At 63.9% G+C, this 55,534-nt stretch carries 52 protein-coding genes (1 of these 52 cut by a window edge); 21 read left to right on the top strand and 31 right to left on the bottom strand.

Going from position 1 to position 55,534, the window contains the following annotated elements; genetic code table 11:
• Nucleotides 1-184 precede the first annotated feature (184 nt).
• From VF673_RS11235 to parC, 6 genes are all read left to right on the top strand, one after another.
• The gene (locus VF673_RS11235) at nt 185-802 is read left to right on the top strand and encodes an NUDIX domain-containing protein (RefSeq protein WP_440291998.1); all 618 of its coding nucleotides are present in this window, start codon (nt 185-187) and stop codon (nt 800-802) included.
• Nucleotides 799-1,251, top strand: coding sequence for a DUF1249 domain-containing protein (locus tag VF673_RS11240; RefSeq protein ID WP_407046211.1), 453 nt, complete (start codon nt 799-801; stop codon nt 1,249-1,251). Before VF673_RS11235 ends, VF673_RS11240 begins: the two co-directional genes overlap by 4 nt.
• 115 nt (nt 1,252-1,366) lie before the next feature.
• Nucleotides 1,367-2,179, top strand: coding sequence for a 3',5'-cyclic-AMP phosphodiesterase (gene cpdA / locus VF673_RS11245; RefSeq protein ID WP_440291999.1), 813 nt, complete (start codon nt 1,367-1,369; stop codon nt 2,177-2,179).
• Nucleotides 2,180-2,281: 102 nt separating this feature from the next.
• A complete protein-coding gene (gene parE, locus VF673_RS11250) occupies nt 2,282-4,177 on the top strand; it encodes a DNA topoisomerase IV subunit B (RefSeq protein ID WP_090536605.1) in 1,896 nt (631 codons plus the stop codon).
• Between the two features lie 13 nt (nt 4,178-4,190).
• Nucleotides 4,191-4,727 (top strand): retropepsin-like aspartic protease family protein, encoded by a 537-nt coding sequence (locus VF673_RS11255; RefSeq protein WP_235818547.1) that lies wholly within the window; start codon nt 4,191-4,193, stop codon nt 4,725-4,727.
• Nucleotides 4,720-6,972, top strand: coding sequence for a DNA topoisomerase IV subunit A (gene parC / locus VF673_RS11260; RefSeq protein WP_440292000.1), 2,253 nt, complete (start codon nt 4,720-4,722; stop codon nt 6,970-6,972). Before VF673_RS11255 ends, parC begins: the two co-directional genes overlap by 8 nt.
• A 137-nt stretch (nt 6,973-7,109) precedes the next feature.
• Here parC and VF673_RS11265 read toward each other — a convergent pair whose 3' ends face one another.
• A complete protein-coding gene (locus VF673_RS11265; RefSeq protein WP_440292001.1) occupies nt 7,110-8,651 on the bottom strand; it encodes a hypothetical protein in 1,542 nt (513 codons plus the stop codon).
• A gap of 142 nt (nt 8,652-8,793) precedes the next feature.
• Here VF673_RS11265 and serB point away from each other — a divergent pair, with 142 nt between their 5' ends.
• Nucleotides 8,794-10,005, top strand: a complete 1,212-nt coding sequence (gene serB / locus VF673_RS11270; RefSeq protein ID WP_440292002.1) for a phosphoserine phosphatase SerB — start codon at nt 8,794-8,796, stop codon at nt 10,003-10,005.
• Nucleotides 10,006-10,239: 234 nt separating this feature from the next.
• On the opposite strand, the gene VF673_RS11275 is transcribed toward serB, so the two are convergent.
• The 3 genes from VF673_RS11275 to epmB all read right to left on the bottom strand — a co-directional run bounded on the left by VF673_RS11275 (nt 10,240) and on the right by epmB (nt 15,297).
• On the bottom strand, nt 10,240-12,306 hold the full coding sequence (locus VF673_RS11275; RefSeq protein WP_440292003.1) for an EAL domain-containing protein: 2,067 nt from the start codon (nt 12,304-12,306) through the stop codon (nt 10,240-10,242).
• A gap of 56 nt (nt 12,307-12,362) precedes the next feature.
• Entirely contained in the window at nt 12,363-14,138 is a 1,776-nt protein-coding gene (locus VF673_RS11280) for a molecular chaperone (protein ID WP_440292004.1), read from the bottom strand.
• Nucleotides 14,139-14,259: 121 nt separating this feature from the next.
• Entirely contained in the window at nt 14,260-15,297 is a 1,038-nt protein-coding gene (gene epmB, locus VF673_RS11285; RefSeq protein WP_440292005.1) for an EF-P beta-lysylation protein EpmB, read from the bottom strand.
• A 119-nt stretch (nt 15,298-15,416) separates the two neighbouring features.
• Between epmB and efp the strand changes: the two genes are divergently transcribed.
• A complete protein-coding gene (gene efp / locus VF673_RS11290) occupies nt 15,417-15,983 on the top strand; it encodes an elongation factor P (RefSeq protein WP_090536618.1) in 567 nt (188 codons plus the stop codon).
• Nucleotides 15,984-16,102: 119 nt separating this feature from the next.
• Nucleotides 16,103-17,062, top strand: a complete 960-nt coding sequence (gene epmA / locus VF673_RS11295) for an elongation factor P--(R)-beta-lysine ligase (protein WP_440292006.1) — start codon at nt 16,103-16,105, stop codon at nt 17,060-17,062.
• 487 nt (nt 17,063-17,549) lie between these two features.
• Here epmA and actP read toward each other — a convergent pair whose 3' ends face one another.
• The 4 genes from actP to mutS all read right to left on the bottom strand — a co-directional run bounded on the left by actP (nt 17,550) and on the right by mutS (nt 23,445).
• A complete protein-coding gene (gene actP, locus VF673_RS11300) occupies nt 17,550-19,220 on the bottom strand; it encodes a cation/acetate symporter ActP (RefSeq protein ID WP_440292007.1) in 1,671 nt (556 codons plus the stop codon).
• Nucleotides 19,217-19,525, bottom strand: a complete 309-nt coding sequence (locus tag VF673_RS11305) for a DUF485 domain-containing protein (RefSeq protein WP_090536622.1) — start codon at nt 19,523-19,525, stop codon at nt 19,217-19,219. Before VF673_RS11305 ends, actP begins: the two co-directional genes overlap by 4 nt.
• An 878-nt stretch (nt 19,526-20,403) precedes the next feature.
• Complete coding sequence (gene fdxA / locus VF673_RS11310; protein ID WP_090536760.1) at nt 20,404-20,727, bottom strand: ferredoxin FdxA; 324 nt, start codon at nt 20,725-20,727, stop codon at nt 20,404-20,406.
• Between the two features lie 147 nt (nt 20,728-20,874).
• Nucleotides 20,875-23,445 carry a DNA mismatch repair protein MutS gene (gene mutS, locus VF673_RS11315; RefSeq protein WP_440292008.1) on the bottom strand — a complete coding sequence of 857 codons (2,571 nt, stop codon included), beginning with the start codon at nt 23,443-23,445 and terminating at the stop codon, nt 20,875-20,877.
• A gap of 121 nt (nt 23,446-23,566) precedes the next feature.
• Here mutS and VF673_RS11320 point away from each other — a divergent pair, with 121 nt between their 5' ends.
• The 3 genes from VF673_RS11320 (at nt 23,567) to VF673_RS11330 (ending at nt 25,722) form a co-directional block, all read left to right on the top strand.
• Complete coding sequence (locus tag VF673_RS11320; protein WP_090536765.1) at nt 23,567-24,085, top strand: CinA family protein; 519 nt, start codon at nt 23,567-23,569, stop codon at nt 24,083-24,085.
• Nucleotides 24,086-24,226: 141 nt separating this feature from the next.
• Nucleotides 24,227-25,264: a recombinase RecA gene (gene recA, locus VF673_RS11325; RefSeq protein WP_320331072.1), complete on the top strand. Its 1,038-nt coding sequence runs from the start codon at nt 24,227-24,229 to the stop codon at nt 25,262-25,264.
• A gap of 14 nt (nt 25,265-25,278) precedes the next feature.
• A complete protein-coding gene (locus tag VF673_RS11330; protein WP_440292009.1) occupies nt 25,279-25,722 on the top strand; it encodes a regulatory protein RecX in 444 nt (147 codons plus the stop codon).
• A gap of 113 nt (nt 25,723-25,835) precedes the next feature.
• On the opposite strand, the gene VF673_RS11335 is transcribed toward VF673_RS11330, so the two are convergent.
• The 10 genes from VF673_RS11335 to VF673_RS11380 form a co-directional block, all read right to left on the bottom strand.
• Nucleotides 25,836-26,051, bottom strand: coding sequence for a TOBE domain-containing protein (locus tag VF673_RS11335; RefSeq protein ID WP_090536768.1), 216 nt, complete (start codon nt 26,049-26,051; stop codon nt 25,836-25,838).
• A 24-nt stretch (nt 26,052-26,075) separates the two neighbouring features.
• Nucleotides 26,076-26,879 carry an aliphatic sulfonates ABC transporter ATP-binding protein gene (gene ssuB, locus VF673_RS11340; protein WP_440292010.1) on the bottom strand — a complete coding sequence of 268 codons (804 nt, stop codon included), beginning with the start codon at nt 26,877-26,879 and terminating at the stop codon, nt 26,076-26,078.
• Entirely contained in the window at nt 26,876-27,664 is a 789-nt protein-coding gene (gene ssuC / locus VF673_RS11345; protein WP_440292011.1) for an aliphatic sulfonate ABC transporter permease SsuC, read from the bottom strand. The genes ssuB and ssuC overlap by 4 nt, the downstream gene beginning before the upstream one ends.
• 10 nt (nt 27,665-27,674) lie before the next feature.
• Nucleotides 27,675-28,820 (bottom strand): FMNH2-dependent alkanesulfonate monooxygenase, encoded by a 1,146-nt coding sequence (gene ssuD, locus VF673_RS11350; RefSeq protein WP_440292012.1) that lies wholly within the window; start codon nt 28,818-28,820, stop codon nt 27,675-27,677.
• A gap of 78 nt (nt 28,821-28,898) precedes the next feature.
• Nucleotides 28,899-29,861, bottom strand: a complete 963-nt coding sequence (locus VF673_RS11355; RefSeq protein ID WP_440292013.1) for a sulfonate ABC transporter substrate-binding protein — start codon at nt 29,859-29,861, stop codon at nt 28,899-28,901.
• Nucleotides 29,862-29,949: 88 nt separating this feature from the next.
• Entirely contained in the window at nt 29,950-30,534 is a 585-nt protein-coding gene (ssuE, locus tag VF673_RS11360) for an NADPH-dependent FMN reductase (RefSeq protein WP_440292014.1), read from the bottom strand.
• Between the two features lie 121 nt (nt 30,535-30,655).
• On the bottom strand, nt 30,656-31,384 hold the full coding sequence (locus VF673_RS11365) for an ABC transporter ATP-binding protein (protein WP_273123690.1): 729 nt from the start codon (nt 31,382-31,384) through the stop codon (nt 30,656-30,658).
• A complete protein-coding gene (locus tag VF673_RS11370) occupies nt 31,381-32,217 on the bottom strand; it encodes an ABC transporter permease (protein WP_440292015.1) in 837 nt (278 codons plus the stop codon). Before VF673_RS11370 ends, VF673_RS11365 begins: the two co-directional genes overlap by 4 nt.
• Nucleotides 32,214-33,185: an aliphatic sulfonate ABC transporter substrate-binding protein gene (locus VF673_RS11375; RefSeq protein WP_440292016.1), complete on the bottom strand. Its 972-nt coding sequence runs from the start codon at nt 33,183-33,185 to the stop codon at nt 32,214-32,216. The genes VF673_RS11370 and VF673_RS11375 overlap by 4 nt, the downstream gene beginning before the upstream one ends.
• A gap of 115 nt (nt 33,186-33,300) precedes the next feature.
• Nucleotides 33,301-33,948, bottom strand: coding sequence for a peroxiredoxin (locus tag VF673_RS11380; protein ID WP_440292017.1), 648 nt, complete (start codon nt 33,946-33,948; stop codon nt 33,301-33,303).
• 282 nt (nt 33,949-34,230) lie between these two features.
• Here VF673_RS11380 and VF673_RS11385 point away from each other — a divergent pair, with 282 nt between their 5' ends.
• Nucleotides 34,231-35,211, top strand: a complete 981-nt coding sequence (locus VF673_RS11385) for an aliphatic sulfonate ABC transporter substrate-binding protein (RefSeq protein ID WP_440292018.1) — start codon at nt 34,231-34,233, stop codon at nt 35,209-35,211.
• A complete protein-coding gene (locus tag VF673_RS11390; protein WP_440292019.1) occupies nt 35,211-36,449 on the top strand; it encodes an acyl-CoA dehydrogenase family protein in 1,239 nt (412 codons plus the stop codon). The genes VF673_RS11385 and VF673_RS11390 overlap by 1 nt, the downstream gene beginning before the upstream one ends.
• Nucleotides 36,450-36,930: 481 nt before the next feature.
• Here VF673_RS11390 and VF673_RS11395 read toward each other — a convergent pair whose 3' ends face one another.
• The 5 genes from VF673_RS11395 to VF673_RS11415 all read right to left on the bottom strand — a co-directional run bounded on the left by VF673_RS11395 (nt 36,931) and on the right by VF673_RS11415 (nt 41,781).
• Nucleotides 36,931-37,512 (bottom strand): RBBP9/YdeN family alpha/beta hydrolase, encoded by a 582-nt coding sequence (locus VF673_RS11395; protein WP_090536789.1) that lies wholly within the window; start codon nt 37,510-37,512, stop codon nt 36,931-36,933.
• Nucleotides 37,513-37,598: 86 nt separating this feature from the next.
• Nucleotides 37,599-38,909: an OprD family porin gene (locus VF673_RS11400; RefSeq protein ID WP_440292020.1), complete on the bottom strand. Its 1,311-nt coding sequence runs from the start codon at nt 38,907-38,909 to the stop codon at nt 37,599-37,601.
• A gap of 147 nt (nt 38,910-39,056) precedes the next feature.
• Nucleotides 39,057-39,449, bottom strand: coding sequence for a YkvA family protein (locus VF673_RS11405; protein ID WP_440292021.1), 393 nt, complete (start codon nt 39,447-39,449; stop codon nt 39,057-39,059).
• Between the two features lie 100 nt (nt 39,450-39,549).
• Nucleotides 39,550-40,851, bottom strand: coding sequence for an OprD family outer membrane porin (locus VF673_RS11410; RefSeq protein ID WP_440292022.1), 1,302 nt, complete (start codon nt 40,849-40,851; stop codon nt 39,550-39,552).
• Between the two features lie 120 nt (nt 40,852-40,971).
• Complete coding sequence (locus tag VF673_RS11415) at nt 40,972-41,781, bottom strand: M48 family metallopeptidase (RefSeq protein WP_440292023.1); 810 nt, start codon at nt 41,779-41,781, stop codon at nt 40,972-40,974.
• A gap of 123 nt (nt 41,782-41,904) precedes the next feature.
• On the opposite strand from VF673_RS11415, the gene VF673_RS11420 reads away from it, so the two are divergent.
• Nucleotides 41,905-44,037 carry a methyl-accepting chemotaxis protein gene (locus tag VF673_RS11420; protein WP_440292024.1) on the top strand — a complete coding sequence of 711 codons (2,133 nt, stop codon included), beginning with the start codon at nt 41,905-41,907 and terminating at the stop codon, nt 44,035-44,037.
• Here VF673_RS11420 and VF673_RS11425 read toward each other — a convergent pair.
• Nucleotides 44,018-44,680, bottom strand: a complete 663-nt coding sequence (locus VF673_RS11425) for an SOS response-associated peptidase (protein ID WP_440292025.1) — start codon at nt 44,678-44,680, stop codon at nt 44,018-44,020. The two genes, VF673_RS11420 and VF673_RS11425, sit on opposite strands and share 20 nt — an antisense overlap.
• A 208-nt stretch (nt 44,681-44,888) precedes the next feature.
• On the opposite strand from VF673_RS11425, the gene VF673_RS11430 reads away from it, so the two are divergent.
• Nucleotides 44,889-46,076, top strand: coding sequence for a 1-acyl-sn-glycerol-3-phosphate acyltransferase (locus VF673_RS11430; protein WP_440292026.1), 1,188 nt, complete (start codon nt 44,889-44,891; stop codon nt 46,074-46,076).
• On the opposite strand, the gene VF673_RS11435 is transcribed toward VF673_RS11430, so the two are convergent.
• Nucleotides 46,026-46,301, bottom strand: coding sequence for a hypothetical protein (locus tag VF673_RS11435; RefSeq protein ID WP_440292027.1), 276 nt, complete (start codon nt 46,299-46,301; stop codon nt 46,026-46,028). The two genes, VF673_RS11430 and VF673_RS11435, sit on opposite strands and share 51 nt — an antisense overlap.
• A gap of 280 nt (nt 46,302-46,581) precedes the next feature.
• On the opposite strand from VF673_RS11435, the gene VF673_RS11440 reads away from it, so the two are divergent.
• A complete protein-coding gene (locus tag VF673_RS11440) occupies nt 46,582-47,043 on the top strand; it encodes a hypothetical protein (protein ID WP_090536807.1) in 462 nt (153 codons plus the stop codon).
• A 42-nt stretch (nt 47,044-47,085) separates the two neighbouring features.
• On the opposite strand, the gene VF673_RS11445 is transcribed toward VF673_RS11440, so the two are convergent.
• Nucleotides 47,086-47,577, bottom strand: coding sequence for an OmpA family protein (locus tag VF673_RS11445; RefSeq protein ID WP_440292028.1), 492 nt, complete (start codon nt 47,575-47,577; stop codon nt 47,086-47,088).
• Between the two features lie 203 nt (nt 47,578-47,780).
• Between VF673_RS11445 and VF673_RS11450 the strand changes: the two genes are divergently transcribed.
• Complete coding sequence (locus VF673_RS11450; protein WP_440292029.1) at nt 47,781-48,443, top strand: hypothetical protein; 663 nt, start codon at nt 47,781-47,783, stop codon at nt 48,441-48,443.
• A 481-nt stretch (nt 48,444-48,924) separates the two neighbouring features.
• Here VF673_RS11450 and VF673_RS11455 read toward each other — a convergent pair whose 3' ends face one another.
• Genes VF673_RS11455 through VF673_RS11475 form a run of 5 tightly spaced genes read right to left on the bottom strand, consistent with a single transcriptional unit; the run spans nt 48,925 to nt 53,757 of the window.
• Entirely contained in the window at nt 48,925-49,626 is a 702-nt protein-coding gene (locus VF673_RS11455; protein ID WP_090536811.1) for an ABC transporter ATP-binding protein, read from the bottom strand.
• Nucleotides 49,626-50,396, bottom strand: coding sequence for a high-affinity branched-chain amino acid ABC transporter ATP-binding protein LivG (gene livG, locus VF673_RS11460; protein WP_440292030.1), 771 nt, complete (start codon nt 50,394-50,396; stop codon nt 49,626-49,628). The genes VF673_RS11455 and livG overlap by 1 nt, the downstream gene beginning before the upstream one ends.
• Entirely contained in the window at nt 50,393-51,649 is a 1,257-nt protein-coding gene (locus VF673_RS11465) for a high-affinity branched-chain amino acid ABC transporter permease LivM (RefSeq protein ID WP_090536907.1), read from the bottom strand. Before VF673_RS11465 ends, livG begins: the two co-directional genes overlap by 4 nt.
• Complete coding sequence (gene livH / locus VF673_RS11470) at nt 51,649-52,575, bottom strand: high-affinity branched-chain amino acid ABC transporter permease LivH (protein ID WP_273125161.1); 927 nt, start codon at nt 52,573-52,575, stop codon at nt 51,649-51,651. Before livH ends, VF673_RS11465 begins: the two co-directional genes overlap by 1 nt.
• A 54-nt stretch (nt 52,576-52,629) precedes the next feature.
• On the bottom strand, nt 52,630-53,757 hold the full coding sequence (locus VF673_RS11475) for a branched-chain amino acid ABC transporter substrate-binding protein (RefSeq protein WP_440292031.1): 1,128 nt from the start codon (nt 53,755-53,757) through the stop codon (nt 52,630-52,632).
• Nucleotides 53,758-53,960: 203 nt separating this feature from the next.
• On the opposite strand from VF673_RS11475, the gene VF673_RS11480 reads away from it, so the two are divergent.
• From VF673_RS11480 to VF673_RS11490, 3 genes are all read left to right on the top strand, one after another.
• The gene (locus tag VF673_RS11480) at nt 53,961-54,275 is read left to right on the top strand and encodes a DUF2288 domain-containing protein (RefSeq protein WP_440292032.1); all 315 of its coding nucleotides are present in this window, start codon (nt 53,961-53,963) and stop codon (nt 54,273-54,275) included.
• Nucleotides 54,276-54,384: 109 nt separating this feature from the next.
• A complete protein-coding gene (locus VF673_RS11485; RefSeq protein WP_273125154.1) occupies nt 54,385-55,239 on the top strand; it encodes an SDR family NAD(P)-dependent oxidoreductase in 855 nt (284 codons plus the stop codon).
• Nucleotides 55,240-55,322: 83 nt separating this feature from the next.
• Nucleotides 55,323-55,534: the 5' portion of a hypothetical protein gene (locus VF673_RS11490; protein ID WP_440292033.1), read on the top strand. The gene runs 103 nt beyond the window's last position; the window shows 212 of its 315 coding nt (coding positions 1-212); it begins with the start codon at nt 55,323-55,325; the stop codon falls past the right edge of the window.

Below are 55,534 nucleotides of genomic sequence, written 5' to 3' on the forward strand. Positions count from 1 at the left end.
GGAATGCCTTGCAATGAGGGAGGAGACCATATACGTCCCTCCCGGGGACCCGGCATTCCATATGGGAGATCTGCCTGTTCGCGCTGATCGGTTGGGGTGATCTACCCCTTGCTTCAGCCCGCCCGGGTATGCGAGGTTAGCCCCATTATCCCCGCCACGGGGTGTCCTTTTCAGGGGTTTACCATTGAGTGATTTCAGTCAGCAGGATGTTCAGATCCTGCGTCGGGAGCCGGGTTTCCGCGGTTTCTACCAGATGGATGTTCTGACCCTGCGTCACCGGCTGTTTGCCGGGGGCTGGGGGCCGGAACTGCGGCGCGAGCTGTTCGTGCGGCGCGACGCCGTGTGCGTGCTGCCCTACGATCCCTGGGAGGATGCCGTGGTGCTGGTCGAGCAGATGCGCGTCGGTGCGCTGGACAAGCGCGCCAGCCCCTGGATGCTGGAACTGGTCGCCGGATTGTTCGATGAGGGCGAGTCGGCCGAGGAGGTGGCCCGTCGGGAGGCCCAGGAGGAGGCCGGGCTGGAGCTGCGCGAGCTGATTCCCATCACCCGCTATTTCCCGTCACCGGGGGGCAGCAATGAGCATGTGCATCTGTTCTGCGCCCTGGTCGACAGTCGCGGCGTCGGCGGCATCCATGGCCTGGCCGAGGAAGGAGAGGATATCCGCGTGCAGGTGCTGAGCCTGGCCGAGGCCCGGCAGGCGCTGAGCGACGGGCGTCTCGACAACGCGGCGAGCATCATTGCCCTGCAGTGGTTGCTGCTCAACGGCCAGCACGTGCGCGAACAGGCGGGGCCGCGACCATGATGGTCGCACGCAAACCCCGCTATCGTGTGGATCTGGTGGCATTGCAGGCGGTATGCGAAACCAACTTCGTCCGCTTGCACCAGTTGATGCCGAGCATGGCCGAGCAGAGCGAACGGCAGATTCCCCTGGGCGTCGACGGGCCGGAACAGCAATTGGTCATCCGTGTGCTGGAACGCTGCCCCTATACCACGACCTTGCAGTTGCGGCACGAGCGCCGCCGGGACTGGCTGCAGCCGCCGAGCATGGAAGTGCGCCTGTACCACGACGTGGGCATGGCCGAGGTGGTCGCCGCCTACAACCGCCGGCGCTTCCGCGGCGTCTACCCCTATCCCAACGAGCAGATGCTGCAGCCGGACGAGAAATACCAGCTCAACCGCTTTCTCGGTGAATGGCTGGGCTATTGCCAGCGTCACGGCCTGAGCGACCGGCCGCTGCCCCTGGGGCGCTGAGCGGATGCACGGCGCGGGCCCGCAGAGGCATTTTCTGTTCGGAGTTGTGAGCCAGTCACTGGATTGTCGGGGCGTCTGTTGCCATCATGGCGGGAAATTCTGAGGGAGCGGCAATATGACATCGGATGCCCAAGGTTTTCCCGGTTCCGTCTGCGTGGTGCAGCTGACAGACAGCCATCTGTTTGCCGATGCGCAGCAGCGCCTGCTGGGGATAGATACCCTGGCCTCACTCAATGCGGTGGTCGATCAGGTGCTGGTCGAGCAACCCCGCATCGACCTGGTACTGGCCACCGGCGATATCGCGCAGGACGCCTCGCCCCAGGCCTATCACAGTTTCATCAGGACCGTCGGTCGCATCCCCGCTCCCTGTTGCTGGATTCCCGGCAACCATGATGACGCGACCCTGATGGCCGAGATCGGAGATGCGCAGGGCCTGAACCGGGACTGGGTGGATGTGGGCGCCTGGCGCATCGTCTTGCTCGACTCCAGTGTGGCCGGATCCGTCTCCGGCGTTCTCGAGCAGCCGCAGCTGCTGCAGCTTGATCGGGCGCTGGACAGCGCCGGCGAACGCCATCTGCTGTTGTGTCTGCACCACCATCCGGTACCCATCGGCAGTGCCTGGATGGAACCCCTGGGGCTGCAGAACGCCGACCGCCTGTGGCAGCGCCTGGACGCAGAGCCGCGGGTACGGGCGGTGCTCTGGGGCCATATCCATCAGCAGCTCGAACAGCAGCGCGAAAGCGTGCGACTGCTGGCCAGCCCATCGACCTGCGTACAGTTCGCCGCAGGCAGCAGTGATTTTGCAACCGATCAGCAGGCGCCGGGATACCGCTGGCTGCGGCTGCATGACGACGGGCGCATGGAAACCGGGGTGTCCCGGCTGGCGCCCGGCAGCTTTCCCCCGGAAGCCGGTGCCTCGGGTTACTGACGCAGGCGCGCCCATGCGCTGCGGCCGGATAGAATGCTATGCTGGACCACCCCGAGGGGATGCCGTACCCGCTCTGAATGATCAAGGAAAATCAGACAATATATGTCCCAATCGTCCTACAACGCCGATGATATTGAAGTACTCAGCGGTCTGGACCCGGTGCGCCGTCGCCCGGGCATGTACACCGACACCACGCGTCCCAATCACCTGGCCCAGGAAGTCATAGACAACAGTGTCGACGAGGCGCTGGCCGGCCATGCGCGCAGCGTGACCGTGATCCTGCATCAGGACAACGCCCTGGAGGTGATCGACGACGGCCGCGGGATGCCGGTGGATATCCACCCCGAGGAAGGGGTGTCCGGCGTCGAGCTGATCCTCTCCCGGCTGCATGCCGGCGGCAAGTTCTCCGGTAAGAACTACCAGTTCTCCGGCGGCCTGCACGGAGTCGGTATTTCGGTGGTCAACGCCCTGTCGCTGCGACTGGAGGTCAAGGTGCGGCGCGATGGCCAGGAATACGCCATGGCCTTCGAGCATGGCAACAAGGTCAGCGAGCTCGAGGTGATAGGCACCGTCGGCCGGCGCAACACCGGGACCACGGTGAAGTTCTGGCCCGATGCAAGCTACTTCGATACGGCGAAGTTCAACGTCAACCGGCTGTTGCATCTGCTCAAGGCCAAGGCGGTGCTGTGCCCGGGTCTGAAGGTGGAGTTCGACGACCGCCAGTCCGGAGAGAAGACCAGCTGGTACTACGAGGACGGTCTGCGCGACTACCTGACCGACGCCTGTCAGCAATGGGCCACGCTGCCGCAGGAGCCCTTTACCGGCGCCATGGCGGCGAGCAAGGAAGCAGTGGACTGGGCCCTGTTCTGGCAGCCCGAGGGAGGCGAGCTGGTCCAGGAAAGCTACGTCAACCTGATTCCCACGGCCCAGGGCGGCACCCACGTCAACGGCCTGCGTTCCGGCCTGCTGGAGGCCATCCGCGAGTTCTGCGAATTCCGCAACCTGCTGCCCCGGGGCGTCAAGCTGGCCCCCGAGGATGTCTGGGAGCGGGTCAGCTATGTGCTGTCGGTGAAGATGGCCGAGCCGCAGTTTTCCGGTCAGACCAAGGAGCGACTGTCCTCCCGTGAGTCGGCCTCTTTCGTCTCCGGCGTGGTCAAGGATGCCTTCAGTCTGTGGCTGAACCAGCATGCCGACATCGGCCAGCAGATCGCCGAAATGGCCATAGATCATGCCAGCCGGCGCCTCAAGGCGAGCAAGAAGATCGAACGCAAGCGCATTACCCAGGGACCCGCGCTGCCGGGCAAGCTGGCTGACTGTGCGGGTCAGGACAGCCGCCGTTCCGAGCTGTTCCTGGTCGAGGGGGACTCCGCCGGCGGCAGCGCCAAGCAGGCCCGGGACAAGGAGTTCCAGGCCATCATGCCGCTGCGCGGCAAGATCCTGAACACTTGGGAAGTCGACTCCGGACAGGTGCTGGCCTCCCAGGAAGTGCACAACATTGCCGTGGCCATCGGTGTGGATCCGGGCTCCGACGACCTGTCGCAGCTGCGTTACGGCAAGGTGTGCATTCTCGCCGATGCCGACTCCGACGGTCTGCACATTGCCACCTTGCTCTGCGCCCTGTTCGTGCGCCACTTCCGCCCCCTGGTGGAGGCCGGGCATGTGTTTGTGGCCATGCCGCCGCTGTATCGCATCGATATCGGCAAGGATGTGTTCTACGCCCTCGACGAGGCGGAGAAGGACGGTATCCTCGACCGCATCGAGGCCGAGAACAAGCGCGGCAAGGTCCAGGTCACCCGCTTCAAGGGGCTTGGTGAGATGAACCCGCTGCAGCTGCGTGAAACCACCATGGCCCCGGATACCCGCCGCCTGGTGCAGCTGACGCTGGACGATATGGAAGGCACCGAGGCGCTGATGGATATGCTGTTGGCGAAGAAACGCGCCGCCGATCGCAAGCAGTGGCTGGAAACCAAGGGCAACCTGGCGGAGGTGGTGGTGTGAGGGCCCTGGCCAGATGACCGCGGCACCGCCGCCGGATCGGCGGCTGGGCACGGTGATGATGGTGCTGGCCTGGATCGCCGGTCTGGCGGTGGCGGCTCAGTGGTTCGCCGGTGTCGAGGAGCGTCGACGCAATCCGAACCAGGCGCCGCTGTCCCTGCATACCGGGACGGCGGTGGAGGTACGCCTGGAGCGCAACCGCGCCGGGCACTATCTGGCCACCGGGCGGATCAACCAGCAGCCGGTGACCTTTCTGCTGGACACCGGCGCCACCTTTGTTGCCGTCCCTGCTGATCTGGCCGAACGCCTGCAGCTGAAGCGGGGCCGGCCGATCATGGTCAACACTGCCAATGGCCTGACCGAGAGCTGGAGCACCCGTATCGACACCCTGCAGCTGGGCGACATCCGTCTGCACGGGGTCAGTGCCGGCATAGTGCCCGGCATTCTCGGCGATGAGGTGCTGCTGGGCATGAGCGCCCTGAAGCAACTGGATTTTACCCAGCGGGGTAATGAATTGATTTTGCGCCAACATGTAGAGAGCAAACATGAGTGACAGTCTGGATCTGAGCCTGGAAGGCGTTGAGCGTCGCTCCCTGTCGTCGTTTACCGAAGAAGCCTACCTGAACTACTCCATGTACGTGATCATGGACCGGGCCCTGCCGCATATCGGCGACGGACTCAAACCGGTACAGCGGCGCATCGTCTACGCGATGAGCGAGCTGGGCCTGTCCGCCGCCGCCAAGCACAAGAAATCGGCCCGTACCGTGGGCGACGTGCTCGGCAAATATCACCCCCACGGCGACTCGGCTTGTTACGAGGCCATGGTGCTGATGGCCCAGCCCTTCTCCTACCGCTATCCGCTGGTGGACGGGCAGGGCAACTGGGGTGCGCCGGATGATCCCAAGTCCTTCGCCGCCATGCGCTATACCGAGGCGCGGCTGGCTCGCTACAGCGAGGTACTGCTGACCGAACTGGGGCAGGGCACGGTCGACTGGCAACCGAACTTCGACGGCACCCTGGAGGAGCCGGCAGTACTGCCGGCCCGGCTGCCGAACCTGCTGCTCAACGGCACCACCGGCATCGCGGTGGGCATGGCCACGGATATTCCGCCGCACAACCTGCGCGAGGTGGCCGCCGCCTGCGTGCGCCTGCTGGATGATCCCGGGGCGGGGCTGGACGAGCTGATGGAGCATATCCAGGGCCCGGACTTCCCCACCGAGGCGGAAATCATCACCCCGCGCCGCGAGCTGCTGAATCTCTACGCCACCGGGCGCGGTTCGGTCCGCTGCCGCGCGGTCTGGAGCCGCGATGACGGCGATATCGTCATCACCGCACTGCCGCATCAGGTGTCCGGGGCCAAGGTGCTGGAGCAGATCGCCGCGCAGATGCAGGCCAAGAAGCTGCCGCTGGTAGCCGACCTGCGCGATGAGTCGGATCACGAGAATCCGACCCGTATCGTCATAGTGCCGCGCTCCAACCGGGTGGATGCCGAGGAGCTGATGCAGCACCTGTTCGCCACCACCGATCTGGAAAGCAGCTACCGGGTCAACATGAACGTCATCGGCACCGATGGTCGTCCGGCGGTCAAGGGGCTGCATGCGCTGATCAGCGAGTGGCTGGGCTTCCGCATCACCACGGTACGGCGGCGCCTGCAGTACCGGCTGGACAAGGTGCTGGCCCGCCTGCACCTGCTGGACGGTCTGCTGATCGCCTTCCTCAATCTGGATGAGGTGATCGAGATCATCCGTACCGAGGACGAGCCCAAGGCGGTGCTGATGGCCCGTTTCGGTCTGACCGAGCTGCAGGCCGACTACATTCTGGATACCCGGCTGCGTCAGCTGGCGCGGCTCGAGGAAATGAAGATCCGCGGCGAGCAGGATGCGCTGAGCAAGGAGCGTGATCAGTTGCAGAAGACCCTGGGCAGCGAGAAGCTGCTGCGCAAGCTGGTGCGCAGCGAGCTGGAAGCCGATGCCCAGACCTACGGTGACGATCGTCGCTCGCCGCTGGTTGAGCGGGAGGAGGCCCGGGCGCTGTCGGAAACCGAGCTGGTGCCCTCCGAAGCAGTCACCGTGGTGCTGTCCGAGCGGGGCTGGGCGCGTTGCGCCAAGGGCCATGACGTGGATGGAGCGAGCATGTCCTACCGCGCCGGGGACAGATACCTGACCCAGGCGCCGGGTCGCTCCAATCAGCAGGCCGTCTTCCTGGACTCCACCGGGCGCAGCTATTCGCTGCCGGCCCACAGCCTGCCCTCGGCCCGCGGTCAGGGTGAGCCTCTGACCGGTCGGCTGAGTCCGCCGCCCGGTGCCGAGTTCGTCAGCGTGCTGCTGCCCGATGATCAGCAGCTGTATCTGCTGGCCTCCGATGCCGGCTACGGGTTCGTGGTGCAGGGCGCAGACCTGCAGTCGCGCAACAAGAACGGCAAGGCGCTGCTGAGCCTGCCCGAGGGTGGGCAGGTGTTGGCGCCGCTGGCGGTCAGCAGTCTGGGCAGCGATCAGGTGGTGGCCATCTCCAACGAGGGACGCCTGCTGGTGTTCCCGCTGAAGGACCTGCCGCAGCTGTCCAAGGGCAAGGGCAACAAGATACTGTCGATCCCCTCGGCGCGGGTGAAGAGTCGGGAGGAGTTCGTCGTCGGGCTGGCAATACTGCCCGAGGGCGCCAGCCTGGTGCTGACCGCGGGCAAGCGTACCCTGACGCTCAAACCCTCGGATCTGGAGCACTACCGGGGTGAGCGTGGACGGCGTGGCAACAAGCTGCCGCGGGGCTTCCAAAAGGTCGATGCGGTGCAGGTGGAAGGCTAGGTCTGCGGTGGAGGTGGCTCAGCTCCCTCCGGCGTAGCGCCGGTGCGCTACACCCCGTGGGGGCGAGCACTGGCTCGCCGGACTCTGTCACGGTTCGGCTTTCTCAGGCGCAGCGGGTACGCCAGCCTCCCTTCGGGTCAGTTGCTGCCGAGACTGTTCAGCTGTTGTTGCAGCCGGCCCTGATAGGGCTCCAGCAGGCGCTCGACGCAATGGGTGTTGGGTTGACTGGCCAGACGGCGCAGCACGGCCTTGTCCCGAAGCAGGCCGCTGCCGGCCAGCTCGCTGTCCAGCAGCAGCAGGTTGCGGCTGTGCTGCATGCGCTCGAACAGCTGGGCGCAATCCTCCGAATGCTGCTGCAGCTGATCCGGTTCGATACCCTGGCAGGGGGTGTGGCACAGGGCGATCTGGATATGCAGGGCGATGCCGGTATCGGCGATCTCTATCTGCAGGTTGTGCCCCACCACCCGCATCAGCTCACCGCAGCACAGCGCCGCACCCAGTGGGTCCGGATGCTCGGGGTGGAACAGGATGACACTGCTGCCATCCATCAAGGTATGCAGCTCGCCACCGTTGCTGCGACTGGACTCCTCCAGTTGCGACCGGTAACGCTCCAGCAGTGCCAGCAGCCTGGGTCGCGGCAGGCGATGCAGGGACTGCAGGTTGTCCAGGCGAATCGCCAGCACCGCACTGGCGGGTTGCTGTTCGACCGGGGCTGCCTGTTCCTGCTCGCCTTCGGTGAGCAGCAGGTCGATATCCTCCGGTCCCAGGTCGGCCTGGACCTCGTCGTCCATCCCGTTCGGCTCGGACGGATTCGGCGTCTCTTCGGCAGACTCTTCAGTGACCCTTTCCGGTGCCGGTTCGGTGTCCAGGTCATCCACGTCGTCAAACAGCGGATCAGGCTCGCGCTCCTCGTCGATGGTCGGCTCCAGCTCGGGTTCGAGTTCGGGCTCGGGTTCCGGCTCCGGCTCGGGTTCGGGCAGGGGTGGCAGGTCGGTGATGCGGCGTTCCGCCAGGCGCCGGGCGAGGTCGCCCAGTTCGTCGGGGCGGTGGATGCCCGGCGCCGGCTGATCACTGTCGCCATACCAGTTGCCGAGGGCGGCCAGAGTGCGGCGCATGCCGGCGCCGAAGCGCCAGGCCACCAGCCCGGCAATCAGCACCAGCAGGGCGAGACTCCATTGCAGTCCTTCCAGCATGCGCTGGGCCGGTACCAGAAAGGGATCGCGGGCCAGGCTCAGATGCAGCTGTCCCACCAGTTCGTCCTGCATGTGCACCGGAGCGATGAAGTGGCCTTCCCCGGGAGCCAGGGCGGAGGCTGAAGGCCTGCGGCCGGCCTCGGCCAGGGTGCGGTTGGCGGTATCGGCCAGGCTGGCATGTGCCACCAGAGGGTTCTGCGCCCACTGGGCCAGGCTGATATTCAGGCTCAGGGTGTCCCGGGCGGCAAGGGGCTCGGCCAGTTGCATGGCGATCTGGCGGGACAGCTCCACGCCGATGGCATCGGCCTGGCGCGCGGTGTCACGCTGCAGCTGGTACTGACCGAACCACAGCAGCGCCAGGAACGCCAGTACGAGCGGCACCAGGGCCAGCAGCACCAGGGTGCCGGGCAGCGAAATGCGCTTGTTGCGCAGTGAAGCATGACCGCGCAGGAAGAGGTTGTCAGATGAGTTCTTGGTCGGATTCAAGGTATGGCTCGATTGTGGTAGGGGCAGGCATGCAAAGTACGGCTAGTATAGCGATTCGCCATGGGTGTAAAAAGGCTGCAGCTGTGATGCGCCGGGCATTGCGGTTAGAATATCGGTTTCCTTTTTCTGACTGGAGCGACCCTTGAAGGAAATCGTCCTGATCAACATTACCGGCCCCGATCGCCCCGGTCTGACCGCGGCCATTACCGGTATTCTGGCCAGGGCCAATGTCGGCATCCTCGATATTGGTCAGGCCGTTATCCACGACACGCTGTCCTTCGGCATTCTGGTGGAGATGTCGGGGGATACCAGTGACTCAGACGTATTGAAGGACGTTTTGTTCCGCGGGTACGAACTGGACCAGCAGGTGCGCTTCACTCCGGTCAGCGCCGAGGAGTACAGCCGCTGGGTGACAGGGCAGGGCAAACCGCGGCATATAGTGACCCTGCTGGCGCGGCGGGTGACCGCCGAGCACATCGCCCGGGTCAGCAAGATCACCGCCCGTTACGGGCTGAACATCGACCATATCGACCGTCTCTCCGAGCGCATTCCCGATGGCATGCCCGCCGATCAGGGCAAGGGCTGCATCGAGTTCTCCGTGCGTGGTGAGCCGGCGGACCCGGCGGCGCTGCGTTCCGAGTTCCTGGCCATAGCCCAGGAGCTGAATGTTGATATCGCCTTCCAGCAGGACAGCGTGTTCCGTCGCAACCGCCGCCTGGTGGTATTTGACATGGACTCGACGCTGATTGACGCCGAGGTGATCGACGAGCTGGCCAAGGCCGCCGGGGTGGGTGACCAGGTCGCGGCCATCACCGAGCGGGCGATGCGCGGCGAGCTGGACTTCAAGGCCAGTTTCCGCGAGCGCATGGCATTGCTCAAGGGGCTGCCGGAAACGGTACTGGAGGATATCGCCCAGTCCCTGCGGCTGACCGAAGGGGCGGAAACCCTGATCAGCCAGTTGCGTCGTCTGGGCTACAAGACCGCCATTCTCTCGGGCGGATTCAGCTATTTTGCCGAACGCCTGCAACAGCGCCTGGGCATCGACTATGTCTACGCCAACGCACTGCCGATCCGGGATGGCGTGGTAACAGGGGAGGTGGAGGAGCCGATCGTCGATGGCGAACGCAAGGCTCTGCTGCTGCGCGAGCTGGCCCAGCGCGAGGGCATCAGCCTGGAGCAGACCATCGCCGTCGGTGACGGTGCCAATGACCTGCCCATGCTGTCGATCGCCGGCCTGGGTGTGGCCTTCCGCGCCAAGCCGCTGGTCAAGCAATCGGCCAAGCAGGCCATCTCCACGCTGGGGCTGGACGGCATACTCTACCTGCTGGGATTCCGCGACCGGGAAGGTTTCTGAGCGGCGCACCCGCCACTGGGACGAGCGGGTGCTCGTCCTCCCTGGGCTCTCCTGCCATGCCGGCCCCCGGGAACGTCGAGCACCAGCTCGATGAGCGCTTCAGCAGGCCATGACTTCAGCAGGCCACTGGTTGATAACTGGCTTCGGGTCGGCGAACCCCTTGGGCCGAGATCGGACCCGGCGGGCTGAGCTTGGCGCTGCAAGGTGCAGCGCAGTGCACTGCACCCCGGTGCGTTACTCCTGGGAGAAGTTGAAGTTCATGCTCTCGCTGGGCGGCTGCAGATAGTTGCCCTGGATGTAGTTCACTCCGGCCTGCCACAGGGTCGGCATCATGATGGCGCTGTCCACGTTGGACACTATGGTCAGCTTGCCCTGATTGTGCAGGGTGGCGACCATTTCCTTGAGCTGTTCGACAACCGCCGGATCACTCAGATCCCGGCTGAAGGACTCGTCGATCTTCACGTAGTCCACCGGCAGGTGCTTGAGTACCGCATAGGGGTTGAGTGCGCCGCCGAAGTGGCTCAGGGAGATCCGTGCGTGGAGTGAGCGCAGGGATTCCGCCAGTACCTTGGCATGCTTCAGGTAGTTGTTGGCATCGGCATCGTTGAACTGGAAGATCAGCGCGTCGCCGGGCAGGCGGCTCTCCTTGAGCAGCGACGATATCCACTTGACGATTTCCGGGTCCTGCAGGCTGGCACTGCTCAGGCTCAGCAGCAGGCGGGTGTCGGAACCTTTGCTGCGTTGCTGGCTCAGCAGGCTGACCGCACGGCTGATCAGCCAGCGATCCACCTCCATGGCCAGCCCCGACTCCAGTGCGGCGGACTGGAACTCGAGGGGCGCGATTTCCTCGCCCTGACTGTTCAGCAGTCGCAGAAAAACTTCATAGTGCTCGGCACTGTCGCCGCGCAGACTGATGATCGGCTGGAACTCCAGGCGGAAGGCGTCGGTTTCCAGAGCATGGCGGATCTGGGCGATGATATTACCCCGGTTGGCCATCTGCTCCAGCTCTTCCAGGGGGTTGAACACCTTGAGCGCGTTACCGCCGGCCTGGCTGACCTGCTCGGCAAGCCGGTGGGCGCGTTCAATCGCCTGGGTCGGTTCGTGATGGGTTTCACTGATCGAGGACACGCCGATACTGGCCGTGATGCGTACAGTGCGGCCGTTGGCTTCGAACAGGTTGCTTTCGATGCGCTTGAGCAGGGCCGGAAGCTGTGCAGTGACCGCCTCCGGCTCGCACCCCTCCAGCAGCACGCTGCAGGCGTCGTCGCCGAAGCGGGCCAGCAGCGCATCCTCGGGGAAATGCTGGCGCAGGATCTGCGCCAGGTCGGCCAGCACCAGGTCCGAGCCGCCGATACCGATGTCGGCCTGCAGGGCGCTGAAGGCGTCGATGCTGATATACACCAGGGTGCTGGGCTGGCTGCTGCTGACCGCCTGCTGGCTGACGCGGTCCAGTTGTTCCTGGAACCACGAGCGGTTGAACAGGCCGGTGACCAGATCGTGACTGGCCATGGCCTTGAGTTTTTCCTCGAACTCGGCGCTGGCGGTTTCCGGACGGATGACCACCTGGGTGCAGGGTTCCCCGTCGTAGTTGGCGGGGGAGAAGCTGAGCATGGCCGGGAATTCCTGGCCATCGGAGGTCACCGCGGTACAGCGGGTTTCGCCGTACTCGCCCTTGGCCGCATAGGTCCGCAGGAATTCCTTGAAGCTGTCCTGATCCTTGGGGGCTATCAGCTCCAGCATGGGTTCGGCAGCCAGATCGTCCGCATCCTCGTAGCCGAACAGCTGTGTATAGGAGCGGTTTGCGTAGATGTGCATGCCATCGAGTACATAGGCGATGGCATCCACCGAGCTGTCGAGCAGCAGCTGGCAGCGTTTTTCGGTTTCCTTCAGGGAGCGTTCGGCGATGCGCCGCTGCCGGCGCGCCTGCAGGTTGGTCAGCTCGCGCTTGACCACCAGGACCAGCAGGGCGTCGGAGTCGGCCTTGACCACGTCCTGCATGCCGGCGCGCAGCGCCACGGTGCGCAGTTCGCAACTGTCATCCGGGCTGAGCATGATGAAAGGCACGTCGTAGGACTGGCTGATGATCATGCAGGCTTCCTGCGCGGTCATGAAGCTGGTCTCAGGACAGGCCAGGCACAGGTCCCAGTTCTGCTGCAGCGATTCGTTCAGATCTTCTACCGACGTGATCCGATGTGCGCGTGTCGCGTGCCCCGCATTGCGCAGCACGCTCACCAGACGCTCCGCATTGTTCTGCGAATCGTCCAGAATCAAAACCTTTATGGCTTGTGTATCAATGGCCATGGTGTCCCGTTGTATCTCAGCCTGCCCATCATCCTTGCGGATCCCTATGGCCGAATCTACAGTGACTTCCAGAGTGAGTCAAAGTCGTCATCGGAGACAATGCTGAGACCTGTGGTTTCCGTCTCGTTTTTCACGGCGACACGGTCGCTGTCCAGCAGCTGATACTCGAACTGGCTGTAGCTGCCGGCGGAACTGAGGCGGCTGGTCAACTGGGCCCGCTTTTCCTGACCGCCGAGCAGCAGCATCACCTTGTTGTTGACCTGGAACGGCAGGCGCGGTGTCAGCAGGGTTGCCGGGCGGTCAATGGCCGTCACCTCGGGCACCAGCAGGGCGCGCAGGTATTGGCTGGGGTCGTCGGTCTTGCGCAGCAGCTTGACCGCGCAGGGCGTGCAGTGCGGCGCGATCAGCTCGATACCCATCTGGGTGCCGCCGCCGCGAACCTGGCGTATCCAGCGCACCACGGCCAGGCTCCAGCTCTGGTCCCTGTCCTCCTGAATGCCGAGCAGCTCGCCGGCCTGCAGCTGGCGCGGCACCTCCCGCGGCCAGGTCAGACAGAAGCCGCCCGGGCTGTGGTTGACGATGCGCAGGTTGTGCACCGGATAATGCTCGGCACCGTCCTCATCGTCTTCGCCATCCGCGCTGTAATCGATGCTTTCAACGGTACTGCCGGCCCATTCCACTGAGGGAGCGCCGTCAAAGGCATTGCTCCAGCCTTCCTGTCGCGCCCGCTGGGAGGACTCGGAGAAGGGGTTGGTGTTCTCGGCATTGATGAAGCGCGAGAAGCTCTTGTCCGCGACGTGGAAATGGGTGGCACTCATGCCGATGGTGACGCGCAGTTCGCCGCGGCCCGGCAGGCGGCTGAAGGTGCGCTCGGCCAGATCGCCCCAGGATTCACTGACATGCTGCAGCAGCTCCAGCCCCATGCCTTCGCTGATGACCAGGCGCGGATCGGACTGTTCGCCGTCGAGCATGTGATTCTTGATGGCTTCCACCAGCCGGCTGGTGTCCAGCCCCAGGCTGCCGGTCAGGTCTTCGGCCTGAACCAGGGAGCGGTAGCGAGGCGGGCAGTCCATGTCGGGGTTGATGATGAACAGGGCGCTGGGCGATTCCGGCTCGACCAGAGATGCCATGCTGCTCCAGCTCTCCAGCGCATTGTACAGACGGGTCATGCTGCTCTGGCGCATCTGGTTGGGGCGTGCGGTGCCCAGCAGCAGTATGGCCACATAGGTCTGTTCAATCGTGGTAGAGCGACCGCTGCCGCTCTCGCGGTCATTGATCGAGGTCTGGTGAAGCTTGCGCTGGCGGGCCAGGCGATACAGCTGATGGATCTCCAGCCAGATGCCGTCAGCTACCGGGCAGTACAGCTGGTAGGCGCGCAGGAGAGGGCCGCTGAGTGCCCGCATCGCGCGCTCGATCGCCAGACTCATCTGGTCGGCACGGTCACGGGGTTTCATGCTGCCTTCCTGGGTCACTACTATCTTGTAGCCGGTGGCCAGGTGGTTCTGCAGCGACTGGGCCAGATTGGCCACCTGGCGTGGCCGGTCCTCCAGCACGATGGACTGGTCCAGATAGTAACGCGACAGCGCGGTGCAGACGTAATGGACCTCGGGGCGAATCAGCTCCAGGATGGCCAGCCGGCGATCCGGGGCGATGGACAGCTGATTGATCTCGATCAGGCCCTGATACAGCTGGCGGGCGGTTTCGCCGATATTGGCCTTGGGCAGATTGGCGATCCAGTGCGCGATGCCTTTCTCGCTGGCGTCGGCAAAGCTCAGCTTGCTCAGCGTCTGCTCGGGCACACGCAGATTCAGGGGGTGGGTAGCGTCGTCCATAACCGTTCTTCTTTTCTTCCGTTGTAGGCCTTTGAGGCTGAATCGAGGTGGAATCAAGTCGGAGTCCAATACATGCGTTACGCCAGAAATGAGTAAGCTCAGACTAGCAGTACATCAGCACTCAAGCTAAGCGGTGAGTACCTGCGGTCTGGAACGGCAGCGGCGTCTTGCTGGTTTCGCCGGCCACCTCGCGCACCAGACGTGGTACCAGGAAGCCCGGCAGTCTGGCGAGCATCTCTGCGGCCAATCCCATGGCCGCTCCGTCGTCTACATGAAAATGCTGTGCACCTTTCACATGATCGAGAACATGCAGATAATAGGGCAAAATGCCATGATCGCCTAGGGTTTCGCTCAGCGAGATCAGGGTTTCCAGGCTGTCGTTCACACCGCGCAGCAGCACCGTCTGGTTCAGCAGGGTGATGCCTGCCTGACGCAGGCGGAGAACGGCGTTGCCGAGCGCTGCGTCAAACTCGTTGGCATGGTTGCTGTGCAGCACCATGACCACCGGCAGCCGGGTGCCGCACAGGGCGTCGATCAGCTCGCTGGTAACCCGCTGGGGAATGACCACCGGCAGCCGGGTATGCACCCGCAGGCGGCGCACATGCGGTATTGCCGCGATCTCCCGGGTCAGCCAGGCCAGGCGCTTGTCCGAGGCGGCCAGAGGATCACCACCGCTGTAGATGACTTCGCTGATGCTCTGGTCGCCACGGATATAGTCCAGGGCCTGCTGCCATTGCTCGGTGCTCAGGTTGTTGTCGCCATAGGGAAAGTGACGGCGGAAGCAGTAGCGGCAGTTCACCGCGCAGCCGCCGCTGACGATCAGCAACAGGCGTCCGTGGTATTTGTGGATGATCCCGGCGCGGGTATTGGTGTGCTGTTCGCCGAGGGGGTCGAGTACATAATCAGGGTGTTCCAGCAGCTCCTCACCCAGCGGCAGCACCTGTCGCAGCAGGGGGTCGTTGGGGTCGCTTTTGTGCATGCGCTCGACAAAGGGCTCGGGCACGCGCAGCGGGAAATCCGCGGCGCCGGCGCGGGCGCCGGCCAGCAGCGCGGGGTCCAGCTCGAGGCGCCTGAGCAGCTGTTCGGGGTCGGTGATGCTGCGCGACAGCAGGCTTTGCCAGCTGACAGACTCAACAGGCGCTAAAGATCCATGTATCATTGGGCAATTCCGCGCATGGGTGGCATGTACATCCGTCGGGCATTCACTGGGAATGCCGGCTGTGACCTGGGGTCGGCGCGTATTCGGATGTATCCGTTCAAACTGTAAGTGGGAAATTTATGGCCAACTATTCTACCAACGAATTCAAGCCGGGTCTTAAGGTAATGCTCGACGGTGATCCCTGTGCGATCCTCGAGAACGAGTACGTCAAGCCGGGCAAGGGTCAGGCTTTCAACCGGGTCAAGGTGCGCAACCTGAAGACCGGTCGCGTCAACGAGCGTACCTTCAAGTCGGGTGACACCCTGGAAGGTGCCGACGTCATGGACCGCGACATGGAGTACCTGTACACCGACGGCGAGTTCTGGCACTTCATGGCCACTGACGGTTCCTTCGAGCAGGTAGGAGCGGACGAGAAAGCGGTCGGCGACGCCATCAACTGGATGAAGGAGCAGGTGGTCTACACCGTGACCCTGTTCAACGGTGCTCCCATTGCCGTGACTCCGCCGAATTTCGTCGAGCTGGAAGTGGTCGAGACCGACCCGGGCGTGCGTGGTGATACCTCCGGCGGCGGCAACAAGCCGGCCAAGCTGGTCACCGGCGCCGTGGTCAAGGTGCCGCTGTTCATCAACGTCGGCGACGTGCTCAAGGTCGACACCCGCACCTCCGACTACGTGGGCCGCGTCTGATCCGGACCGGGTCGAATGCAGTACGGCAAACCGGGGCTCAGGCCCCGGTTTGCGTTTTGTGGACAGCCTTTCCGATACCCCTTGCAACGCAGGGCTGATCCCTCTCCCCGGAGTATTCCATGAATCACTGGCAACCCACCGCCTCGCTGAGCAACCTGCGCCAACGGGCACGGATCATCGGACGTATCCGCGAGTTCTTCGGCGCGCGGGGTGTGCTCGAGGTAGAAACCCCGACCCTGTCGGCCGCCGCCGTCAGCGATCCTCACCTGTTCCCCTTCGCCACGGACTACCTGCCCGAAGGCGGAGGCCAGGCCCAGACCCTGTACCTGCACACCTCCCCCGAATACCCGATGAAGCGTCTGCTGGCCGCGGGCAGCGGCTGCATCTGGCAGCTTTGCCGGGTCTATCGCAACGGCGAAAGCGGCCGCCGGCACAATCCCGAGTTCAGCATGCTGGAGTGGTACCGGGTAGGTTTCGATCATCACCGGCTCATGGATGAGGTGGATGATCTGGTGCACGCTGTGCTGGGCTGCGAGCGCTCCCGCCGGGTGACCTATGCGGCCCTGTTCGAGCAGTACCTGCAGGTAGACATCCACTCCTGCACCATCGATGAGCTGGCCCGGCTGGGGCACAAGCACTGCGGCTTCCGCGGTGAGCTGGACCGGGACGGCTGGCTGAACCTGCTGTTCTCCCACTGCATCGAACCGCAGTTGCACGAGCCGACCATGGTCTACGCTTTCCCCGCCTCCCAGGCGGCGCTGGCCAGGGTGGTGGAAGCTGACGATCGGGTACCCAGTGCGGCGCGCTTCGAGCTGTTCATTCAGGGCATGGAGCTGGCCAACGGTTACTTCGAACTCACCGACGCCGATGAACAGGCGGCCCGCTTTGCCGCCGACCAGCAGCTGCGGCGCGGCTATCAGCGTCCAGATCTGCCGATCGATCAGCACCTGATCGATGCGCTGCGCCAGGGGCTGCCCGAATGCGCCGGGGTGGCGCTGGGTGTGGATCGGCTGGTGATGCTGGCGCTCGGTGCCAGCAGCATAGATGAGGTGATTGCGTTTCCCCTGGGTAGGGCCTAGCTTGCCGAGGCAGTGTTAGCCTCGGCGTTGGTATGCCTTGGCTGTGAGCTTGGAATGAGGTCGTGCTGGGGTGCAGGGCCGTACCGACACGCCGTGAATACATCCCTGGGGGCTCGCGGTTTTCATCCCTGAAAACCGACGGTCGGCACAACCCTGCACCCCAGCACGCCTACACGCTCCGAACCGCTCGAAGTAAAACCCTCAGCCACTGGGAGTTTCCGCCGTTGCGTCGGGACGCTGCTGATACGACCGTTTGATGTCAGGGATGACATCAACGAGCCCCCAGGGATGGGTTTACGGCGTGTCGTAGCAGAAGCGTACCAACGCAGAGGCTCGCACGGACTCGCATCAGAGGGGCTTTAGCAGCGCAGAGGCCTGCACAGACACCCAGAGCACTCAAGCAGCGTTCTCTACAGCAGCGTGAGCGATAAATCAAAAATCCCCGGAGTAATACCACCTCCGGGGATTGCGGCTGTCTGTCGACAGATCAGTGGGCTACGGCACCGCTTCGACCGATACCGGTCTGGCTGCGCACGGTCAGTGCCTCGAAGGCCGCACGTTCACGTTCGGCACGGGCCGTGCGGTCGGTGATCGAGAAGAACCAGATGGCAATGAAGGCCAGCGGGATCGAGACAATACCCGGGTTGGGGAAGGGAATGATGGGTTCCGCATTGCCGAACACATCCACCCACACGGTCTTGCTCAGCACCACCCAGAGGGTCGCCACTACCAGACCGATGAAGCCGCCCATCACTGCGCCCCGGGTAGTGCAGCCACGCCAGGAGATCGACAGCACCAGAACCGGGAAGTTGGCACTGGCAGCGATGGCGAAGGCCAGGCCCACCATGAAGGCGACGTTCTGATCCTCGAAGATGATGCCCAGCAGGATGGACAGCACGCCCAGCACCAGAATCGAGATCTTCGAGATACGCATCTCCTGCTTCTCGGTGGAGCGACCGCGGGCAATCACGTTGGCGTACAGGTCATGGGAGATGGACGCCGCACCGGCCAGGGCCAGACCGGCGACCACCGCCACGATGGTGGCGAAGGTCACCGCCGCCAGGAAGCCCAGCAGCAGGCTGCCGCCTACGGCGTTGGACAGGTGCACCGCGGCCATGTTGGTGCCGCCGATCAGATCGGAGAGCATGTTGAAGCTGCCGTCGGGCCCGGTGTGGAAAAACTCCGGATTGCGTACCAGCAGGGCAATGGCGCCGAAGCCGATAATGAAGGTCAGGATATAGAAGTAACCGATGAAGCTGCTGGCCCAGATTACCGACTTGCGTGCTTCCTGAGCGCTGGAAACGGTGAAGAAGCGCATCAGGATGTGCGGCAGGCCGGCAGTACCGAAGGCCAGTGCCAGACCCAGCGACAGGGCATTGAGCGGATTGCTGGTGACAGCTTCGCCGGGGGACATCAGTTCCGCCTCGTAGGGATGCACGGTCACAGCCTCGGCCAGCATGGCGTCGGGACTGAAGTTGAAGGCATAGAGCACCAGCACCGACAGCAGGGTACCGCCGCTGAGCATCAGTACCGCCTTGATGATCTGCACCCAGGTGGTGGCGGTCATGCCACCGAAGAATACATAGACCATCATCAACGCGCCGATGATCACCACCGCGAACTTGTACTCGATGCCGAACAGCAGCACGATCAGCTTGCCGGCACCCACCATCTGCGCAATCAGGTACAGAGCGATGATCAGCAGCGAAGCGCTGGCTGCGAGAATGCGCACCGGTGTCTGCTCCAGACGGAAAGCGGTGACGTCCGCGAAGTTGTACCGACCCAGGTTACGCAGGCGTTCCGCTACCAGAAACATCACTACCGGCCAGCCGAACAGGAAGCCGATGGCGTAGATCACCCCGTAGTAGCCCGAGACATAGACCATGCCGGCGATCCCGAGGAAGGACGCTGCCGAGATGTAGTCGCCGGCGATGGCCAGACCGTTCTGGAAGCCGCTGATACCGCCGCCGGCGGTATAGAAGTCCGAAGTGGTCTGCGTCCGTCGTGCTGCCCACCAGGTGATGCCCATGGTCCCGGCGATGAACAGCAGGAACATGATGATGGCTTCGGTATTGGCGCCATGACCGGTTTCGGCAAAGGCGGCGGGGGCGGCGACAGCCAGCAGGGCGGCCGACATCAGCTTGGAGATTGTTCTCATTGCACGTCCCTCACGATTTCTGCCAGCAGCGGGTCGAACCACTTGTTGGAAAAGTACACGTAGAGCGCGATCAGGATGACGGCGCTGCAGGCCACCAGCAGACCGACACACAGGCCCACACTCATGGTCCAGTCCGGCCCCAGGGGGCGAGCGAATACATCAGGCAGATAGGCCATGGTCAGGATGAAGCCGGCATAAATGACCAGCGTCAGGCTGAAGAAAATCATGCTGGCTCGCGTGCGTCCTTTGACTAACGCCGCGTATTTCGGGTGGTTGAGCACTTGCTCCACTACATCTTTTTGCATTGTTGTTCTCCTGGGTGGTGGTGCTTGTACGCAGACAGGGCGTTAAGGATGTGGGTCGGGCGCGGGGTGTCCTCCTGCTTCAGGTGTGATGGATTGGAGTTCGAGTCGGACGGCCGGGCCGCACGATGTGCATATTGCGGATGCATGGGTGACGCCGGGCGACGGAGAGCGCCGGCACAGCTGGTTCTGAGTCATATTGTTCTTGTTCTCGCCGGATAGTGGCTGTTGTCAGAACTGTAAAACAGTGCGGAAATGAGGAAAGCCGACCTTAGTCGTAGGAAACGGACAAAGTTTTTCGCAGCGCTGGTCGTGTAGGAAATTGGCTATATCTGGCGTACGAAATCGCGACTTCGTCATGTGCGCTCGATAGGATTTTGTTCAGAGGTAAATTCGCAAGTTATTGATATATAACAATTTATAATTTTTGTCACCCTAAAGTGTGAGACAGTTCTCAGTGTTGTGCCGGAACCTTTTACGTGTATGATGAGTCCACGCGCAACGGATTGTGCTGCCTGACAGGGAGTTGGGCCAGGGATCATCAGGAAGGTGACAGCAAGGGAAGGCTGGCTTAAGGACGGCATGTAGGGATAGCGCAAAATCGCGGGCGGGGGCAACCCCGCCTTTTTTGTGCGCGCGATTTGCCGACAGCCCATTATTGCAGGGCAGGGGCGTGTCTGCACAGCCTGTTATCCGCTGGTCGCTCTGTTCAGGCTGTCGTCCGCAGATAGCACCAGTGGCCGGACAGGTATGGCACTACGAGTCGTCGAGGACATCGGATCTGCGGTCTGCCGACTTGTAAAGGCCACGAACAAGAACAAGAAAGGGGGCTGACCTCGCGGTCAGCCCCCTTTCTTTTGGGTCCCTTGCTGCTGTGGAACTCAACGCTCCAGATGCTGCAGCTTGTCCGGCACGCCATCCCACTCTTCGGCGTCGGGCAGGGCGTCCTTCTTCTCGGTGATGTTCGGCCAGATGTCTGCCAGCTCGGCGTTGAGCTCGATGAACTGCTGCTGATCCTCGGGCACCTCATCCTCGGCGAAGATCGCGTTGGCCGGGCACTCGGGCTCACACAGGGCGCAGTCGATGCACTCGTCCGGGTGGATCACCAGAAAGTTCGGGCCTTCGTAGAAACAGTCGACAGGACATACCTCAACGCAATCGGTGTACTTGCACTTGATGCAGTTGTCGGTCACAACGAAGGTCATGGCAGGTTTCTCCAGAAAAAGGCAGTCACAAAGTTGGCGCGTATTCTAGCAGCAAATTTTCGGCTGGGGCAGCCGATGCGGCATTTTTGCCCACGTTCGGCTGCTTTTCCTGATCGATCAATGATAATGAATATCATTTGTGAAAGATCAGCCCCAGCGCTTCTTCCATTCGTATAGCAGTTCCAGCGCCTGCCGGGGGCTCATGTCGTCCGGGCTGAGCTGATGCAGCGCCTCGGCGGCGGGGTGCGGCGCGGCAGCGAACAGGTCAGGTTGCACCGGCTGCATCTGGGCTCCGCGACTGCCCTGATCCAGGCTCTGCTGCTCGAGCGTGGCCAGGTGCTGACGGGCCCGTTCGATCACCGGGCGGGGTACGCCGGCCAGTTGCGCCACCTGCAGACCGTAACTCTGGCTGGCCGGCCCCGGCAGCACGTTGTGCAGGAAGACGATGCGCTCGTTGTGTTCGGTGGCGTTGAGGTGAACGTTGGCGACGCTGGGATCGCTGTCGGCCAGAGCGGTGAGCTCGAAATAGTGGGTGGCGAACAGGGTGAAGGCGCGCAAGCCGGCCAGATATTCGGCGGCGGCCCAGGCCAGCGAGAGACCGTCGAAGGTGCTGGTGCCGCGACCGACCTCGTCCATCAACACCAGACTGGCGTCCGTGGCGTTGTGCAGGATATTGGCGGTTTCGCTCATTTCCACCATGAAGGTGGAACGACCGCCGGCCAGGTCATCACTGGAGCCGATGCGGGTGAAGATGCGATCCATCGGCGACAGCACCACGCGGGCCGCCGGGACATGGGCGCCGATATGGGCCAGCAGCACGATGAGGGCGGTCTGGCGCATGTAGGTGGATTTACCGCCCATGTTCGGGCCGGTGATCACCAGCATGCGCGTCTCCGGCGTCAGCTCCAGATCGTTGGCGACGAAGGGGCCATCCAGCACCTTTTCCACCACCGGGTGACGTCCCTGCTCGATGCACAGCTGGCCGCTGCCCTCGACGAACTCCGGCCGGCAGTAGTCCAGGGTTACCGCCCGTTCGGCCAGACAGCTGAGCACGTCCAGCTGGGCCAGGGCTGCGGCGCTGTCCTGCAGGGCGGCCAGATCCTCGTTGAGACGATCCAGCAGCTCGTCGTACAGCTGCTTCTCCCGGGCCAGGGCGCGACTGCGCGCGGACAGGGCCTTGTCCTCGAATTCCTTGAGCTCCGGGGTAATGAAGCGCTCGGCGCCCTTGAGCGTCTGGCGGCGGATGTAATCGGCCGGTGCCTGGGCGCTCTGACCACGGGACAGTTCTATATAGTAGCCATGCACCCGGTTGTAGCCGACCTTGAGGGTCGACAGACCGGTGCGCTCGCGTTCGCGGTTCTCCAGATCGATCAGATACTGGCCGGCGTTCTCGCTGATGTTCTGCAGGTCGTCCAGCTCGCTGTCGTACCCTTCGCGGATCACCCCGCCATCGCGGATCACCGCCGGGGGATTGTCGATGATGGCCCGCTGCAGCAGGTCGGCCAGCTCCGGATAGGTGGAGATGGTCTCGCCCAGGCTGCGTACATGCTGGCTGGGGATGGACTCGATGCAGCGCTGCAGTTCGGGCAGTGCGGCCAGGGCATCGCGCAGTCGCGCCAGATCCCGCGGGCGCGCAGAGCGCAGGGCGACCCGCGCGAGAATCCGCTCGATATCGCCGATGCCCTTGAGTACCGGGTGCAGGTTCTCGTAGTGGTAGTCCTCGATCAGCCCGGCGATGCTGTCCTGGCGTGCGCGCAGGGTCTCCATCTGGCGCAGCGGACGATTGAGCCAGCGCGCCAGCAGGCGGCTGCCCATGGCGGTGGCGGTATGGTCGAGTACATCCAGCAGGGTATTGTCCCGGCCGCCTGAGAGGTTGCAGTCGATCTCCAGATTGCGGCGGCTGGCGCTGTCGATCACCACGCTGTCCTCGAAGCGCTCCTGACTGATGCTGCGCAGGTGCGGCAGGGCGGTGCGCTGGGTCTCCTTGGCATAGCCGAGCAGCGCCCCTGCCGCACCCAGCCCCTGGGTCAGATCGGCGCAGCCGAAACCGACCAGATCCCGGGTGCCGAACTGCTGGGTCAGGGCCTTGAAGGCGCTGTCCTGATCGAACTCCCAGGGCGCGCGGCGACGCACCGCACGCCGGCGTTCGATGGGGGTATCGCTCTCCCAGTCATCCGGGATCAGCAGCTCTGCCGGTGCCAGCCGCTCCAGCTCGCCGAGCAGGGTTTCCCAGCCGGACAGTTCCATGACTGTGAAGCGGCCGCTGTTGATGTCCAGGGTGGCCAGGCCAAAGGCGCGCTCGCTGCCGACCAGGGCAGCCAGCAGGTTGTCCCGGCGCTCGTCGAGCAGAGCCTCGTCGCTGACCGTGCCGGGGGTGATGATGCGCACCACCTGACGCTCAACCGGTCCCTTGCTGGTGGCCGGGTCGCCGATCTGCTCGCAGATCACCACCGACTCGCCGAGCTTCACCAGGCGGGCCAGGTAGCCCTCGGCGGAATGAAACGGAATGCCGGCCATGGGAATCGGCTGACCGCCGGAGTTGCCGCGGGCGGTAAGGGTGATGTCGAGCAGGCGGGCAGCCTTCTTGGCATCGTCATAGAACAGTTCGTAGAAATCACCCATACGGTAGAACAGCAGCTGGTCCGGGTGGTGCTGCTTGATGCTGAAGTACTGCTGCATCATGGGAGTGTGGGTAACGGATTTCTCGACGCGGCTCATGAAATTCCCTGAAGCGTGTTTCTGAATGGGGCAGGAAGCGGCATAGTCTAGGCTACAACGGTGCCGGTGCGAAACCGGCATGGCCGGTGAGCCGGCGCTTTCGTCATTGGAGGAGAAACCGATGTCACAGTATGATCCCCTGATCGATTCCGCTGCTGCGCGGCTGGGAAATGCCCTGCGTCAGCTGGGCCTGCGGGTGACCACTGCCGAGTCCTGCACCGGCGGCGGCATCGCCGAAGCCATCACCCGCATCAGCGGCAGTTCCGGCTGGTTCGACACCGGCTTCGTCACCTACGCCAACCACAGCAAGGTCCGCTGGGTGGGCGTCTCCGAGGAGGACCTGCAGCAGTTCGGTGCGGTCAGCGAGCCGGTGGTCCGGGCCATGGCCGAAGGCGCGCTGCTGGCCGCCGAGGCCGATCTGGCGGTAGCGGTCAGCGGTATTGCCGGGCCGGAGGGCGGCACGCCGGACAAGCCCGTAGGGACCGTGTGGTTTGCCTGGGCAGTGCGCGATCGCGGGGTGCTCACGCAGTGCCGGCGGATCCAGGGCAGCCGCCGCGATGTGCGTGCCCAGACCGTACTGCACAGTCTGCAGGGGCTGATTGCCGAAGCCGAGAAGCTGGCTGTGAACCGTTCCGCATGATTGGCCATCCCTGGTTGAAAAGGGGGTAGGCGGGTGCGAGTAACTGTGGAATAATACTGACCATATATACAGTGTTATGCGGTTTCACCTATTCTGAATTTCCCGGGCCGTGCGCGTGCCCGTCTACCGAGAGGATGCACAATGGACGACAACAAGAAGAAGGCGCTGTCGGCGGCCTTGAGTCAGATTGAACGTCAATTTGGCAAAGGCGCGGTGATGCGCATGGGTGACCATGAACGCCAGGCGATTCCTTCTATCTCCACCGGTTCACTGGGACTGGATATCGCCCTGGGCATCGGCGGTCTGCCCCGCGGCCGGATTGTCGAGATCTACGGTCCCGAGTCCTCCGGTAAGACCACCCTGACCCTGTCGGTGATTGCCCAGGCGCAGAAGAAGGGCGCGACCTGTGCCTTCGTCGACGCCGAGCACGCGCTGGACCCGGAGTACGCCGCCAAGCTGGGCGTCAACGTTGATGACCTGCTGGTCTCCCAGCCCGACACCGGGGAGCAGGCGCTGGAAATCACCGACATGCTGGTGCGCTCCAACGCGGTGGACGTGATCATTGTCGACTCGGTGGCGGCACTGGTGCCCAAGGCCGAGATCGAGGGCGAGATGGGCGATCACCACGTGGGCGTTCAGGCCCGTCTGATGTCCCAGGCCCTGCGCAAGATCACCGGTAACATCAAGAACGCCAACTGCCTGGTGATCTTCATCAACCAGATCCGCATGAAGATCGGCGTGATGTTCGGCAACCCGGAAACCACCACCGGCGGTAACGCGCTGAAGTTCTACTCCTCCGTACGACTGGATATCCGCCGCACCGGCGCGGTGAAGGAAGGCGACGAGGTGATCGGCAGCGAGACCCGGGTCAAGGTGGTGAAGAACAAGGTGGCGCCGCCGTTCCGCCAGGCCGAGTTCCAGATCCTCTACGGCACCGGTATCTACCACAACGCCGAGATCATCGATCTGGGCGTGTCCATCGGTCAGATCGAGAAGTCCGGCGCCTGGTACAGCTACAAGGGCAACAAGATCGGTCAGGGCAAGTCCAATGCGGCCAAGTTCCTCGCCGAGAACCCCGAAGTGGCGGAAGAGATCGAACAGGCCATCCGTAACGAGTTGCTGCCCAAGGCCGGCAGCAAGAGCACCGCGGTGGAAGAGAACGTCGATATCGACGGCTGATCGGGTTTTTTGCCGTGTTCAAGCGCAGCCAGCTGGATACCCCCGTGGCCATTCGCAGATCCGCCCTGGATCTGCTGGCGCGGCGGGAGCACAGCTATGCCGAGATGCTGCGCAAGCTCCGTCAGCGCGGGGCAACTCGGGAGATGGCGGAGATCGAGCTGGACCGTCTGCAGGAAGAGGGGTTGCTCAGCGACGAGCGCTTCTGTGAAGCCTATATCCATGCGCGCAGTCAGCGGGGCTACGGTCCCGTCCGTCTGCGTGAGGAGCTGCGCCAGCGGGGTGTGGCCGAAGTACTGATCGAGCGGTACCTGCGCAGTGATCAGTGGGACTGGTCCGAACTGGCGCGGCAGGCATTCGCCAGGCGCTTCCCGGAGGGGCCCGCTGCGGATATCAAGGAAAAATCGAAACAGCTGCGCTTCATGCAGTATCGCGGTTTCGGCGGGTCCTGGCAGGACTGACGGCGTACATTATCTCTGACTACCTACTCCCAGGCGGTTGCGCCTGTACCATATAAAATCTTCTGAACGCTGCTGCTGATGGGGTATGGCGCCCCGTCCGGGGCGCCCCTTGTTCACAGCTTGGCGATGGATACCTCCGTGGATTTGACGAAGGCGATCACCTCCGAGCCTACCTGCAGAGCGAGCTCATCCACCGAGCGGGTGGTGATCACCGAGGTGACAATACCGGCGGCGGTCTGCACGTCGATTTCCGACAGCACATCGCCCCGGATGATCTCGCGGATCTGGCCCTTGAACTGGTTGCGTACGTTGATTGCCTGAATGGTCATGCTGTTTCCTCTTGGGGGTTGTGTTCAGAGTGCCCAGCGCAGCTGCGTGGGCAGGGGGTTGATTTTTTCCGGGCGCTCGGGGCTGGCCGGATTGGCCAGTACCCGTTCCAGTACCCGGGATTCCAGCTCCGCGAGCTGGAAGGAGCCGTGCGAGCGTGGCCTGGCGACATCCACCGTCAGGTCCAGGCCGATGCGGCCCTGTTCGATGAGAATGACCCTGTCGGCCACGGCGACTGCCTCGGCGACATCGTGGGTGACCAGCAGCACGGTGAAGCCATGCTGGCGCCAGAGTTTCTCGATCAGCTGCTGCATCTCGATCCGGGTCAGGGCATCCAGCGCGCCCAGGGGTTCGTCGAGCAGCAGCAGACGCGGCTGGTGGATCAGCGCCCGGGCCAGGGCCACGCGCTGCTTCTGCCCACCGGAGAGGGTGGCCGGCCATTGATCGGCCTTGTCCGACAGACCCACCGCAGCCAGCGCCTCCAGTGCGCGCTCGCGCCAGTTGCCGGTCAGGCCCAGACCGACGTTATCTATCACCTTCTTCCAGGGCAGCAGCCGGGCATCCTGGAACATCAGGCGCGTATCGCGGTTGTCCTTCAGGGGCTGTCCGGCGGCCAGCAGCTCACCGCTGGTGGGCTGATCCAGACCGGCCAGCAGGCGCAGCAGGGTGCTCTTGCCGCAGCCGCTGCGGCCTACCACGGCGATGAACTGCCCGGCGGGCACTTCCAGATCCAGGGCGCGCAGTACCTGCAACTGTCCGAAGGTCTTGTTCAGTCCGTGCAGCGACAGGGCGATACCGCTGGCGTTGCGTGGGGGTTGCTGGGCCGTCATGCCTTGCCTCCTTTCTGATAGGCCGGGTGCCAGCGCAGCCAGACGCGCTCGAGAAAGCGGGCGGCCACATCGGCGAGTTTGCCGAGCAGGGCATAGAGCACTATGGCCAGTACCACCACATCGGTCTGCAGGAACTCCCGGGCATTCATCGCCAGGTAGCCGATGCCGGCACTGGCGGAAATGGTTTCGGCGACGATCAGCGTCAGCCACATGAAGCCCAGGGCAAAGCGCAGGCCCACCAGGATCGACGGCAGGGCTCCGGGCAGTATCACCTGGCGGAACAGGGCAAAACCCGAGAGTCCGTAGCTGCGCGCCATTTCCACCAGCCCGGCATCCACGTTGCGGATGCCGTGGTAGGTATTGAGGTAGATCGGGAACAGGGTGCCCAGTGCCACCAGGAAGATCTTGGCGCTCTCGTCGATGCCGAACCACAGGATCACCAGCGGTATCAGCGCCAGGTGCGGCACGTTGCGGATCATCTGTACCGAGCTGTCGAGCAGGCGTTCACCCCAGCGTGACAGGCCGGAGATGAACCCCAGCAGCAGCCCCAGACCGCCGCCGATGGCCAGTCCGACAAAGGCCCGCCAGGTACTGATCGCCAGATGCTCCCAGATCTCGCCGCTGCTGATCAGGTTCCAGCCGGCCAGCACCACGGCACTGGGTGCCGGCAGGATGCGACTGGACAGCAGGCCGCTGGTCACCGCCAGCTGCCAGGCTGCCAGCAGCAGACTGGGCAGCAGCCAGGGTGCCAGCCGCTGCAATAGTTGTTGTCGTGTTGCGTGCATGGCCGTTCCCTCAGCTCTGGGCTGCGGCGGGCAGGATGTCATTGGCGATCATCTCGCCAAAGGGGCTGATGAACTGCTTGCCCTGCGGCTCCTCCGGGCGAGCCAGATCCAGATGGGGGAACAGCAGCTCTGCCACCCGATAGGACTCCTCCAGGTGCGGGTATCCGGAGAAGATGAAGGTATCGATACCCAGATCCGCATATTCCTGTATGCGTGCCGCCACGGTTGGACCGTCGCCCACCAGGGCGGTGCCGGCACCGCCGCGCACCAGGCCGACGCCGGCCCAGAGGTTGGGGCTGACTTCCAGGTTGTCCTTGCTGCCGCCGTGCAGGGCGGCCATGCGCTGCTGGCCCACCGAGTCGAAACGCGCCAGGGAGGCCTGCGCTCGGGCGATGGTGTCATCGTCCAGGTGGGAAATGAGCTGATCTGCCGCCGCCCAGGCTTCCTCGTTGTTCTCGCGCACTATCACATGCAGTCGAATGCCGAAGCGGACCTGGCGACCCTGGCGGGCGGCCTTCTCGCGCACCTGTTCGATCTTCTCGCGTACCGCCGCAGGGGGCTCGCCCCAGGTCAGGTAGAGTTCGACCTGTTCGGCTGCCAGATCCTGGGCCGCATCGGAGGAGCCTCCGAAGTACAGCGGCGGACGGGGCTGCTGTACCGGCGGGAACAGCAGCTTGGCGCCCTTGACCTGGATGTGCTTGCCGTCATAGTCGACGGTCTCGCCCTCCAGTACCCGACGCCAGATGCGGGTGAATTCCACCGAGGCTTCGTAGCGTTCGGCGTGACTCAGGTTCAGCCCATCACCGGCCAGCTCGTCCGGATCACCGCCGGTGACCAGGTTGAAAAGGGCGCGGCCATTGGACAGACGGTCCAGGGTGGCGGCCTGGCGGGCGGCGACGGTAGGGGAAATGACCCCGGGGCGCAGCGCCACCAGGAACTTGAGACGCTGGGTCACCGGAATCAACGAAGCGGCTACCAGCCAGGAGTCCTCGCAGGAGCGGCCGGTGGGGATGAGCACGCCGCCGTAGCCGAGCTTGTCGGCGGCCTGGGCGATCTGCTGCAGATAGCTGTGGTCTACGGCGCGGGCGCCCTTGGTGGTGCCCAGATAGCGACTGTCGCCGTGGGTGGGCAGGAACCAGAAAATGTTCAGACTCATGAGTGGTCTCCTTGAATGACTGGGGTGTGATCAGTAGCGGCACTGACCCTGCGGAGGCGGCGCAGTGCCCGGTTCGTTTCAGTTGGCTGCGGTGTGGGTCGGGGGTGCCCAGACCACTTCGCTGATGTTCAGCTCCCGCGGGATCAGCTTCAGCTGGTAGAAGGTGTCGGCGATGTCCTGCTGGGCGCGGATCACTTCCGGGCTCAGCGGACGGGGGCCATAGCCCTGGCGCAGCAGCGCGGTACGGGTGATCTCCGGGCTCAGGCCGAGCAGTGGCGCCACCTGGGCCACGGCCTCATCCAGGTTGTGCCTGGTCCAGTTGCCGATGGCCTCGATTTCCTCGAGCAGAATTTGCAGCACCTGGGGGTTGTCCCGGGCATAGCTGCGGGTGGACAGGTAGAACTGGTAGTTGCTGACCAGACCCTCGCCGTTGGCCAGGGTGCGGGCCCCGATCTGTTGCTCTGCGGCGGACTGGAAGGGGTCCCAGATCACCCAGGCATCGACGCTGTTGCGTTCGAAGGCGGCCCGGGCATCGGCCGGCGGCAGGTAGACGGGCGTGATGTCGTCAATGTTCAGGCCGGCCTGCTCCAGCGCACGGACCAGCAGGTAATGCACGTTGGAACCCTTGTTCAGGGCAATGCGCTTGCCCTTGAGCTCGGCCACCGAGGTGATGGGGGAGTCGCTGGGTACCAGAATGGCTTCGCTGGTGGGAGCCGGCGGTTCATGGGCGACATACAGCAGATCCGCACCGGCGGCCCGGGCAAATACCGGCGGGGTTTCCCCGGTGGTGCCGAAGTCCACCGCGCCCACATTCAGCCCCTCCAGCAGTTGGGGGCCAGCCGGGAACTCGATCCAGCGAACGTTCACGCCCTGTTCGGCCAGCCGGCGGTCCAGTTCGCCATTGGCCTTGAGCAGCACCAGGGTGCCGTATTTCTGATAGCCGATGCGCAGATCGGCTGCGTTGGCCTGGGTAACAGCGCCGAAGGACAGGGCAGCGGTCAGAAGTGCTGCCAAGCCGCGGCGCAGGGTGACCTTGTTCATGGTCTTCTCCTTGCGATGGGTTTGGTAGCCTGCTGACCCGTTGGCGGGTGAGTAAGGCGGGTTATGCTCGGTTTGGTGCCCGGTCCGGCTAGATGCTCCAGCGGGCGTGGATCAGTCGGTCATTCAGTACCCTGGGGTCGATCGGCGCCGGGCGTCTGGCCAGCGCGGCGATGAAATGCTCCAGGGCATCGTCAAGACGTTCCAGCAGGCTTTCGTCGAACTGCGCCGGCTCGCCGTACTGGATCAGATTGTCGGTGGCAAACACCCCCTGCAGGGTTTCCTGGGCCTTGAGCGCCGCCAGTACCGGCTTGAGTGCGTAATCCACCGCCAGCATATGGGCCTGGGTGCCGCCGGTGGCGATGGGCAGCACCACCTTGTGCGCCAGGGCGCGTTCCGGCAGCAGATCAAGCAGCACCTTCAGGGCGCCGGCAAAGGACGCCTTGTACACCGGCGTACCGACCACCAGGCCGTCAGCCTGGCTCACCTGCTCGCTGAAGTGCCGGATGGCAGGGCTGTCGAACCGGGCCGCCAGCAGCTCGGCGGGATCGAACTGGTGGATATCAAAATGAATGCTTTCTACCCCGCGCCGGGCCAGCCAGAGCCTGGCCTGATCCAGCAGCAGCCCGGTGCGTGAGCGTGGGCTGGGACTTCCACCAATGGTTATAACCCGCATGACACCTGTTCCTTATTGCGGCCGGCGCCGGCCGACCCGTTGTTGACGACAACCATACCAAGGGACTTATATTTCTCTAAATCATCAATTTTCATTTTAAATTCTATTTCGATATAAATGCTTACCGCGGTTGCTGATACAGGGCTGTCAGCGCCTCGCCCTTGAGCAGGGCCAGCTCGGCGGCGCGACGATCCCGCGGCTGCGCCAGTGGCACATCCAGCTCCGCGACGATGCGGCTGGGCCGGCCGCCGAGAATGATCACCCGGTCGCTCAGGTACACCGCCTCATCCAGATCGTGGGTCACCAGCAACACGCTGATCTCGTACTGGGCGGCCAGCTTGATCACCAGGTCCTGCAGCTTCATCCGGGTGAAGGCATCCACCGCGCTGAAGGGTTCGTCCAGCAGCAGCACCTGGGGGCGACCGTAGAGACCGCGGGCGATGGCCACGCGCTGGGCCATGCCGCCGGAGAGTTGCTTGGGCAGCGCATCACCCCGGCCCTCCAGACCGACGTCACGCAGCAGCTGACGCACCCAGCGCTCATCCGCCCGGCGCCCGTCGGCGAAGCCGATGTTCTCTGCCACGCTCAGCCAGGGCATCAGGCGTGGTTCCTGAAACACCACACCGATGCCCGACCCGGTACCGAAGTCGAGCAGCGGGTTGCGCTCCATAGCGCCGTGGAAGTGGGTGTCCAGTCCGGCGGCGATGCGCAGCAGGGTGCTCTTGCCGCAGCCGCTGGGTCCCAGCAGGCTGATGATCTCGCCGGGTGCCAGCGCCAGGCTGACGTCCTCCAGCACCGTCAGCTCGGCAAAGGACTTGTGGATGTTGCTCATGCGTAACAGGGCGCTCATTGGCTCTGCTCCTTGCCATTGAAGTTGTCCCGCCAGCCCAGCATGCGTTTTTCCAGATGCTTGAGCAGGCTGTCAGTGAGCTTGCCCATCAGGGCCAGGGTGATGATGGCGGCCAGCACCAGATCGGGGCGTGACACTTCCCGGCCGTCGGTCAGCAGGTAGCCGATGCCCTCGGTGGCGGCCAGCAGTTCGGCGGCCACCACGCACAGCCAGGCCATCGACAGCCCGTTGCGCAGCCCGGTGAACAGATAGGGCAGGGCTGCCGGCACCATGATCCGCCTCATCAGCGCCGCGCGGCTGAAGCCGAGTTGGGTGCCGACCTCGACCAGCTTGCGGTCGACGTTGCGCACGCCGGCGACCATGTTCATGTACACCGGAAAGAAGGAGCCGATGGCGATCAGGGTTACCTTCGACACCTCGTCGATACCCAGCCAGATCAGCAGCAGGGGCACCCAGGCCAGGCCCGGCACTGCGCGCAGGGCCTGGAAGGTGGGATCCAGCCAGGCCTCGAGTTGCCGGCTCATGCCTACCAGGGTGCCGATCAGCACCGCCAGGCCGGCACCGATGCCGAAACCCAGCAATACCCGTTGGGAGCTGGCCGATATATGGGTCCACAGCGGCCCGCCCGCCAGCTCGCGGAAGGTCATCAGCAGGTCGCTGGGCGTCGGCATCAGCCAGGCCGGAACCCAGCCCCGACTGACACTCAGCTCCAGGAGGGCGATGATGGCCAGCGGCAGCAGCAGGCCGACCGGAGTGAAGCGCAGCAGACGCACCGCCGACCACCCGGCGATCGGGGTCTGCTGCAGCGCCTTGGGTTGGGCCTGACTGCTCATGGTGCCGCGTCCTGAACCACGCGTTCGGCGATATCGGCTGCCAGCAGGGTATCCAGGGTGCCCTCGACGTCGGCCGTGCCGCGCAGGATGTTGTCGGCCTGCAGCAGGGGAATGACCGGCCTGATCGCGTCCAGGTGGGCGTGGCCGGGGATCGGACGACTGAAGTCATAGCGGGCCAGCTGCAGGCGGATCACCTCGACCGGCAAGCCGGTTTCCCGGGCGACCAGGTCAGCGGTCTCTTCCGGGTGGGCGATGATCCACTGGCGTGCCCGCTCATAGGCCCGGAGCACGGCCTCGACGGTTTCCGGCTCCTCGCTCAGCACCCGTTCGCTGGTATTGAGGAAGGCGCCCAGGCCGAATTCCGGATTGCGATAGACGAAGCGGGCACCGCCTGCCTCCGAAGCGGCCATGTGCGGATCGAGTCCGGCCCAGACATCCACGCGACCCTGCTCCAGTGCGGTGCGACCCTCGGGATGCTGCAGGTGCACGATGCGTACGTCCCGGGAGCCGAGACCATGGCGCTCTAGGGTACGCAGCAGAAAGAAGTAGGGATCCGTGCCCTTGGTTGCGGCGACGCGCTTGCCGCGGATGTCATCGACCGACTGGATGGGGGAGTCCGCCGGTACCACCAGCGCGCTGGGCTCTGCCCAGAGGTAGCTGTAGACGGTCTTGACCGGCTGGCCGTTGGCCCGGCTGACAAAGGCCGAGATGCTCGAGGTCAGGGCGAACTGGGTGGCGCCGCTGTTGAGAAGTTCCAGGGAGTTGTTGCTGCCGCGGGACAGGACCCATTTGACGCTGCGGTTCTGTTCGGCGAAGTGTTCTTCCAGCCAGCCCTGATCGCGGATCACCAGGCTCGGCGGGGAATAGTAGGCGTAGTCGAGGCTGACATCGCCGGCGGCGGACGCGCCCAGGGGGGCGAATACGGCCAGGGCAGCGGCAAACAGGCGCCGCCAGGGAAGCTGTTTCATGGACATCTCCTTATTCATCTATGGGCATGGCTTTTCTCCTTCTTGTGATCAAGTCAGGCGGTAACACTGAAAAGAGCGCCTGGTCGCAACCAGGCGCAAGCGTGGCATCTTGGTATCAGCTGGCCTTGCGGTTCGGCTGGGGCGTCAGTCGCAGATAGGGGCGTACGGCCTTGTAACCGGCCGGGAAGCGCTGGCGGATTTCGTCCTCGTCCTTGAGCGAAGGCACTATCACTACATCGTCACCGTCCTTCCAGTTGGCCGGGGTGGCTACCTTGTGGTTGTCGGTCAGCTGCAGGGAATCGACCACCCGCAGGATCTCGTCGAAGTTGCGCCCGGTACTGGCCGGGTAGGTGATGATCAGGCGTACCTTCTTGTGCGGGTCGATGATGAACAGCGAGCGCACGGTCAGGGTGTCATTGGCTTTGGGGTGAATCAGGTCGTAGAGCTCGGACACCCTGCGGTCATGGTCGGCGATGATCGGGAAACCGACGACGGTGTTCTGCGTCTCGTTGATGTCCTTGATCCACTCCAGATGCGACTGCACCGGGTCCACCGACAGGGCGATGACCTTGACGCCGCGCTCGACGAAGCTGTCCTTGAGTCTGGCGGTCAGGCCCAGCTCGGTAGTGCATACCGGTGTGAAGTCCGCGGGGTGGGAGAAGAGGATGCCCCAGCTGTCGCCGAGCCACTGGTGAAAGCGGATACGACCTTCACTGGAATCCTGTTCGAAATCGGGGGCGATGTCGCCCAGTCTTATGCTCATGTGGTGCTCTCCGGAATGTTGCCGGCGCGGAAGCGCTTGGCGATGGGAAGCACTATGCTCGATATTTTAGAGGCTTAAAAAGAATAAATAGTGATTTTATTATTCAATTTAAGAATTAGCAGCGTGGGCATAATTTAATTCCAAAAAATTATTTATTGTTCTTTTTTTAGATTGTTTAGCTTTGTCTCACCGGATCACCGGACAACCTGAGGCTTGCCTCCGACGTTCCCGATCCGGCTCTGCAATGAGGCGGGTCCTCCATCTTGTTTGCAGAGAGAGCACATGAACACCCATAGCACCCTTCCAAGCCGCCGGCGTACCCTGCTGGCCACCCTGTTCACCGCCGCCAGCCTGCTGCTGGGGGGCGCGGCCCTGGCGGACACCACTGTCCGCATTGGCTTCCAGAAGTCCTCCACCCTGACCACGCTGCTGCGCAGTCAGGGAACACTGGAGAAGGCACTGGCCGAGCAGGGCGTCACTGTCTCCTGGCACGAATTCCCCAGCGGCCTGCCGCTGCTTGAGGCGCTGAACGTGGGGAACGTGGACTTCTCCGCCGATGTGGCCGACACGGTTCCGGTCTTCGCCCAGGCCGCCGGCGCCCGTCTGGTCTACGTCGCCCAGGAAGCGCCGTCCCCTACCGCCCAGGCGATTCTGGTCCATGGCGATTCCGATATCCGCGAGCTGGGCGATCTCAAGGGCAAGCGCGTGGCTGTCACCAAGGCAGCGGGCAGCCACTACCTGCTGATCCAGGCGCTGAAAAAGGCTGGCCTGAGTTTCGCTGATATCCGCCCATCCTATCTGACTCCGGCGGACGGCCGGGCCGCCTTCGAGAACCGCAACGTGGATGCCTGGGTGGTCTGGGAACCCTTCCTGACCAGTGCCCAGCGTCAGCTTGCCCCCCGGGTTCTGGCCGATGGCAGTGACGGACTGGCGGACTACCAGCGTTACTACCTGAGCTCTGTCGCCTTCGCCGAACAGCACCCGGAGGTGCTCAACACCCTGTTCGAGGAGCTGCGCAAGGGTGGCGAGTGGCTGCGAGCCAATCCCCGTGAGGCGGCAGAGATTCTCGGCCCCCTGTGGGGCGGTCTGGAGCCCGAAATTGTCGAAGTCGCCAATCGCAAGCGCAGCTATGAAGTGCGTCTGGTACAGGCAGACGGGCTGGCCGAGCAGCAGCGCATTGCCGACACCTTCCATGTCGAGGGTCTGTTGCCGGTGCGGGTGGATGCCAGCGATGTGGTGATCTGGTCACCCGAGGAGCAGTGATGACGACCCTGAGCCCATTGCGTACGGCCGCAGGCGTGGCCGGCATTGCACCCGTGATCAATCCCAGAGTGCTTCCACTGGACGACAGCCAGTGCAGCCAGGCAGTGCTGACCCTGGCGGCGCAGCTGGCCGCCACCGCCGTGCAGCGCGATCAGCAGGGTGGCTCGGCCCGGGCCGAGAAGCAGCTGTTCCGCCAGAGCGGCCTGCTGCACCTGAGCATACCCCGCAAGTTCGGTGGCCAGGGCAGTCGCTGGCCGGAAATCTACCGCATCACCCGCTACCTGGCGGCGGTGGACAGCTCGCTGGCGCATCTGTTCGCCTTCCACCATCTGCAGCTGGCCACCATCCAGCTGTTCGGCAGCGAGCAGCAGCAGAAGCACTGGCTGACCCACACCATCGAACGGGACTGGTTTTGGGGCAATGCCACCAATGGTCGTGATACCGGCCTGCAGCTGGTGCGCGAGGAAGACCACTATCTGCTGCTGGGCAGCAAGTCGTTCTGTTCTGGCGCCCTGGGGGCCGACGCGCTGGTGGTGAGCGCGCCCGTGGAGTTCGGTTCCCAGGAGCGGGTCTTCCTGGCGCTGCCTGCCAGCCGGGACGGGCTGCTCATCGGTGATGACTGGGATGGCTTCGGCCAGCGCCAGACCGACAGCGGCACAGTGCACTTCGAGGGCGTCTATGTGGATCCCGGCGACTTGCTGGAACAGGGGCTGGGCACGCCGCGGGCGACCCTGCGTACCTGTGTCTCCCAGATGGTGCTGGTGCAGATCTACCTGGGCAACGCCGCCGGCGCCCTGAGTGCGGCCGTTGACTACATCCATGAGCGGGCGCGCAGCTGGCCGGGCTCCACCGCGGAGAAGCCGACCAATGATGCGCTCATACAGTTGCGCCTCGGTCAGCTGTGGTCCCGCTTCGATGCCGCCAGCGCCCTTGCCGAGCGGGCGGCGGAACGCCTGCAGCAACTGCTGGACAGGCCCCAGCCCACCCCGGCCGAGCGTGGCGAGCTGGCCACCTGGATTGCCGAGGCCAAGCTGCTGTCCGGTCGGGTAGCGCTGGATATCACCAGCGAGATCTTCGAAACCATGGGCGCGAGGGCGACCTCCTCCCGATTCGGCTTCGACCGCTTCTGGCGCAACGTCCGGGTGCACACCTTGCACGATCCGCTGGATCACAAACAGAAGGACATAGGTCGCTGGCTGTTGACCGGGGAGTACCCACCTCCCTCCAACTACAGCTGACCTGCCGCAGAGGGCGGCAGCATTCCAGCGGCCGGGTGCTCGCTCCCGAAGGAGTGCGGGAGCTAGCGGTACGTGCCGGACACATTCTTACGATTGTCCCCGGTCGAGCATGGCAACGTGGTGGGTGTTACTGCGGCCGATCCCGCCGGCACCATCTGGGGTGGCAGATAACCACCGCTGGCTTCTGTTCCTTCCTTGCCCCGGCTGCGGCCGGGGATTTTTTTTCACCAGGTGCTGCGAAGGGCACAGTTCGATCCGCCGATTTGGGGACCTGCGCCTCCGAGAAGAACCTTTTGACTATGGGGTTGGCACAAATGGAGTACACAGAATCCGATCGGCCATCGGCTGGAGCGCTGTTCTTGGCGCTGGCTGTGGTCGGGCTGGGTGTTTGCCCTGTTCTGTCTGCTCGGCCTACTGGTCGGGTTGGGTGTGCGTCGGTTGCTGAATCAGTGATGGCGCAGAGCCGGTGGGCCGATTTTATTCAGGCCCACCGTCGCTGCTGTTTTTCGATCAGGTTCTGCAGTTGATAGAGATAGGCAAAGCCCTCTTCCCAGCGGGTATAGCCTGCCTCGGTGTTGATGTGCCCGGCCTGCTCGAGGATGATCGCCTGGCTGGCCCAGCTGTCGGCCAGGGTCAGTGCGCGCCCGGCACTGGCGGCACGGTCGTTGGTGGAGCCGATCACCAGACTGGCAAAGCCCAGCGGCTGTCGGGGGATGGGGGCGAAGTTCTGCAGCGGGGCAGGGCAGCCGTCACGCTCCACGTCCGCCGGCGCCACCAGCAGCGCGCCCTGGACCCTGGCGCGCAGGGCCGGTGTCGCCTGGGCAGCCCAGTGCGCTACGGTAATGCAGCCCAGGCTGTGGGCAATGAGTATCACCGGACCAGGCTGCGCGGCGATGCAACGATCCAGGGCATTGACCCAGTCGGCGCGCCGCGGCAGATGCCAATCGGCCTGCTCGACGCGCTGGGCGCCGGGCAGCAGGCGTTGCCAGTGGCTCTGCCAGTGGTATCGGCCGGAGCCCTGCCATCCGGGCAGGATCAGGTATCGGGGGGAAGCTGTGGTCATCATGATCTCCTGCGATGGGGGGATTCAGGGTGGCGGGCAGGTCAACTGCCCGCCAGGTGAAAACGGGCCCAGAGGGCCCGTCCGGATCACAGCAGGGTGAAGGTGTAGCTGGCGATGGCGCGCAGCTCGTCCTGATCCCGTTGGCCGGCCACGTCGCTGCGCAGGCTGGCATGGCGCAGGGACAGGTCGAGGTTCTTCAGCCAGCCGTTCTGGATGCGGTAGTCGACCCGCAGATCCCGCTCCCACTCATGATCAGCGCCGGACACGGCGGCCTTGACGTCATCGCCACGCAGGTAGGTGGCGCTGGCCTTCAGGCCGGGAACGCCGGCTTTGGCGAAGTCATAGGCATAGCGTGCCAGCCAGGTCTTCTCGCCGGCCCGCTGGAACTTGGCGATCTGCGAGTCAGTGATCAAGTAGGCAGTGGCGCCATCACCGTTGTTGACGAAGGGGAAATGGCTGTCGCCGCTCAGGTGCTGGTAGCCGAGCCCCAGGCTGTGCCCGCTCAGGCTGTAGGTGAACAGGGCGCTGAGGGCTCGGTTGTCGACCCGGCCGTCGTTCTGGAAGCCGGCAGCGCCGTAGCCTGCTTGGCCGTCATCGTTGGCGCCGTGGGCATTGCTGTCGAAGGCGCGCAGATCTGTATGCAGCTTGCCATTGCCCAGGCCGATGTTATGGACCAGTCCGAGGAAGTGCTGGCGGTAGTAGTCTTCCAGCTCGGCAAAGTAGTAGCTGGTGATCAGGTTGTCGGTCAGCTGGTAGTCACCGCCGGCAAAACGGAACTGATTGACCCGCTCGGTACCGCCGGCAATGGTCAGCCCTTCGTAATCGGTCGAGGCGCGACCGCTGGCCCTCTCGATCTGGCCCAGATTCAGGGTCAGGCCCTGGATGTCCCGGGAGGTCAGCTGACCGCCACGGAATGTCTGCGGCAGCAGGCGGCCGTCGTTGAAGGTCAGCACCGGCAGTTTGGGTTGCAGGGCACCGAGGCGCAGTTCGGTTTTGCCGATACGGGCCTTGCCGGTGAAGTCGATGCGGCTGAAATTGCTGACCGCGCTGCCGTCGTCCTCCAGCGGGAAGAGGGCACCCGGGTTGCGGTCACGGTCGGCCTTGGTGGTGCGGCCGCCCGAATCCAGGCGGATACCAACCTGGCCCAGGGCGTCCAGCCCGAAGCCGACCGGACCTGCGGTATAACCGGACTGGAAGTTGAGCAGGAAGCCCTGGCCCCACTCCTCGCTCTTCGAGGGGGAGGCGGCGCCACTGCGATTGTCCTGGTTGAAGTAGAAGTTGCGGGCGCTGAGGGTGGCACTGGCACCCTCGACGAATCCCTCACCGGCCTGGGCCAGGGTGGGCAGGGTGGACAGCAGTCCGAGGGCGATGGCGCTGGCCAGCAGAGTGTGTTGCATGATGTGCTCCGTTTGTTCATCCGTGTGGTCATGGGTGTGTCATCCGGCTCTGCGTGGTCGAGTGGCGCGCTGACAGTGGGGATAAAATAAACGAAGGCTGTATTTTTAAAAAAGAATAAAAATGAATGTGTTGATTCGATTTGGTTATTATTGCGCCCGGACCTGCTCGACTTCAGTTCCCGTTTCCGTGGTGCGGGGGCCGAACCACTTTTCCATCTGCACCCGGGTCCGTGCCTTGATGTCATCGTTGATGTAGAAGGCGACTGTGGTCAGAGCGGCGGCCAGTACGCCCAGGTCATCGGTATAGCCGACCATAGGCGCCAGATCGGGAATGGCGTCCAGGGGGAAGATGAAGTAACCCAGTGCGCCGTAGATGGCCGTCTTCGCCCAGCGCGGCGTGGCTGGGCTCTGGGCGGCGTAGAACAGCCAGAGTACCTTCTCCACCACCTCTTCGCCCGCGGCGCGGGCATAGAGGGCAAGTTTGCGTCGCAGTCCCGATTCGCTGTAGGTGCGGGCGTAGCGCTGATTGGGGTCTTGCATGGCAGCTCTCCTGGGGTGACTGGTCATGACAGATGACCATGGTACACCCGAAAAGGTGCCGGAGGGCAAAGCCCCGGCGCGGTGGCCGGGGCTGCAGGGTTCAGAGCAGGACGAAGTTGTAGGTCAGGTAGACCCGCAGCTGGTCCTCGTCACGGGCGACATCGGAGCGCAGGCTGGCATGGCGCAGCGATACACCCAGATCCTTGAGCACACCGCTCTGGACCTTGTAGTCCAGACGCAGGTCGCGTTCCCACTCGCGGTCACCGGTGTTGCCCAGGGTGTCGATGTCACTGCCGCGCAGGTACTTGGCGCTGAAGCTCAGCCCCGGCACGTAGTCGGCAAAGTTGTAACCGTACTGGCCGACCCATGTCTTCTCGCCGGCGCGCTCGAACTTGCCGATCTGCGAGTCGGTGATCAGGTAGGCGGTGGCACCGTCGCCGTTGTTGACGAAGGCGAAGTTGCTGTCACCGCGCATTGCCTGATAACCCAGACCCAGGGAGTGGTTGCTGCGGTGATAGGTGAACAGGGCGCTCATGGCCTGGTTGTCCACCTCGCCGTTATTGAATACACCGGCAGCGCCATAGCCAGCTTCGCCACTGCGATTGGCGCCGGTGGAGTTGCTGTCGAAGTAGCGCAGGTCGGTGACCAGCTTGCCTTCGCCCAGCGGCAGGGTATGCACAGCGCCGAGGTAGTGCTGCTTGTAGTAATCCTTGAGCTTGGCGAAGTAGTAGCTGGCGACCAGATTGTCACCCAGCTGGGCGTCACCGCCGGCATACTGGAACTTGTTCACCCGCTCGGTACCACCGGCGATGCGCAGGCCGTCATAGTGGCTCCAGCTGCGGCTGCTGGCTTCGTCGAACTGGCCCGCGCGCAGGGTCAGGTTGTCGATCTCGTCGGAGGTCACCATCACACCGCTGTAGGTCTGCGGCAGCAGGCGGCCATCGTTGCGGGTCAGGATCGGCAGGGCGGGTTCGAAGCCGCGTCCGGCCTTGATCTCGGTAGCGGATACCTTGGCCTTGGCGGCGAAGTCGATCTGGCTGAATTCGGATACCGCGCTGTTATCGTCTTCCAGCGGGAACATGGTGCCGGGCTGGCGGCTGGCGTCGGCATCGCCACGCTTGCCGCCGGAGTCCAGGCGCAGGCCGGCACGGGCAAACACGTCCAGACCCAGGCCTACCGGACCCTGGGTGTAACCGGAATTGAACCTGAGCATGAAGCCCTGGCCCCATTCCCGGTCGCTGGGAGCGCCAGTGGCGTTCTTGTAGTCGCCGTCGTAGTACAGGTTGCGCAGGCTCAGGTTGGCCTTGGCGTCTTCCACGAAGCCGCCACCCTGGGCGACGGACAGGCCCGGCAGGGCCAGCAGGCCAGCGGCGACACCGGTGGCGATCAGGGTTCTTTTCATCATGTTATTCCTCGGTTTGTTTGTTACTGTCCGGGGGCGGCCGGTTTCCAGCCGCTGTAACATAGTTGAAATCCCTGAGAAATCAATCAGTCATTGGTCGCAACCCGGTGCGCACCCCTGTTAGCGGGCCGCTTCGTAGAGCGGGCGTACCTTGGCGATATTGCCGCGCAGCGTTTCTATGCGACCCGAGGACGAGGGGTGGGTACTGAGAAACGCCGGGGGCTGGCCCTGGGAGGCGGCGCCCATCTTCTGCCACAGCGTGACGGCGGCTTCGGGGTTGTAGCCGGCTCGGGCGGCCAGCTCCAGGCCGATCAGGTCGGCCTCGGTTTCGTTGGCGCGGCTGTTGGGCAGGGTCAGGCCATACTGCACGGCCAGGTCCGCGGCCTGGCGGGCACCGTCGCCGAGCCCGAGCAGGGAGCCGATCACCTGGGTGCCCATCTGGGTGGCATAGGCCCGGGAGATCGCCTCCCGTCCGTGTTCACGCAGGGCATGGGCGATCTCATGGCCCATGATCTGGGCGATTTCGTCGTCACTGAGCTTGAGCTGGTCGACGATGCCGGAATAGAACAGGATCTTGCCGCCGGGCATGCAGCTGGCGTTGAGCGCATCGCTCTTGATCAGGTTGACTTCCCAATCCCAGCTGCGGGCATCCGGACGGAAATGGTCAACTTCACCGATGAGCCGGTCGGCGATGGAGCGCAGCCGCTTCAGCATGGCGGCATCGGTATTGAGCAGATTCTTGCTGCGTGCTTCGGCAAGCATTTCCTGATAGGACTCGGCAGCCATCCGGTCGACTTCGGTGCTGGACAGACCGCTGACCATGTACTGGTTGCGCTGGACGCCCACGGCACCGCCCTGGGTGGTCTGGACACTCTCACAGCTCATCAGCAGCATCAGCGGCAGGCAATAGACAAGGCGGCGAATACGCATGACGGATAACCCTTCCGTAACAAACTGGTAATGGATGCAGCGAACAATAGCAGATCGCCGCTGAAGGTTTGACCACCTCTGCCGATAAAGTTATATCCCGGTTCCCGTCGTGACGAGTACTTCATGAAATTCCGATCAATACAGCTGTCCGTCGCCGCCCTGGCAGGCGCTTGTCTCTTCGTGGCGGTGGGGGCAATGACCCTCTATGCCCTGCTGGCCTTCGAGCGCAATCAGACCCTGGTAGCCGAGCGCACCGAGCAGTTGCTGGAGCGGCATGTACGCGAGCGGCTGGAAGCGGTGGCCAGCAGCGAGATGCTGCGTATCCGCCAGCAGCTCGAGCAGCCTCTGGTGGTCAACGAGCAACTGGCGCTGCTCAATCGTCAGGCGGCGGACGTGCGGGATGGGTTGCCGCAACTGATGGTCAGCCGGGACGAGATGCTGCGCTATGTCCGTCAGGTGCTGGAAGAGCGGACCGACCTGCTGGCAGCTTACGTAGCCTGGGAGCCCGGCGCCTTCGACGGGCTCGACAGCTTCTACGCCAACACCGGGCTGCCCGGGCACAGCGAGGCGGGTCAATTCATTCCCTACTGGTATCGCGAAGCTGATGGCAGCATTGCCCTGGACCTGCTCAGCGAACTGAACGATGAAACCCTGCTGGACACCGGGATACGGGCGGGCGAGTGCTATCTGTGTCCCCGGGAAACGGGCCGCGCCTGCGTCGTCGACCCGGCTCCCTATCAGTTGGGGGACAAGCAGGTCATGCTGGCGTCCTTCTCCGCTCCGATTCTGCTCAACGGTGAATTCCTGGGAATCGTCGGCTCCGACCTGTCGGTGGATTTTCTGCAATCGATGCTCGAGCGCAGCAATGACAACCTCTTTGACGGCCAGGGCGAGCAGGCCTTGATCAGTGGCAATGGCCGACTGGTCGCCTGGACCGGTGAAGGGGCCGCGGCGGGGGAGTCGGCCGCGGGAATTCTCGACAGCGTCGATCAGGCCAACCTGCGGCAGCTGAAGGAAGAGCCCATCTATGAAGTGGACCGGGTCAACAATCTCATCGAGCTGTGGATGCCCGTGCCCCTGGGGAACTCCGCCGCCCGCTGGGCGCTGCTGTTCCGCCTGCCCCTGGATGTGGTGATGGCGGACCTGGCCGCGCTGGACGCCGAGCTCGCCGAGCAGCAGTCCGGCGCTGCCGGCACCCTGATGATCATCGGTGTGCTGATCGCCCTGGCCGGGCTCGGGGTGATGCTGCTGGTGGGGTACAACCTGGCGCGGCCGGCCCGTCAACTGGTCGGCATGCTGAATGAGGTCGCCCGGGGTGACGGGGACCTGACCCGGCGCCTGCCGGTGGAGCGGGCTGACGAGTTCGGTGCCATCGCTGCAGGCTTCAATGCCTTTCTCGACAAGCTGCAGGGCATGATCCGCGAGGTGGTCGGCTCGGTGCAGCAGGTTACGGATGCGGCGGAAAATACCGCCGATATCGCCATGCGCACCAATGACGGGGTGCAGAAACAGCTGGCCGAAATCGAGCTGGTGGCTACCGCGGTCGCCGAGATGACCGCCACTGCCCAGGACGTCGCACGCAATGCCAGTCTGGCGGCGGAAGCAGCCGGCAATGCCAACGGCTCGGCCAGTCATGGTCGTGAAGTGGTCCAGCAGACCGCGGCGACCATCCAGCAGCTGTCCGCCGATATCCAGCAGGCGGTTCAGACCGTTGAGAGCCTGGCCAGGGACAGCGAGAACATCACCTCGATCCTCGATGTGATCCGGGGTATCGCCGAGCAGACCAATCTGCTGGCGCTGAACGCAGCGATCGAGGCGGCCCGGGCCGGTGAGCACGGTCGGGGCTTTGCAGTGGTGGCCGATGAGGTGCGCAATCTGGCCCTCAAGACCCAGGCTTCCACCGAAGAGATTCAGCAGATGATCGAGCAACTGCAGAACGGCACGCGGCAGACAGTACGGGTCATGGAGCAGAGCAGGGCACGCACCGGCGAGAGCGTGCTGCAGGCCGAAGAGGCCGATGCCGCACTGATGTCCATCACCCAGGCAGTGTCGGTGATCAGCGACATGAACATCCAGATCGCCAGCGCTGCCGAGCAGCAGAGCGCGGTGGCCGAGGACATCAACCGCAATGTGGCCAATATCGGCACCGTGGCCAACGAGGTTGCCGGCGGGGCGGCGGAGTCTTCCACCGCCAGTGCCGGTCTGACCAAGCTGGCCGAGCACCAGCGGCGCCTGATCAATCAGTTCCGGGTGTAAGGCGTACCGGGTGCCCGGTAGGTGAAGTGCAGTGGGGGCCCTGGGTAGCGGGATTGCTCACCGCCGGGTTGACCGGATACATCAGCTGAACCTGCGGCTCGGCATTGAGCAGCAGCGGTTGCAGGGCCCTGGGTGCGGTGGCATGGGCCAGCCAGATGGCCTGCTCGGCCTGATTCAGTGCCACCGGCATGCGATCGGTCAGGCGCGCGGGCAAACCCTTGGCTGGCGCCGTGATCAACACGCAGCTGTCCCAGAAGGTGCCGTCCTCCAGCTGGTACCTGTCCCAGAGGCCGGCCAGCGCCAGGCTGTCCTGTTCCCGGCGCAGATACCAGGGCTGCTTGCGCCGGCCCTGCTGCTGCCATATGTAGTAACCCTCCACCGGGATCAGGCAACGCCGCTGGACCAGCGGTTCGCGGAACATGGCCTTGTCATGCAGGAACTCGGCCTTGGCGGTGAACGGCGCCCGGCTCAGGTCCTTGAGCCAGCCGGGCGTCAGGTTCCACAGCACCCGGGCACATTCGACGCGCTTGTCGATCTTGCGCAGAATCAGCAGCTGCTGCCCCGGTGACAGGTTCCAGCTGGGCTGCCAGTGTTCGGGCACCTCGGGCAGCGGCGCCCGGAATTGGGCGAGGCGACCGCTCACCCTGCGCTCCGGACGGAGGCTTCATGCAACATGGGACTCTCCTCGGGCACCGCGGTCTGCGGAGCCTTGATCTCGACGGCTAGTGTAAGCATTGGCCGCGGGCACTGCCAGCCACGGGGGCCGCAGCAGCGAAACTGCGATGGGGAATTGAGACTCCGACCGCAGCGCCGCATAATGCGCGCTCCATACCCACTTTGATGAGGAACCAATGGGCGAGTTTGATGCCATCCGGCCGTATCACGATGATGAGGTGCCTGCGGTACTGCAGCGGCTACTGCAGGACAGAGAGCTGTTGCAGACACTGGCCGGATACCGCTTCCCACGCCTGAGTCGCTGGATGCCCGGTGTCAGCTGCCGCCTGGTCGGCAGTGCCCTGCGCCGTGAACTGCGGGGAGTGGACACGGTTCATGGGCTGCAGCAGAGACTGGAGCCCTGGCTCGACAAGGTCATTGAAAAAAGCGCCCTGAGCGTTACCTACAGCGGTCTGGACAACCTCAGCAAGACCCAGCCCCATCTGTTCCTGGCCAATCACCGGGACATTGCCATGGACCCGGCCTTCGTCAATTACGCGCTCTACCACAGCGGGCACCCCACGCCGCGTATCGCCATCGGCGACAACCTGCTGCAGCGCTCCTTCGTCAGCGACCTGATGCGGCTGAACAAGTGTTTCATCGTGCACCGCTCGGTGACCGGGCGCCGGGAGAAGCTGGCGGTGTACCAGACCCTGTCGGCCTACATCAACCATTCGATAGCCACCGGTCACTCCGTCTGGATTGCCCAGGCCGAGGGGCGTGCCAAGGATGGTCGGGACCGAACCGACACCGCCATCATCAAGATGCTGTGCATGAGTCGCAAGGGTGAGGACTTCGCCGACGTGATCCGTTCGCTGAACATAGTGCCGGTATCCATCGCCTACGAATGGGACCCCTGCGATCAGATGAAGGCGCGGGAGCTGGAGCAGCGAGAGCGCACCGGCAGCTATACCAAGCAGCCGGGCGAAGATGACAGCTCCATCGCCAAGGGACTGACCGGATACAAGGGGCGGGTGCACATCGCCTTCGGCACGCCGCTGACCGGTGACTACGCCGATGCCAGGGCGGTGGCGGCCGAGGCGGACAGGCAGATTCTGGGATTGTATCGGCTCTATCCCAGCAATTACCTGGCGGTGGAGCAGCTGGGCAGCGAATTTGCCGAAGTGAACATCTGCGGCTGGCGCGAGCAATTTGCGCCTGAGGTGCTGAGCGAGGAGCAGCAGCGCTTCGAGGGGCGACTGGCCCAATGTCCCGCGGAGCAGCGGCTGTGGTGGCTGCGTCAGTATGCCAATCCCGTGCTCAGTCGGCAGATGTCAGAACTGCGCGGAAGCGACGCTCAGCAGCAGGGCCAGGCCGAGGCATAGACAGCCGACCAGGCCGAACAGCCGGTTGGTCTTTCTGGTGGTCAGCGGCAGTTCTTCCTCCAGGGTGCCCGCATCACTGCTGAGCAGGCGTTGGGCGCGGAGGGTACGCAGCTGGGTCGCCAGGATCAGCCAGCTGCCGCACAGCCCGTAGAAGAGTGCCAGGCTGTTCAGCACCAGTGCAGCATTGTTCAGATAAAATACCCACGCGGCCTGAAACAAGGGCATAGGAAAGTCTCCGATTGTTCGGTGTTCGTGACCTGCGGGCGTTATAGTTGTTGTGGCGGGTACAACGAAGGCGAAAGCCGAGCCAGCGCCGTCAAGGCGGGCCGACACCAGGAAAAAACGACGAGCAGTCTAGAGCAAATCGCTGCGAGGCTCGACCCGCAAAGCGGAAATCCGATGAAATGCCTGCCGTGCAACGATTGCCACTCAGGGCAGTCCAACGAGCACGACAGATCGAGGTCCAGCCGGTCACTCGGCCGGCATACAGACAGGATGGTGATTTATGAAAAAACGTATTCTCACGAGCTGCCTGCTCGGCCTGACCCTGGCCGTGGGTGGTTGCGCCTCCAGCCTGACCGGTGACACCTACAGTCGATCCGAGGCCCGCGCTCCCCAGACCGTGCGCATGGGCACCGTGGAATCGGTACGCCTGGTACAGATCGAAGGGACCAAGACCAATATAGGTACCGGCGCCGGTGCCGTCATCGGTGGTGTGGCCGGCAGTTCTGTGGGCGGCGGACGCGGCAGCATCATCACCGGCGTGCTGGGCGCGGTGGCCGGTGGCATGGCCGGCGCTGCCGCCGAGGAAGGCATCACCCGCAACCAAGGCGTGGAAATTACCGTGCGTGAAGATGGCGGCCAGACCCGGGCCTATGTCCAGGAGGTGGACAAAAACGTGTCATTTGCTCCGGGGGAGCGGGTCCGCATCCTGACCGTGAACGGGGTATCCCGGGTCAGCAAGTAGAAGTGACAGCGGGCTCGGCGTATGCCGGACCCGCAAGCCCGATCAGGGCTTGGTGGCGTCGGCCAGTGCTACGCTGGTCGGCTGGTAGGGTGTGAGGATGATCTCCACCCGGCGGTTCAGCTTGCGGCCGGTATAGGTGCTGTTATCGGCGCGGGGGGCATTGTCGGCCATGCCAATCAGGTGCATGCGGTGGCGTTCGATGCCACCCAGACGCAGGACGCTTGCCACCGCCTGGGCGCGCTCCATGCTCAGGGACTGGTTCAGTTCATGACTGCCGTCGCTGTCGCTGTGTCCGACCACGGTGACGCGACTGCCGCTGTCGCTCTTGAGTGCCTGGGCCATCTTGCTCAGGGGCACCAACCCGGAGGGCAGCAGCAGCGTACGCTTGGGATGGAAGTTGCCGTCAACCGGGATCAGCACCCGGATCTGCTCACCTTCTCGCTCCACCTCATAGCCCTGTTGCTTGGCCAGGGTGCTCAGGCTCTCGATACGCGAGTCAGCCCAGGAGGGAGCTGGTTCCTGCGGAGCTTGCACGACTTCCTGTTTAGAAGAGCATGCGCCGACCAGTACAAGCGACGCCAGCATCAAGCTTTTTATGGTATTCATAGTTCCATCCAGGCAGAAGGTAAAACGGTGGTGAAAAACGCTACACAGCTTAGCACCGAGTGGGCGGATTGTGGTCTGTCATTGCAGGCAATTCATCGGTTTATGAGAGCTTCTTCAAAGGGGCTCACACAATGACAGCACCAACCGGTCGCCTCGCACTCTGCACCATTCTCGGTCTTGCCTCAATCCTGAGCGGCTGTGCTTCCTGGTCGTTCTGGCAGGGCGGGAGGGAAGCGCCGGCGCAGCGGGTCGCCGGATTGGTGGACAGGGCCGAGCCGCACTGGACCATCCGCGCCTGTGGCCAGGAGCACGACCGCCTGCTGGAACCCAGCGCCGAACTGAAAAGGCTGTTTGATGAGGTGGGGCAGCCGGGGCAGATGTCGATCTTCGCCGAGCTGGCGGTGACCGAGAAGGACGGCCGCTGGATGGTCGACAGGACCCACAGGGTCGAATCCACCGGGCGCGGCTGCATGGACACCAGTGCCGCTCACAGCCGGTGGGTCGGCTTCAGTCTGGCCGATGGCTGGCGGGTGGATGTAGGTGCCGGCGGCATGCTGTTGACCAGCGGCGATGCCGAGGATGGACGTCAGCTGTCGATGATCAGCGAGCAGCTGCCGGATGGCGCCCTGGGCTTCCGTGGCGTGCATGACCAGGGGCTGGAACTCTGGCTTTATCCCACCGGCTGCATCGAGCGCACTACCGGCGACTATTACCACCTCAGCGCCGTGCTGATCCGCGATGGCCAGCGCCTCAATGGATGCGGTTATCAGGGCGGAGCACCGCTCGCCGACTGACCCCCGGAGCCCCGGTCCAAAACCCTTCGCACCCGGGGCGGGTGCTCCTACAGTTCGAGGAGAACCCCGTTTTTGATGCAGGAGAATCCCGGTTTGGATGTAGGAGCACCGCCCTCGGTGCGAAAAGGGAGTCGAACCAGAACACCTCGCACCCGGGGCGGGTGCTCCTACGGTTCGAGAAGAATCCCGGTTTGGATGTAGGAGCACCGCCCTCGGTGCGAAAGGGAGTCGAGCCAGAGCGCCTTCGCACCCGGGGCGGGTGCTCCTACGGTGCGGGGAGAGTTCCGGTTTGGATGTAGGAGCACCGCCCCCGGTGCGAACCCGGTTTGGGTGTAGGAGCACCGCCCTCGGTGCGAAAAGGGAGTCAAGCCAGAACACCTTCGCACCCGGGGCGGGTGCTCCTACGGTTCGATAAGATCCCGGTTTGGGTGTAGGAGAATCCCTGTCTTGGTGGTGCTCCTGCGATAACGCCTCGGCCCCGTCAGGCGCCGAGGTAGGCGCGGCGTACTTCGGGGTCGGCCAGCAGCTCCTCGCCGCTGCCCTGCATGACGATGCGGCCGTGCTCCATGACGTAGCCCCGGTCGGCCAGTTTCAGCGCCTGGTTGGCGTTCTGTTCGACCAGGAAGATGGTCACCCCCTGACGGCGCAGCTCCTCGATGATCTCGAAGATCTGCTGAATGATGATGGGCGCCAGCCCCAGAGAGGGTTCGTCCATCAGCAGCATGCGGGGTTTGCTCATCAGTGCCCGGCCGATCGCCAGCATCTGCTGTTCCCCGCCGGACATGGTGCCGGCCCGTTGCTGATAGCGCTCCTTCAATCGGGGAAAGAGCTCCAGGGTCGCCTTGAGCTGTGGCTGGACCTCATCCCGTGGCAGGAAGAAGGCACCCATGGCCAGGTTTTCCTCCACTGTCAGGCGGGAGAATACCCGGCGTCCCTCCGGCACTATGGCGATGTCCCTGCGCATGATATGGCAGGTTTCCCTGCCGACCAGCTCCTCGCCGTGGTAGCGGATGCTGCCGCTGGCCGGCGCGGGGTCGCCGCAGAGCGTCATCAGCAGGGTGGTCTTGCCGGCGCCATTGGCACCGATAAGGGTCACAATCTCACCCTGCTGCACGTCCAGACTTACCCCGTGCAACGCCTGGATCTTGCCGTAGAAGGTATTGACGTCAGTGAACGACAGCATCAGGTTTCCCCCAGGTAGGCCTTGATCACATCGGGGTGCTGGCGGACCTCCTGCGGCGTGCCGTCAGCCAGGGGGCAACCCTGGTTGATCACCACCACGTGATCGGAAATCCCCATGACCAGTTTCATATCGTGCTCGATCAGCAGGATGCTCAGGCCTTGCTCATCGCGCAGTTCGGCGATCAGCTCCTGCAGATCGGCGGTCTCCTTCGGGTTGAGCCCGGCGGCGGGTTCGTCGAGCATCAGCAGGGTCGGGCGGGTGACCATGCAGCGGGCAATCTCCAGGTGCCGCTGCTGACCATAGGCCAGGGTGCCGGCGGTGCGGTTGGCGACATCGGTCAGCCCCAGTCGGTCCAGCCACCAGGCCGCCCGTTCCATGGCCTCGCGCTCGGCCCGGCGATAGTTGAGGGTCTTGAACAGGCCTGCCAGCATGTTGGTGTTGAGGTGCTGATGCTGGGCCACCAGCAGGTTCTCCACCACGCTCATCTGCTTGAACAGGCGCACATGCTGGAAGGTGCGCACCATGCCCTTGCATGCCAGCTTGAAGCCCGGCAGACCGCTGACCTCCTCACCGCGGAAACGGATGCTGCCGGCGCTGGGCTTGTAGAACCCGGTCAGGCAGTTGAATACCGTGGTCTTGCCCGCGCCGTTGGGGCCGATCAGCGACACTATCTGACCTTCCTCTACGCGCAGGGCGACCTCATTGACGGCCAGCAGGCCACCGAAGCGCATGCACAGGCCGGAGACCTCCAGCAAAGGGGCTCCACTCATGATTTCAGCTCCAGATGCGGACGTTTCATCGGCAGCAGTCCCTGCGGGCGCCAGATCATCATCAGCACCATCAGCAGGCCGAACAGCAGCATCCGGTACTCGTCGAACTGGCGGGCAATCTCCGGCAGCAGGGTCATGATGATGGCGGCCAGGATGACGCCCAGCTGGGAGCCCATGCCGCCGAGCACGACGATGGCCAGAATGATGGCCGACTCGATGAAGGTGAAGGATTCGGGGCTGATGAAGCCCTGGCGGGCGGCGAAGAAGCACCCGGCAAAGCCGGCGAAGGTTGCGCCTATGGTAAAGGCATTGAGCTTGACTGCCGTGGGGTTGATGCCCAGCGAACGGCAGGCCACCTCATCCTCGCGCAGTGCTTCCCAGGCCCGGCCCACCGGCATGCGCAGCAGGCGGTTGATGACGAACAGGGTGAAGAGCACCAGCACCAGCGCCAGGAAGTACAGGAACATGACCCGGTGCACCGAATTGAAGTCGATGCCGAAGAACTCGTGGAAGGTCTGGGCACCTTCGCTGGCACGCCGGCTGAATTCCAGTCCGAACAGATCCGGCTTGGGGATGTTGCCGATGCCGTTGGGGCCATTGGTCAGGCTGGTGAAGTTGTTCAGCAGGATGCGGATGATCTCCCCAAAGCCCAGGGTCACTATCGCCAGATAATCGCCGCGCAGGCGCAGCACCGGGAACCCGAGCAGAAAACCGAACAGGGCGGCCATGGCCCCAGCGGCGACCAGGCCGGTCCAGAAGCCGATGCCGAAATACATCGACAGCAGGGCGTAGGTATAGGCCCCCACGGCATAGAAACCCACGTAACCCAGGTCCAGCAGGCCGGCCAGACCCACCACTATGTTCAGCCCCAGACCGAGCATCACGTAGATGAGCACTAGGGTGGCCAGGTCGATGTTGCTGCGGTTGGTCAGGAAGGGCCAGATCACCGCGGCGGCAATGATGAAGCACCACATCAGTCGGTGGGCTGCCGGACGGGCCGCCAGTATGCTGATGGCGGCGGGCGTGCGTGGCAGGGCAGGGACGCGGTTCCACAGGGCAGTGAGGTGATCGCGGAACAGGTTGAACAGGAAGATGAACAGCGCGGCAGCGCCTATCTTCACAGCTACATCCATGCCGCCGCCGATCAGAACCAGCCCGGTGCCCTGCTGCTGCAGACGGATGCCCATCAGCAGGCCACTGAGGATGACCACGACCACGGCGGATATCAGCGCGGGTTTGAGATTGCGCAGCATCATACCTTTTCCACCTCCGGGCGTCCGAGGATGCCGCTGGGGCGGAACAGCAGCACCAGGATCAGCACGCTGAAGGCGACCACGTCCTTGTATTCGGCGCTGAAGTAGCCGGCGGTCAGTGCCTCGGCCACACCCAGCAGGATGCCGCCCAGCACTGCGCCGGGAATGCTGCCGATGCCGCCGAGCACCGCAGCAGTGAAGGCCTTGAGCCCGGCCATGAAGCCGATGTAGGGGTTGATCACGCCGTAGTACATGCCCAGCAGCACCCCGGCCACAGCAGCCAGGGCGGCGCCGATGACGAAGGTCAGGGCAATGATGGCGTTGGTATTGATGCCCAGCAGGTTGGTCATCTTCAGGTCTTCGGCGCAGGCGCGGCAGGCGCGGCCCATGCGCGAGCGGGTGATGAACAGGGTCAGCAGGACCATGCTGATCAGGGTCACCACGAAGATCACGATCTGCATGTAGGACAGGGTGGCATGAAAGCCGGTGGTGGGACCTATATCCAGCCCACCGCGTACCAGGTTGGGCATGGCGATATCCCGCGAGCCCTGGGCCAGACGCACCAGGTTCTGCAGGAAGATCGACATGCCGATCGCGGAAATCAGCGGAATCAGTCGGTTGCCGCCACGCAGGGGGCGATAGGCAACCCGCTCGATACTGTAACCATAGGCGCTGGTGACCACCATGCTGCAGATTAGTGCGCCGGCTATCAGTAGCGGAAGGGACTCTATGCCCATCAGGGCGAGCGCGGCCAGTACGATGAAGGCGATGTAGCTGCCTATCATGTACACCTCGCCATGGGCGAAGTTGATCATGCCGATGATGCCGTAGACCATGGTGTAGCCGATGGCGATCAGGGCGTAGGTGCTGCCGACGGTCAGGCCGTTGAGCAGCTGTTGAATCAGGTAGTAGAACCAGTCTGGCATGTCAGCATCCTTGACAGCTGGCCCGGTACCAGCGGGTACCGGGCCGCAGGTGCATTATTGGGTCAGAGCCGTTTTGCTGCCGTCCGCATGCCACTCGTAGACCACGAAGTTGAAGTCCTTCAGGTCTCCTTTCTCGTCAAAGGCCAGCTGGCCGGTAGGGGTGTCGAAGGTGTTGCTGCGCAGGGCCTCGGCGACCTTGGCCGGGTCGTCGCTGCCGGCCAGGCGGATGCCGTCGGCAATGACCTGGACCGCCGCATAGGAGGGGAACACGAAGGGACCGCTGGGATCCTGCTTGCGCTTCTTGAAGGCTTCCACCAGATGGGCGTTGGCCGGGTCCTCGTCAAAGGCCTTGGGCAGGGTCACCAGCATGCCCTCGGCGGCATCGCCGGCAATGGCGCTGATGTCACTGTTGCCCACGCCTTCGGGGCCCATGAAGGGAATATTGAGTCCCTGTTCACGCGCCTGGCGCAGGATCAGGCCCAGTTCCGGGTGATATCCGCCGAAATAGGCGAAGTCCACGCCGGACTGGCGCAGCCGGGCGATCAGCGAGGAGAAGTTCTTGTCGCCGGCGGTTACGCCGTCGAAGATCGGCACCTCGATGCCGGCTTCCTGCAGCACGTCGCGCACGGCAGTGGCGATGCCTTCACCGTACTGCTGCTTGTCATGGATGACCGCGACCTTCTGCGGCTTGACCTGCTCGACGATGTACTTGCCGGCGGTCGGGCCCTGCAGACTGTCCAGACCTATGGTGCGGAATACCAGCTGGTAGCCGCGGGCGGTGATGTCCGGGCTGGTGGCCGCAGGGGTGACCATGAGGATGCCCTCGTCCTCGTAGATGTCGGTCGCCGGCTGGGTGGAGCTGGAGCACAGGTGGCCGACCACGAAGCTGATGCCCTCGTTGACGATGCGGTTGGCCACCGCCACCGCCTGCTTGGGATCACAGGCGTCATCGAATACCACGCCCTCGAGCTGCCGGCCGTCCACGCCGCCGGCCTTGTTGATCATGTCGATGGCCATGTTGGCGCCGGTGAACTGCATATCGCCATATTGGGCCACCGGACCTGTGACCGGGCCCGCCAGTGCAATCCTGATGTTGTCTGCGGCCAGGGTCAGGCTGCTGACTCCGGCAAGCGCAGTGACCGCGACGAACTGGAAAAGAACCTTCCGATGTGTCTTTTTCATAGCATATGCCTGTGATGTTATTGGAGTTGTATCCGGAACTGTAGCGGAGCCATGGGCGGAGGGCCAGTCCCCTGCCTGCAACTCGCGGTACGCTTGTGCAATACCCTGCGCGTTTCGGGCTCGCGCCCCGACCCGGCATCCCTGACTAGGCGTCCCCACCCGGTGGCGGTACCATGCCGGCCCATGCAACCAGAGGAAACCCCATGACCATGCCCAATGAAACCTACGCCGCCATCGTCGGCGCCACCGCCCGCATCGACTGGAAAGACCTGGAGCCGCATTTCGCCCGGGGCGAGTTGCTGGAGGTGGACGCCAGCCTGGATCTGGTGGAGGTGGCCCAGGCGCTGATCGACGACAACAGTGCGGCGGTGAAGGGCTGGATGCAGCAGAACCTGCTGACCAGTCTGGCTGACGCCCGGGCGGCGGACTGGCATCAGCGCGACCCCGACACCCTGTGGGCCGTGGTGATCCGCCCCTGGGTCCTGGTGCAGGAGCGAGCCGCAGGCAGCGCAAAATAACCGCGATTGTTGCCGCTCGATCAAGCGCGGACATAGCGCTGGCGGGTCACCGCGGCGCACGGCATGCTCGCCGGGTTGCTTCCATCACTCTCGACAGGAGAACTCGGACATGCAGGAATTCAGGAACAAGGTAGCTGTGATCACCGGCGGCGGCAGTGGGCTGGGTCGCGAACTGGCGCTGTGCTGCGCTGCGCGGGGCATGAAGCTGGTACTGGGCGATGTGGACGAGGCCGGCATGCAGGAGACTCTGCGACTGGTCGAACAGGCCCACCCGGGAACCGAGTCGGCCACCATGCGCCTGGATGTTTCCAGGCTGGAGCAGGTAGAGGAGCTGGCGGCCCTGTGCCGCAGCCGTTTCGGTGGTGCCCACCTGGTGTTCAACAATGCCGGCGTCAGCGTCAACGGCCCGATCTGGCAGAACACCGTGGACGACTGGGACTGGGTGCTGGGCGTCAACCTCTACGGTGTGGTCTGGGGCGTCAAGGCGTTCACCCCCATGCTGATCGAGCAGAACGAAGGACACATCATCAATACCGCCTCCGCTGCGGGCTGGCTGAACGGTCCCAGCAGTGGCATCTACAACGTCAGCAAGACCTCCGTGGTGGCCATCTCCGAGACCCTGGCGCTGGATCTGCGTGATGCCGGTGCCAATGTCGGCGTGACCGTGCTGTGCCCGGCGTTCTTCCCCACCGGCATTCACATGTCCGACCGCAACCGCCCGGCAGACAAGGCCGACACCGCAGAAAAGACCGAGATTGCCCTCAAGCGCGCGGCCGCCCTCAAGTATGCCGTGGAGCACGGCCGCATCCCCGCGTCCGACATCGCCGAGATGACCCTCAAGGCCGTGGAGAAGGATCAGTTCTATGTGTTCCCGCATCGCAAGATCAAGCAGCTGATCAAGCTGCGGGCCGAGGCGGCAGACCGGGAGCAGGGCGTGTTCGATTCGCTCAATCCCGAAGCCTGAGAAAACGCGGGTGCAGATAATCTGCACTCGAGCGGGAACCGGGGGTCAGAAATTGGGATGTCCTCAACAATGGAGAAAAACCCATGCGACTGATCTACCTTGGTATCCCGCTCATGGCGGTCATGCTGGCTGCCTGTGGCGACGACGAGCGTGATGATCGGGTACACGAAGAGCCCATCCCGACCACCACCGATGAGTACAACACCACGCCCGGCTCAGCCCCCATGGACACACCCCCGGCCAATGGCACCGGCGGCAGCATGGGTTCAGGCAACTCGCCGGGGACAGGGACCTC

Origin of the sequence: Halopseudomonas sp. Lyrl_26, assembly GCF_051948695.1 — a bacterium.
GTDB classification, from domain to species: domain Bacteria; phylum Pseudomonadota; class Gammaproteobacteria; order Pseudomonadales; family Pseudomonadaceae; genus Halopseudomonas; species Halopseudomonas formosensis.

What these genes read in the sequence shown, in the direction of transcription:
- VF673_RS11240 (WP_407046211.1), top strand. Translation starts at nt 799, where the DNA reads ATGATGGTCGCACGCAAACCCCGCTATCGTGTGGATCTGGTGGCATTG.
- cpdA (WP_440291999.1), top strand. Translation starts at nt 1,367, where the DNA reads ATGACATCGGATGCCCAAGGTTTTCCCGGTTCCGTCTGCGTGGTGCAG.
- parE (WP_090536605.1), top strand. Translation starts at nt 2,282, where the DNA reads ATGTCCCAATCGTCCTACAACGCCGATGATATTGAAGTACTCAGCGGT.
- VF673_RS11255 (WP_235818547.1), top strand. Translation starts at nt 4,191, where the DNA reads ATGACCGCGGCACCGCCGCCGGATCGGCGGCTGGGCACGGTGATGATG.
- parC (WP_440292000.1), top strand. Translation starts at nt 4,720, where the DNA reads ATGAGTGACAGTCTGGATCTGAGCCTGGAAGGCGTTGAGCGTCGCTCC.
- VF673_RS11275 (WP_440292003.1), bottom strand. Translation starts at nt 12,306, where the DNA reads ATGGCCATTGATACACAAGCCATAAAGGTTTTGATTCTGGACGATTCG.
- VF673_RS11280 (WP_440292004.1), bottom strand. Translation starts at nt 14,138, where the DNA reads ATGGACGACGCTACCCACCCCCTGAATCTGCGTGTGCCCGAGCAGACG.
- epmB (WP_440292005.1), bottom strand. Translation starts at nt 15,297, where the DNA reads ATGATACATGGATCTTTAGCGCCTGTTGAGTCTGTCAGCTGGCAAAGC.
- efp (WP_090536618.1), top strand. Translation starts at nt 15,417, where the DNA reads ATGGCCAACTATTCTACCAACGAATTCAAGCCGGGTCTTAAGGTAATG.
- epmA (WP_440292006.1), top strand. Translation starts at nt 16,103, where the DNA reads ATGAATCACTGGCAACCCACCGCCTCGCTGAGCAACCTGCGCCAACGG.
- actP (WP_440292007.1), bottom strand. Translation starts at nt 19,220, where the DNA reads ATGAGAACAATCTCCAAGCTGATGTCGGCCGCCCTGCTGGCTGTCGCC.
- VF673_RS11305 (WP_090536622.1), bottom strand. Translation starts at nt 19,525, where the DNA reads ATGCAAAAAGATGTAGTGGAGCAAGTGCTCAACCACCCGAAATACGCG.
- fdxA (WP_090536760.1), bottom strand. Translation starts at nt 20,727, where the DNA reads ATGACCTTCGTTGTGACCGACAACTGCATCAAGTGCAAGTACACCGAT.
- mutS (WP_440292008.1), bottom strand. Translation starts at nt 23,445, where the DNA reads ATGAGCCGCGTCGAGAAATCCGTTACCCACACTCCCATGATGCAGCAG.
- VF673_RS11320 (WP_090536765.1), top strand. Translation starts at nt 23,567, where the DNA reads ATGTCACAGTATGATCCCCTGATCGATTCCGCTGCTGCGCGGCTGGGA.
- recA (WP_320331072.1), top strand. Translation starts at nt 24,227, where the DNA reads ATGGACGACAACAAGAAGAAGGCGCTGTCGGCGGCCTTGAGTCAGATT.
- VF673_RS11335 (WP_090536768.1), bottom strand. Translation starts at nt 26,051, where the DNA reads ATGACCATTCAGGCAATCAACGTACGCAACCAGTTCAAGGGCCAGATC.
- ssuB (WP_440292010.1), bottom strand. Translation starts at nt 26,879, where the DNA reads ATGACGGCCCAGCAACCCCCACGCAACGCCAGCGGTATCGCCCTGTCG.
- ssuC (WP_440292011.1), bottom strand. Translation starts at nt 27,664, where the DNA reads ATGCACGCAACACGACAACAACTATTGCAGCGGCTGGCACCCTGGCTG.
- ssuD (WP_440292012.1), bottom strand. Translation starts at nt 28,820, where the DNA reads ATGAGTCTGAACATTTTCTGGTTCCTGCCCACCCACGGCGACAGTCGC.
- VF673_RS11355 (WP_440292013.1), bottom strand. Translation starts at nt 29,861, where the DNA reads ATGAACAAGGTCACCCTGCGCCGCGGCTTGGCAGCACTTCTGACCGCT.
- ssuE (WP_440292014.1), bottom strand. Translation starts at nt 30,534, where the DNA reads ATGCGGGTTATAACCATTGGTGGAAGTCCCAGCCCACGCTCACGCACC.
- VF673_RS11365 (WP_273123690.1), bottom strand. Translation starts at nt 31,384, where the DNA reads ATGAGCGCCCTGTTACGCATGAGCAACATCCACAAGTCCTTTGCCGAG.
- VF673_RS11370 (WP_440292015.1), bottom strand. Translation starts at nt 32,217, where the DNA reads ATGAGCAGTCAGGCCCAACCCAAGGCGCTGCAGCAGACCCCGATCGCC.
- VF673_RS11375 (WP_440292016.1), bottom strand. Translation starts at nt 33,185, where the DNA reads ATGAAACAGCTTCCCTGGCGGCGCCTGTTTGCCGCTGCCCTGGCCGTA.
- VF673_RS11380 (WP_440292017.1), bottom strand. Translation starts at nt 33,948, where the DNA reads ATGAGCATAAGACTGGGCGACATCGCCCCCGATTTCGAACAGGATTCC.
- VF673_RS11385 (WP_440292018.1), top strand. Translation starts at nt 34,231, where the DNA reads ATGAACACCCATAGCACCCTTCCAAGCCGCCGGCGTACCCTGCTGGCC.
- VF673_RS11390 (WP_440292019.1), top strand. Translation starts at nt 35,211, where the DNA reads ATGACGACCCTGAGCCCATTGCGTACGGCCGCAGGCGTGGCCGGCATT.
- VF673_RS11395 (WP_090536789.1), bottom strand. Translation starts at nt 37,512, where the DNA reads ATGACCACAGCTTCCCCCCGATACCTGATCCTGCCCGGATGGCAGGGC.
- VF673_RS11400 (WP_440292020.1), bottom strand. Translation starts at nt 38,909, where the DNA reads ATGCAACACACTCTGCTGGCCAGCGCCATCGCCCTCGGACTGCTGTCC.
- VF673_RS11405 (WP_440292021.1), bottom strand. Translation starts at nt 39,449, where the DNA reads ATGCAAGACCCCAATCAGCGCTACGCCCGCACCTACAGCGAATCGGGA.
- VF673_RS11410 (WP_440292022.1), bottom strand. Translation starts at nt 40,851, where the DNA reads ATGAAAAGAACCCTGATCGCCACCGGTGTCGCCGCTGGCCTGCTGGCC.
- VF673_RS11415 (WP_440292023.1), bottom strand. Translation starts at nt 41,781, where the DNA reads ATGCGTATTCGCCGCCTTGTCTATTGCCTGCCGCTGATGCTGCTGATG.
- VF673_RS11420 (WP_440292024.1), top strand. Translation starts at nt 41,905, where the DNA reads ATGAAATTCCGATCAATACAGCTGTCCGTCGCCGCCCTGGCAGGCGCT.
- VF673_RS11430 (WP_440292026.1), top strand. Translation starts at nt 44,889, where the DNA reads ATGGGCGAGTTTGATGCCATCCGGCCGTATCACGATGATGAGGTGCCT.
- VF673_RS11435 (WP_440292027.1), bottom strand. Translation starts at nt 46,301, where the DNA reads ATGCCCTTGTTTCAGGCCGCGTGGGTATTTTATCTGAACAATGCTGCA.
- VF673_RS11440 (WP_090536807.1), top strand. Translation starts at nt 46,582, where the DNA reads ATGAAAAAACGTATTCTCACGAGCTGCCTGCTCGGCCTGACCCTGGCC.
- VF673_RS11450 (WP_440292029.1), top strand. Translation starts at nt 47,781, where the DNA reads ATGACAGCACCAACCGGTCGCCTCGCACTCTGCACCATTCTCGGTCTT.
- VF673_RS11455 (WP_090536811.1), bottom strand. Translation starts at nt 49,626, where the DNA reads ATGCTGTCGTTCACTGACGTCAATACCTTCTACGGCAAGATCCAGGCG.
- livG (WP_440292030.1), bottom strand. Translation starts at nt 50,396, where the DNA reads ATGAGTGGAGCCCCTTTGCTGGAGGTCTCCGGCCTGTGCATGCGCTTC.
- VF673_RS11465 (WP_090536907.1), bottom strand. Translation starts at nt 51,649, where the DNA reads ATGCTGCGCAATCTCAAACCCGCGCTGATATCCGCCGTGGTCGTGGTC.
- livH (WP_273125161.1), bottom strand. Translation starts at nt 52,575, where the DNA reads ATGCCAGACTGGTTCTACTACCTGATTCAACAGCTGCTCAACGGCCTG.
- VF673_RS11475 (WP_440292031.1), bottom strand. Translation starts at nt 53,757, where the DNA reads ATGAAAAAGACACATCGGAAGGTTCTTTTCCAGTTCGTCGCGGTCACT.
- VF673_RS11480 (WP_440292032.1), top strand. Translation starts at nt 53,961, where the DNA reads ATGACCATGCCCAATGAAACCTACGCCGCCATCGTCGGCGCCACCGCC.
- VF673_RS11485 (WP_273125154.1), top strand. Translation starts at nt 54,385, where the DNA reads ATGCAGGAATTCAGGAACAAGGTAGCTGTGATCACCGGCGGCGGCAGT.